The sequence below is a fragment of the Streptomyces canarius genome (genome assembly GCF_014650735.1).
Lineage (GTDB): Bacteria > Actinomycetota > Actinomycetes > Streptomycetales > Streptomycetaceae > Streptomyces > Streptomyces olivaceoviridis.
Map to the genome: position 1 here is coordinate 55,454 of NZ_BMVN01000025.1, position 57,671 is coordinate 113,124.

The 57,671-nt window shown below is 72.3% G+C and carries 50 protein-coding genes and 1 pseudogene (2 of these 51 running past the window's edge); 40 read left to right on the forward strand and 11 right to left on the reverse strand.

The window, feature by feature from the left end; genetic code table 11:
• Window positions 1-2,155 carry the 5' portion of a (Fe-S)-binding protein gene (locus IE294_RS29400; protein ID WP_189891040.1) on the reverse strand. Its footprint begins 128 nt before the window's first position, so the window shows 2,155 of its 2,283 coding nt (coding positions 1-2,155); its start codon is at window positions 2,153-2,155; its stop codon lies off the left edge, out of view.
• A 200-nt stretch (window positions 2,156-2,355) separates the two neighbouring features.
• Between IE294_RS29400 and IE294_RS29405 the strand changes: the two genes are divergently transcribed.
• From IE294_RS29405 to IE294_RS29435, 7 genes are all read left to right on the forward strand, one after another.
• Entirely contained in the window at window positions 2,356-3,375 is a 1,020-nt protein-coding gene (locus IE294_RS29405) for an MraY family glycosyltransferase (protein ID WP_189891042.1), read from the forward strand.
• A gap of 94 nt (window positions 3,376-3,469) precedes the next feature.
• Entirely contained in the window at window positions 3,470-5,320 is a 1,851-nt protein-coding gene (gene dnaK, locus IE294_RS29410) for a molecular chaperone DnaK (protein ID WP_058081273.1), read from the forward strand.
• Window positions 5,320-5,976, forward strand: a complete 657-nt coding sequence (grpE, locus tag IE294_RS29415) for a nucleotide exchange factor GrpE (protein WP_132784687.1) — start codon at window positions 5,320-5,322, stop codon at window positions 5,974-5,976. Before dnaK ends, grpE begins: the two co-directional genes overlap by 1 nt.
• 33 nt (window positions 5,977-6,009) lie before the next feature.
• Window positions 6,010-7,176: a molecular chaperone DnaJ gene (dnaJ, locus tag IE294_RS29420; protein ID WP_189891044.1), complete on the forward strand. Its 1,167-nt coding sequence runs from the start codon at window positions 6,010-6,012 to the stop codon at window positions 7,174-7,176.
• 5 nt (window positions 7,177-7,181) lie between these two features.
• The gene (locus IE294_RS29425; RefSeq protein WP_189891046.1) at window positions 7,182-7,646 is read left to right on the forward strand and encodes a heat shock protein transcriptional repressor HspR; all 465 of its coding nucleotides are present in this window, start codon (window positions 7,182-7,184) and stop codon (window positions 7,644-7,646) included.
• A gap of 306 nt (window positions 7,647-7,952) precedes the next feature.
• Window positions 7,953-9,059, forward strand: a complete 1,107-nt coding sequence (locus IE294_RS29430; RefSeq protein ID WP_189891048.1) for a sugar ABC transporter substrate-binding protein — start codon at window positions 7,953-7,955, stop codon at window positions 9,057-9,059.
• Between the two features lie 174 nt (window positions 9,060-9,233).
• Window positions 9,234-10,277 (forward strand): helix-turn-helix transcriptional regulator, encoded by a 1,044-nt coding sequence (locus tag IE294_RS29435; RefSeq protein ID WP_189816935.1) that lies wholly within the window; start codon window positions 9,234-9,236, stop codon window positions 10,275-10,277.
• A 19-nt stretch (window positions 10,278-10,296) separates the two neighbouring features.
• Here IE294_RS29435 and IE294_RS29440 read toward each other — a convergent pair whose 3' ends face one another.
• Window positions 10,297-11,241 carry a helix-turn-helix domain-containing protein gene (locus IE294_RS29440; protein WP_373315865.1) on the reverse strand — a complete coding sequence of 315 codons (945 nt, stop codon included), beginning with the start codon at window positions 11,239-11,241 and terminating at the stop codon, window positions 10,297-10,299.
• A 170-nt stretch (window positions 11,242-11,411) separates the two neighbouring features.
• Here IE294_RS29440 and IE294_RS29445 point away from each other — a divergent pair, with 170 nt between their 5' ends.
• Both IE294_RS29445 and IE294_RS29450 read left to right on the forward strand, forming a co-directional pair.
• On the forward strand, window positions 11,412-11,615 hold the full coding sequence (locus tag IE294_RS29445; protein ID WP_189891144.1) for a hypothetical protein: 204 nt from the start codon (window positions 11,412-11,414) through the stop codon (window positions 11,613-11,615).
• A gap of 3 nt (window positions 11,616-11,618) precedes the next feature.
• The gene (locus tag IE294_RS29450) at window positions 11,619-11,954 is read left to right on the forward strand and encodes a Rieske (2Fe-2S) protein (RefSeq protein WP_041665387.1); all 336 of its coding nucleotides are present in this window, start codon (window positions 11,619-11,621) and stop codon (window positions 11,952-11,954) included.
• Window positions 11,955-12,108: 154 nt separating this feature from the next.
• Here IE294_RS29450 and IE294_RS29455 read toward each other — a convergent pair whose 3' ends face one another.
• Window positions 12,109-12,522, reverse strand: coding sequence for a pyridoxamine 5'-phosphate oxidase family protein (locus tag IE294_RS29455; RefSeq protein ID WP_058081276.1), 414 nt, complete (start codon window positions 12,520-12,522; stop codon window positions 12,109-12,111).
• A gap of 117 nt (window positions 12,523-12,639) precedes the next feature.
• Between IE294_RS29455 and clpB the strand changes: the two genes are divergently transcribed.
• Together clpB and IE294_RS29465 are read left to right on the forward strand one after the other, a co-directional pair.
• Window positions 12,640-15,237, forward strand: coding sequence for an ATP-dependent chaperone ClpB (gene clpB, locus IE294_RS29460; protein ID WP_189891052.1), 2,598 nt, complete (start codon window positions 12,640-12,642; stop codon window positions 15,235-15,237).
• A gap of 307 nt (window positions 15,238-15,544) precedes the next feature.
• Window positions 15,545-16,075: a type III secretion system chaperone family protein gene (locus IE294_RS29465; protein WP_015493304.1), complete on the forward strand. Its 531-nt coding sequence runs from the start codon at window positions 15,545-15,547 to the stop codon at window positions 16,073-16,075.
• A 54-nt stretch (window positions 16,076-16,129) separates the two neighbouring features.
• Here IE294_RS29465 and IE294_RS29470 read toward each other — a convergent pair whose 3' ends face one another.
• The gene (locus tag IE294_RS29470) at window positions 16,130-17,314 is read right to left on the reverse strand and encodes a pyridoxal phosphate-dependent aminotransferase (protein WP_189891054.1); all 1,185 of its coding nucleotides are present in this window, start codon (window positions 17,312-17,314) and stop codon (window positions 16,130-16,132) included.
• A 141-nt stretch (window positions 17,315-17,455) separates the two neighbouring features.
• On the opposite strand from IE294_RS29470, the gene IE294_RS29475 reads away from it, so the two are divergent.
• From IE294_RS29475 to IE294_RS29550, 16 genes are all read left to right on the forward strand, one after another.
• On the forward strand, window positions 17,456-17,821 hold the full coding sequence (locus IE294_RS29475) for a hypothetical protein (protein ID WP_189891055.1): 366 nt from the start codon (window positions 17,456-17,458) through the stop codon (window positions 17,819-17,821).
• Window positions 17,822-18,153: 332 nt separating this feature from the next.
• Window positions 18,154-18,690 carry a DUF2617 family protein gene (locus tag IE294_RS29480; RefSeq protein WP_189891057.1) on the forward strand — a complete coding sequence of 179 codons (537 nt, stop codon included), beginning with the start codon at window positions 18,154-18,156 and terminating at the stop codon, window positions 18,688-18,690.
• Window positions 18,691-18,769: 79 nt separating this feature from the next.
• On the forward strand, window positions 18,770-20,404 hold the full coding sequence (locus tag IE294_RS29485) for a polyamine aminopropyltransferase (protein WP_189891059.1): 1,635 nt from the start codon (window positions 18,770-18,772) through the stop codon (window positions 20,402-20,404).
• A gap of 52 nt (window positions 20,405-20,456) precedes the next feature.
• Entirely contained in the window at window positions 20,457-21,344 is an 888-nt protein-coding gene (locus tag IE294_RS29490) for an SRPBCC family protein (RefSeq protein ID WP_189891061.1), read from the forward strand.
• 58 nt (window positions 21,345-21,402) lie between these two features.
• The gene (locus IE294_RS29495; RefSeq protein WP_189891063.1) at window positions 21,403-22,191 is read left to right on the forward strand and encodes an aldose epimerase family protein; all 789 of its coding nucleotides are present in this window, start codon (window positions 21,403-21,405) and stop codon (window positions 22,189-22,191) included.
• A 31-nt stretch (window positions 22,192-22,222) separates the two neighbouring features.
• Entirely contained in the window at window positions 22,223-22,774 is a 552-nt protein-coding gene (pyrE, locus tag IE294_RS29500; protein ID WP_189891134.1) for an orotate phosphoribosyltransferase, read from the forward strand.
• A 144-nt stretch (window positions 22,775-22,918) separates the two neighbouring features.
• A complete protein-coding gene (gene fbaA / locus IE294_RS29505) occupies window positions 22,919-23,950 on the forward strand; it encodes a class II fructose-bisphosphate aldolase (RefSeq protein WP_189816924.1) in 1,032 nt (343 codons plus the stop codon).
• A gap of 64 nt (window positions 23,951-24,014) precedes the next feature.
• Window positions 24,015-25,469: an MFS transporter gene (locus IE294_RS29510; RefSeq protein WP_189891065.1), complete on the forward strand. Its 1,455-nt coding sequence runs from the start codon at window positions 24,015-24,017 to the stop codon at window positions 25,467-25,469.
• Between the two features lie 152 nt (window positions 25,470-25,621).
• Window positions 25,622-26,035, forward strand: a complete 414-nt coding sequence (locus IE294_RS29515) for a DUF3151 domain-containing protein (protein ID WP_189891067.1) — start codon at window positions 25,622-25,624, stop codon at window positions 26,033-26,035.
• A gap of 73 nt (window positions 26,036-26,108) precedes the next feature.
• Window positions 26,109-27,323, forward strand: a complete 1,215-nt coding sequence (locus IE294_RS29520; RefSeq protein WP_189891069.1) for an MFS transporter — start codon at window positions 26,109-26,111, stop codon at window positions 27,321-27,323.
• A gap of 112 nt (window positions 27,324-27,435) precedes the next feature.
• Window positions 27,436-28,284, forward strand: a complete 849-nt coding sequence (locus IE294_RS29525) for a tryptophan 2,3-dioxygenase family protein (protein ID WP_189891071.1) — start codon at window positions 27,436-27,438, stop codon at window positions 28,282-28,284.
• Entirely contained in the window at window positions 28,277-29,488 is a 1,212-nt protein-coding gene (gene kynU, locus IE294_RS29530) for a kynureninase (protein WP_189891072.1), read from the forward strand. Before IE294_RS29525 ends, kynU begins: the two co-directional genes overlap by 8 nt.
• A 604-nt stretch (window positions 29,489-30,092) precedes the next feature.
• Complete coding sequence (locus tag IE294_RS29535; RefSeq protein ID WP_189891074.1) at window positions 30,093-30,992, forward strand: alpha/beta hydrolase; 900 nt, start codon at window positions 30,093-30,095, stop codon at window positions 30,990-30,992.
• A 103-nt stretch (window positions 30,993-31,095) separates the two neighbouring features.
• Complete coding sequence (locus tag IE294_RS29540) at window positions 31,096-32,448, forward strand: sensor histidine kinase (protein ID WP_189891076.1); 1,353 nt, start codon at window positions 31,096-31,098, stop codon at window positions 32,446-32,448.
• Window positions 32,445-33,110 carry a response regulator gene (locus tag IE294_RS29545; RefSeq protein WP_189891078.1) on the forward strand — a complete coding sequence of 222 codons (666 nt, stop codon included), beginning with the start codon at window positions 32,445-32,447 and terminating at the stop codon, window positions 33,108-33,110. The genes IE294_RS29540 and IE294_RS29545 overlap by 4 nt, the downstream gene beginning before the upstream one ends.
• 127 nt (window positions 33,111-33,237) lie before the next feature.
• Window positions 33,238-34,458, forward strand: coding sequence for a cytochrome P450 (locus IE294_RS29550; RefSeq protein ID WP_189891080.1), 1,221 nt, complete (start codon window positions 33,238-33,240; stop codon window positions 34,456-34,458).
• A gap of 74 nt (window positions 34,459-34,532) precedes the next feature.
• Here IE294_RS29550 and IE294_RS29555 read toward each other — a convergent pair whose 3' ends face one another.
• Window positions 34,533-35,417, reverse strand: coding sequence for a diacylglycerol kinase family protein (locus tag IE294_RS29555; RefSeq protein ID WP_189891082.1), 885 nt, complete (start codon window positions 35,415-35,417; stop codon window positions 34,533-34,535).
• A 197-nt stretch (window positions 35,418-35,614) separates the two neighbouring features.
• Here IE294_RS29555 and IE294_RS29560 point away from each other — a divergent pair, with 197 nt between their 5' ends.
• On the forward strand, window positions 35,615-36,898 hold the full coding sequence (locus IE294_RS29560) for an adenylosuccinate synthase (protein ID WP_189891084.1): 1,284 nt from the start codon (window positions 35,615-35,617) through the stop codon (window positions 36,896-36,898).
• 83 nt (window positions 36,899-36,981) lie between these two features.
• On the opposite strand, the gene IE294_RS29565 is transcribed toward IE294_RS29560, so the two are convergent.
• The 3 genes from IE294_RS29565 to IE294_RS29575 form a co-directional block, all read right to left on the reverse strand.
• A complete protein-coding gene (locus IE294_RS29565; protein WP_189891086.1) occupies window positions 36,982-37,632 on the reverse strand; it encodes a putative DNA-mimic protein in 651 nt (216 codons plus the stop codon).
• Between the two features lie 121 nt (window positions 37,633-37,753).
• Window positions 37,754-38,449 (reverse strand): GntR family transcriptional regulator, encoded by a 696-nt coding sequence (locus tag IE294_RS29570; protein WP_189891088.1) that lies wholly within the window; start codon window positions 38,447-38,449, stop codon window positions 37,754-37,756.
• A gap of 126 nt (window positions 38,450-38,575) precedes the next feature.
• The gene (locus tag IE294_RS29575; RefSeq protein WP_189891090.1) at window positions 38,576-39,931 is read right to left on the reverse strand and encodes an aspartate aminotransferase family protein; all 1,356 of its coding nucleotides are present in this window, start codon (window positions 39,929-39,931) and stop codon (window positions 38,576-38,578) included.
• A gap of 202 nt (window positions 39,932-40,133) precedes the next feature.
• On the opposite strand from IE294_RS29575, the gene IE294_RS29580 reads away from it, so the two are divergent.
• On the forward strand, window positions 40,134-41,975 hold the full coding sequence (locus tag IE294_RS29580; protein WP_189891092.1) for a serine/threonine-protein kinase: 1,842 nt from the start codon (window positions 40,134-40,136) through the stop codon (window positions 41,973-41,975).
• Window positions 41,976-42,190: 215 nt separating this feature from the next.
• Here the strand turns inward: IE294_RS29580 and IE294_RS29585 are convergent, their stop codons facing one another.
• A complete protein-coding gene (locus IE294_RS29585) occupies window positions 42,191-42,940 on the reverse strand; it encodes an SLATT domain-containing protein (protein WP_189891094.1) in 750 nt (249 codons plus the stop codon).
• A 277-nt stretch (window positions 42,941-43,217) separates the two neighbouring features.
• Here IE294_RS29585 and IE294_RS29590 point away from each other — a divergent pair, with 277 nt between their 5' ends.
• The 9 genes from IE294_RS29590 (at window position 43,218) to IE294_RS29630 (ending at window position 52,511) form a co-directional block, all read left to right on the forward strand.
• Window positions 43,218-43,562, forward strand: coding sequence for a YbaB/EbfC family nucleoid-associated protein (locus IE294_RS29590; RefSeq protein WP_014673986.1), 345 nt, complete (start codon window positions 43,218-43,220; stop codon window positions 43,560-43,562).
• Between the two features lie 73 nt (window positions 43,563-43,635).
• Entirely contained in the window at window positions 43,636-44,235 is a 600-nt protein-coding gene (gene recR, locus IE294_RS29595) for a recombination mediator RecR (protein ID WP_103814721.1), read from the forward strand.
• Window positions 44,228-44,890, forward strand: coding sequence for a DUF5063 domain-containing protein (locus tag IE294_RS29600; protein ID WP_189891096.1), 663 nt, complete (start codon window positions 44,228-44,230; stop codon window positions 44,888-44,890). The genes recR and IE294_RS29600 overlap by 8 nt, the downstream gene beginning before the upstream one ends.
• A 100-nt stretch (window positions 44,891-44,990) precedes the next feature.
• A complete protein-coding gene (locus tag IE294_RS29605; RefSeq protein ID WP_189891098.1) occupies window positions 44,991-47,267 on the forward strand; it encodes a tetratricopeptide repeat protein in 2,277 nt (758 codons plus the stop codon).
• A gap of 60 nt (window positions 47,268-47,327) precedes the next feature.
• On the forward strand, window positions 47,328-47,753 hold the full coding sequence (locus IE294_RS29610) for a hypothetical protein (protein ID WP_189891100.1): 426 nt from the start codon (window positions 47,328-47,330) through the stop codon (window positions 47,751-47,753).
• Between the two features lie 213 nt (window positions 47,754-47,966).
• Complete coding sequence (locus tag IE294_RS29615; RefSeq protein ID WP_189891101.1) at window positions 47,967-49,238, forward strand: aspartate kinase; 1,272 nt, start codon at window positions 47,967-47,969, stop codon at window positions 49,236-49,238.
• Window positions 49,239-49,254: 16 nt separating this feature from the next.
• Window positions 49,255-50,316, forward strand: coding sequence for an aspartate-semialdehyde dehydrogenase (locus IE294_RS29620; RefSeq protein ID WP_189891103.1), 1,062 nt, complete (start codon window positions 49,255-49,257; stop codon window positions 50,314-50,316).
• A gap of 327 nt (window positions 50,317-50,643) precedes the next feature.
• Window positions 50,644-51,324, forward strand: a complete 681-nt coding sequence (locus IE294_RS29625) for a SigE family RNA polymerase sigma factor (protein ID WP_078629588.1) — start codon at window positions 50,644-50,646, stop codon at window positions 51,322-51,324.
• A gap of 113 nt (window positions 51,325-51,437) precedes the next feature.
• Window positions 51,438-52,511, forward strand: a complete 1,074-nt coding sequence (locus IE294_RS29630) for a hypothetical protein (protein ID WP_189891136.1) — start codon at window positions 51,438-51,440, stop codon at window positions 52,509-52,511.
• A 110-nt stretch (window positions 52,512-52,621) separates the two neighbouring features.
• Here the strand turns inward: IE294_RS29630 and IE294_RS29635 are convergent, their stop codons facing one another.
• Window positions 52,622-53,413 (reverse strand): SURF1 family protein, encoded by a 792-nt coding sequence (locus IE294_RS29635; RefSeq protein ID WP_189891105.1) that lies wholly within the window; start codon window positions 53,411-53,413, stop codon window positions 52,622-52,624.
• 166 nt (window positions 53,414-53,579) lie between these two features.
• Here IE294_RS29635 and IE294_RS29640 point away from each other — a divergent pair, with 166 nt between their 5' ends.
• Complete coding sequence (locus IE294_RS29640; RefSeq protein ID WP_189891138.1) at window positions 53,580-55,394, forward strand: S9 family peptidase; 1,815 nt, start codon at window positions 53,580-53,582, stop codon at window positions 55,392-55,394.
• A gap of 13 nt (window positions 55,395-55,407) precedes the next feature.
• Here the strand turns inward: IE294_RS29640 and IE294_RS29645 are convergent, their stop codons facing one another.
• On the reverse strand, window positions 55,408-57,243 hold the full coding sequence (locus tag IE294_RS29645; protein WP_189891107.1) for an NAD(P)-binding protein: 1,836 nt from the start codon (window positions 57,241-57,243) through the stop codon (window positions 55,408-55,410).
• Between the two features lie 387 nt (window positions 57,244-57,630).
• On the opposite strand from IE294_RS29645, the pseudogene IE294_RS29655 reads away from it, so the two are divergent.
• Window positions 57,631-57,671 (forward strand): annotated as a pseudogene (locus IE294_RS29655) (TIGR03943 family putative permease subunit) (its annotated part continues 334 nt past the right edge of the window); the annotation flags it as partial.

Consider the following 57,671-nt stretch of genomic DNA (forward strand, 5'->3'; position numbering starts at 1 on the left):
CGTCGTTCTTCTTGCCGTTGACCGAGTCGGTCAGCATGACGAGGCAGAACGGGCAGGCGGTGGAGACGATGTCGGGGTTGAGGGAGAGGGCTTCGTCGACGCGCTCGTTGTTGATGCGCTTGCCGATCCGCTCCTCCATCCACATCCGCGCGCCGCCGGCGCCGCAGCAGAAGCCGCGCTCCTTGTGGCGGTGCATCTCCTCGTTGCGCAGGCCCGGGACCTTGCCGATGATCTCGCGCGGGGGCGTGTAGATCTTGTTGTGGCGGCCCAGGTAGCACGGGTCGTGGTACGTGATGATGCCCTCGACCGGGGTGACCGGGACCAGCTTGCCCTCGTCCACCAGGTGCTGGAGCAGCTGGGTGTGGTGGATGACCTCGTAGTCGCCGCCGAGCTGCGGGTACTCGTTGCCGATCGTGTTGAGGCAGTGCGGGCAGGTGGCGACGATCTTCTTCGCCGACCGGGGCTTCGCGGACTCGGGGACGACCTTGCCCTCGTCGTCCAGCTCCTCGCCGAACGCCGTGTTCAGGGCCATCACGTTCTCCATGCCGAGCTCCTGGAACAGGGGCTCGTTGCCCAGGCGGCGGGCGGAGTCACCGGTGCACTTCTCGTCGCCGCCCATGATCGCGAACTTCACGCCCGCGATGTGCAGCAGCTCGGCGAAGGCCTTGGTGGTCTTCTTGGCGCGGTCCTCCAGGGCACCGGCGCAGCCGACCCAGTACAGGTACTCGACCTCGGTGAGGTCCTCGATGTCCTTGCCGACGACCGGGACCTCGAAGTCGACCTCCTTGGTCCACTCCAGGCGCTGCTTCTTGGCCAGGCCCCAGGGGTTGCCCTTCTTCTCCAGGTTCTTGAGCATCGTGCCCGCCTCGGAGGGGAAGGCGCTCTCGATCATGACCTGGTAGCGGCGCATGTCCACGATGTGGTCGACGTGCTCGATGTCGACCGGGCACTGCTCGACGCAGGCGCCGCAGGTGGTGCAGGACCACAGGACGTCCGGGTCGATGACGCCGTTCTCCTCGGCGGTGCCGATCAGCGGGCGCTCGGCCTCCGCCAGGGCGGCGGCGGGGACGTCCTTGAGCTGCTCCTCGGAGGCCCTCTCCTCGCCCTCCATCGTCTTGCCGCCGCCGGCCAGCAGGTACGGCGCCTTGGCGTGCGCGTGGTCCCGCAGGGACATGATCAGCAGCTTCGGGGAGAGCGGCTTGCCCGTGTTCCAGGCCGGGCACTGCGACTGGCAGCGTCCGCACTCGGTGCAGGTGGAGAAGTCCAGCAGGCCCTTCCAGGAGAACTGCTCGACCTGGGAGACGCCGAAGACGTCGTCGTCGCCGGGGTCGGTGAAGTCGATCGGCTTGCCGCCGGACGTCATCGGCAGCAGGGCGCCGAGCGAGGTCTCGCCGGTGGCGTTGCGCTTGAACCAGATGTTCGGGAACGCCAGGAAGCGGTGCCAGGCCACGCCCATGTCGGTCTTCAGGGCGACCGTGATCATCCAGATGAAGGAGGTCGCGATCTTCAGGCCGGCGAAGAAGTAGGTGAGGTTCTGGAGCGTGGAGACGTCCAGGTGCTCCAGCCAGGAGACGACCGGGTACGAGATGAAGAACGAGGCCTCGTAGCCGTCCACGTGGTGCTGGGCGCCTTCGAGGGCGTGCAGCATGAAGATGCAGACGCCGACGATGAGGATGACGGCCTCGACGAAGTACGCCTGGCCGAAGTTGGAGCCGGCGAAGCGGGACTTGCGGCCCGGCTTGCGCGGGTGGCTCAGCTGGCGGATGACGATCAGGGCGAGGATGCCGATCACCGTCATGGTGCCGATGAACTCGACGTAGACGTTGTACGGAGCCCAGTCGCCGAGGACCGGCAGCAGCCAGTCCGCCTTGAACAGCTGCCCGAACGCGTTGACGATCGTCAGCAACAGGGTGAAGAAGCCCACCGCCACGAACCAGTGCGCCACGCCGACGATGCCCCAGCGGTTCATCCGCGTGTGGCCGAGGAACTCCTTGACCACGGTGAGGGTGCGCTGTGCGGGATCGTCGGTCCGTGTGCCGGCCGGCACCGGCTGGCCCAGCCGCATGAAGTTGTAGATCTGTAGGAGGGCGCGGCCGAACAGTGCCACGCCGACCACGATCAGGACCAGCGACACGATGATCGCGGCGAGTTGCATTGGGGCTCCTGAGGCGGCCTCGGTCGACACGAGCTGTCTGAGCTGATCGACATTACTAAGCGGTAACTTATGTAGTCCGTCTGAGACTACCCCCATCTTCCGCCGGGATGCAGCAGAGCGCGGGGTGATCTGGGTCGCCGCCAGTCAATCGGATCGTGTTATTCGTACCGAATTGATACTTTCGCCCCTACCTTAGAGCCGTGCTCTACGGGATCGCCGCCGCCACCGCAGCCCTTCTCCTCACCGCCGTGCTCGCGGCGGCGCTCCGGCTGCCCGCCCGGAGGGCCGGGATCCTGGACCGGCGCCGGCAGCGGCCCCTGCCCCTCCTCGGCGGTCTCGCGGTCGTGATCGTCACCTGTCTGGTCGCCGGAACGGGGGAGTGGACCGGGGTCGCCCCGCTCGGGGACGGGGTCGGACGGCTGCTCATGGCCGCCGCGGCCGTCGCCGGGCTGGGCCTGGTGGCCGACGTGTGGCGGCTGCGCGCGCGCGTGCTCGTCACCGGGACGGCCGTGGCGGCGGTCTGCGTGGTGCCGTACGACGAGACGGGCGCGCCGGGCGGGCTGCTGGCCATCGGCTGGATCGTCCTCGCCACCCTCGCCTTCAAGGGGCTGGACCACGCCGACGGGCTGGCCGGGACGGTCGGGGTGGTCACCGCCTTCGGCGCCGGGGCCTGCGCCGCCGCCGAGGTGATGGACGGGCTGGCGGTGCTGCTGAGCGTGGTCGCCGCCGCGCTCACCGGCTTCCTGATGCACAACTGGTATCCCGCGCGGGTCGGGCTCGGCGCCTGCGGCTCGCTGTTCACCGGGTTCGTGCTGTCGTCGTCGGTGGTCTTCACGCGCGCGGGGTACGACGCCGGGCCGAGCGCGGCGGTGGTGTTCTGCCTCGGTGCCGTGGCCGTCGCCGACGCCCTGCTCGTGGTCCTCGCCCGGGGGGTGGCCCGGCGCCCGCTGCTGCGGCGCGGCCCCGACCACCTCGCGCACCGGCTGCGGCGGCTCGGGCTCGCCCCGCAGGGGTCGGTCGTGCTGCTGGGGGCCGGCTGCTTCTCCTCGGTGCTCGTGGGCGTGCTCGTGCACACCGGGTGGACGGGGGACTCGGCCGTGCTCTGGGTGGCCGGCGGGGTGGCGTTCGCCGTTCTCGTCCTCCTTTTGATTCCCGCTCCGCAGGGTCGCCGCCCGCCATCGACGCAGGTCAGCGGGCACTTGCGTGTAAGGAACGGATAAGAGTTGAGTCTGGCTGGCTCAGGTCTGTTGACCCAGCGCCTCTCCTCGTGCACACTTGAGCCTGTTCCACTCAAGTCAGCTGGAGGAATCAACCATGGCACGTGCGGTCGGCATCGACCTGGGCACGACTAACTCCGTCGTCAGCGTTCTGGAGGGCGGCGAGCCCACCGTCATCACCAACGCCGAGGGTGCCCGGACCACGCCGTCCGTCGTCGCCTTCGCCAAGAACGGCGAGGTGCTCGTCGGCGAGGTCGCCAAGCGCCAGGCGGTCACGAACGTGGACCGGACCATCCGCTCGGTGAAGCGCCACATGGGCACCGACTGGAAGATCCAGCTCGACGGCAAGGACTTCAACCCGCAGCAGATCTCCGCGTTCATCCTTCAGAAGCTGAAGCGGGACGCCGAGGCCTACCTGGGCGAGAAGGTCACGGACGCGGTCATCACCGTCCCGGCCTACTTCAACGACTCCGAGCGCCAGGCCACGAAGGAGGCCGGTGAGATCGCCGGTCTGAACGTCCTGCGCATCGTCAACGAGCCCACCGCGGCGGCGCTCGCCTACGGCCTCGACAAGGACGACCAGACGATCCTCGTCTTCGACCTCGGTGGCGGCACCTTCGACGTGTCCCTCCTGGAGATCGGCGACGGCGTCGTCGAGGTGAAGGCCACCAACGGTGACAACCACCTCGGTGGTGACGACTGGGACCAGCGCGTCGTCGACTACCTGGTCAAGCAGTTCCAGTCCGGCCACGGCGTGGACCTGTCCAAGGACAAGATGGCCCTCCAGCGCCTGCGCGAGGCCGCCGAGAAGGCCAAGATCGAGCTGTCCTCCTCGACCGAGACCTCGATCAACCTGCCGTACATCACCGCGTCCGCCGAGGGCCCGCTGCACCTGGACGAGAAGCTCACCCGAGCCCAGTTCCAGCAGCTGACGGCCGACCTGCTGGAGCGCTGCAAGACGCCGTTCCACAACGTCATCAAGGACGCCGGCATCTCCATCAACGACATCGACCACGTCGTGCTCGTCGGTGGCTCCACCCGTATGCCCGCCGTCGCCGAGCTCGTCAAGGAGCTGACCGGCGGCAAGGAGGCCAACAAGGGTGTGAACCCGGACGAGGTCGTCGCCATCGGAGCCTCGCTCCAGGCCGGTGTCCTCAAGGGCGAGGTCAAGGACGTCCTGCTCCTCGACGTCACCCCGCTGTCCCTCGGCATCGAGACCAAGGGCGGCATCATGACCAAGCTGATCGAGCGCAACACCACGATCCCGACCAAGCGGTCCGAGATCTTCACCACGGCCGAGGACAACCAGCCGTCCGTGCAGATCCAGGTCTACCAGGGCGAGCGCGAGATCGCGGCCTACAACAAGAAGCTCGGCATGTTCGAGCTGACCGGTCTGCCGCCGGCGCCGCGTGGCGTCCCGCAGATCGAGGTCTCCTTCGACATCGACGCCAACGGCATCATGCACGTCACGGCGAAGGACCTCGGCACCGGCAAGGAGCAGAAGATGACCGTCACCGGCGGCTCCTCGCTCCCGAAGGAAGAGGTCGACCGCATGCGCGAGGAGGCCGAGCGCTACGCGGAGGAGGACCACAAGCGCCGCGAGGCCGCCGAGGCCCGCAACCAGGGCGAGCAGCTGGTCTACCAGACCGAGAAGTTCCTCAAGGACAACGAGGACAAGGTCCCCGGCGAGATCAAGACCGAGGTCGAGGCCGCGGTCGGCGAGCTGAAGGAAGCCCTCAAGGGCGAGGACAGCGCCGAGATCCGCTCCGCCACCGAGAAGGTCGCCGCCGTCTCGCAGAAGCTGGGCCAGGCGCTGTACGCCGACGCCCAGGGCGCGCAGGCCGCGGGCGGCCCCGAGGGTGCGACCGCCGGTGGCGCCAAGGCCGCCGACGACGACGTGGTGGACGCCGAGATCGTGGACGACGAGCGCAAGGACGGGGCCGCGTAATGACGGAGGAGACCCCGGGCTTCGAGGAGAAGCCCGACGTCCCCTCCGGCGCCACCTCCGACGACGCCGAGCCGAAGGCCGCCCCCGAGGAGGGGGCGGCCCCGGCCGGGGACGGACACGCAGAGAACGCCGGTCTGGTCGCCCAGCTGGACCAGGTGCGCACGGCGCTGAGCGAGCGCACGGCGGACCTCCAGCGGCTCCAGGCCGAGTACCAGAACTACCGCCGCCGGGTCGAGCGCGACCGGATCGCGGTCAAGGAGATCGCCATCGCGAACCTCCTGACCGAGCTCCTGCCCGTGCTCGACGACATCGGCCGCGCGCGGGAACACGGCGAGCTGGTCGGCGGCTTCAAGTCGGTGGCCGAGTCGCTGGAGACCGTCGCGGCCAAGATGGGCCTCCAGCAGTTCGGCAAGGAGGGCGAGCCCTTCGACCCGACGATCCACGAGGCCCTGATGCACAGTTACGCGCCGGACGTCACCGAGACGACCTGCGTGGCCATCCTGCAACCCGGGTACCGCATCGGCGAGCGCACCATCCGCCCCGCGCGGGTGGCCGTCGCCGAACCGCAGCCCGGCGCGCAGACCGTCAAGGCCGAGGGTGCCGAGGAGACGCCGGCGGCCGACGACAAGGAGAACGGTGGCCCGGACGAGGGCTGACGTGAACACTGACGGGAAGGAGGGGCGTCGAGGATGAGCACCAAGGACTTCATCGAGAAGGACTACTACAAGGTCCTCGGCGTCCCGAAGGACGCCACCGAGGCCGAGATCAAGAAGGCGTACCGGAAGCTCGCCCGCGAGTTCCACCCGGACGCCAACAAGGGCAACGCCAAGGCGGAGGAGCGCTTCAAGGAGATCTCCGAGGCGAACGACGTCCTCGGCGACCCCAAGAAGCGCAAGGAGTACGACGAGGCGCGCGCGCTGTTCGGCAACGGCGGCTTCCGCCCCGGGCCGGGCGCGGCCGGCGGCTCCTTCAACTTCGACCTGGGCGACCTCTTCGGAGGCGCCGCCCAGGGCGGAGGCTTCGGTGGCGGACTCGGTGACGTCTTCGGGGGCCTGTTCAACCGCGGCGGTGCCGCGGGCACGCGCACCCAGCCCCGGCGCGGCCAGGACATCGAGTCCGAGGTCACGCTGAGCTTCACGGAGGCCATCGAGGGGGCCACGGTGCCCCTGAGGATGTCCTCCCAGGCGCCCTGCAAGGCCTGTTCGGGCACCGGCGACAAGAACGGCACACCGCGCGTGTGCCCGACCTGTGTCGGCACCGGTCAGGTCGCCCGGGGTTCCGGTGGCGGCTTCTCGCTCACCGACCCCTGCCCCGACTGCAAGGGCCGCGGCCTGATGGCCGAGCACCCCTGCCCGGAGTGCAAGGGCAGCGGGCGCGCCAAGTCGTCCCGCACGATGCAGGTCCGCATCCCGGCGGGCGTCACCGACGGGCAGCGGATCCGGCTGCGCGGCAAGGGCGCGCCCGGCGAGCGGGGCGGCCCGGCCGGCGACCTGTACGTGGTCGTCCACGTGGGCGAGCACCCGGTGTTCGGACGCAAGGGCGACAACCTCACCGTCACCGTGCCGGTGACGTATCCCGAGGCGGCTCTCGGCGGCGAGGTGCGGGTGCCGACGCTCGGCGGTCCGCCCGTCACCCTGAAACTGCCGCCCGGCACGCCCAACGGCCGCACCATGCGCGCCCGGGGCAAGGGCGCGGTCCGCAAGGACGGCACCCGCGGCGACCTCCTGGTCACCGTCGAGGTGAGTGTTCCCACGGACCTGTCGGGGAAGGCTCGTGACGCACTGGAGGCGTATCGCGAGGCGACCGCGGGCGAGGACCCGCGGGCGGAGCTGTTCGAGGCCGCGAAGGGAGCTTGAGAGTGATGGACGGCCGTCGGCGCGGTGACAATTTTCGTGGGCCGTACGAACTGACCGAGGAGACCCCGGTCTACGTCATCTCGGTGGCGGCCCAGCTCTCCGGACTCCACCCGCAGACGCTGCGCCAGTACGACCGCTTGGGCCTGGTCTCGCCCGACCGCACCGCCGGCCGGGGCCGCCGCTACTCGGCCCGTGACATCGAACTGCTCCGCCAGGTGCAGCAGTTGTCGCAGGACGAGGGCATCAACCTGGCCGGAATCAAGCGGATCATCGAACTGGAGAACCAGGTCGCCGCGCTCCAGTCCCGCGTGGCGGAGCTGGAGGCGGCCCTGGACGGCGCGGCGGCGGCGATGCAGCAGCGCGAGGCGGCCGTGCACGCCTCCTACCGGCGCGACCTGGTCCCGTACCAGGAGGTCCAGCAGACCAGCGCGTTGGTGGTGTGGCGGCCGAAGCGGCAGCAGCAGGACTGACGCGCACAGGCGCACACGAAGAGGGGCCCGGATTCCGGGCCCCTCTTCGTGTCTCTCACGACTCGTGCGGAACCGCCCTGGTTGTACGGGTCTTTGCCGTTCCCATGAACTCCCTTGACGTGGAGGGCCAGTAAAGGGCCTTTGAAGGGCGTTTCGCATGACCTCCACAGATGCAGCGGAGCGTGCTGTTGCGCACTCGTTAAGTGATTCTTCTTGACGCCAGGTGTGGCCTGCGCGTTGTCTTTTCAGACACCTGGGCCGTATAGCAACGCCCACGTCCGGAACACACCTGAAGTGAGCCCTCGCATGCGCCGTATCGCCATATCCGTGGCCGTGTCCACGATGACCCTCTCGCTCGCCGGCTGTGGCGTGCTGAACGTGACGGGGGACGGCGCGAGTGCGAGCCCGACCAAGGGCAACGACATCACGGTGGGCCTGCTGCTGCCGGAGAAGGCGAACACCCGCTACGACAAGTTCGACTACCCCATCATCCGGGACAAGGTGGCCGAACTCACCAAGAAGCAGGGCAAGGTGGAGTACGCCAACGCCGACGCGAACGCCGCCCGGCAGTCCGAGCAGATGCAGAACATGATCGACGGCAAGGTCGACGTCATCCTCATCGACGCCGTGGACGCGCACGCCATCGCCGGCGAGGTGAAGAAGGCCAAGGACGCGGGGATTCCGGTCATCGCCTACGACCGTCTCGCCGAGGGCCCGATCGACGCCTACATCTCCTTCGACAACGAACTCGTCGGCGAGGTGCAGGGCCGCACCCTGCTGGAGGCCCTGGGCCCGGACGCCGGCACCTCCGACAAGATCGTCATGATGAACGGGTCGCCCACCGACCCGAACGCCAAGCAGTTCAAGGAGGGGGCGCTCTCCGAGCTGAACGGCAAGGTGGACATCGCGGACAGCTACGACACCGTCAAGTGGAAGCCGGAGTACGCCGAGGCCAACATGGCCAAGGCCATCGCGAAGATCGGCAAGGACAACATCGCCGGCGTCTACTCCGCCAACGACGGTATGGCGGGCGGCATCATCAAGGCCCTGAAGGCGGCCGGTGTCACCGATCTGCCCCCGATCACCGGTCAGGACGCCGAACTGGACGCCGTGCAGCGGGTGCTGGCGGACGAGCAGTACATGAGCGTCTTCAAGTCCTACCCGGACGAGGCCGAGGCCGCCGCGCAGATGGCCGTCACCAAGCTCCAGGGCAAGGACATCCAGTTCGACGCCCTCACCCAGGACCGGGTGGATAGCCCCACCACCAAGGACATCCCGGCCAAGCTGGTCCAGGTGACCGCGCTGACCAAGCGCACCATCAAGGACACGGTCGTCGCGGACGGCATCTACACCGTCGACCAGATCTGCACCGCCAAGTACAAGGCGGCCTGCGCGGCGGTCGGTCTGAAGTAGGACGCCGCGTTCCACCCCCGGCCGGCCGCGGTGCGCGGAGCGGACCGGTGCCGAAACCCGGACACAGCGGCATTTTCCGGTGCCCGCCGTGGAGGGAGCCGTGTTGCGGACCCGGTTCGGCGCCGCGCATAGTTGCGCCACGGAAGTGGCAGCACACCGGGGGTGGAATGGGCGATGGCCGGGCACGGGGCGGAGGAGCATCCTCACGGTGCCGACCGGCTGTGCGCAGCCGGGGACCGGGTGTACTCCCGTGCCGTGCGCCGGGGACGGGTGCCGCGCACGGACGCCGAACCGGTGCCCTGCCTGCTGGAGCTCGCCCTGCTGCACCCCGACCCGGACGACATGGACTGGCTGGTGCCGACCTCCCCGCAGGAGGTCATGACCCGGCTGCTGCGCGGGGTCTACGACGAGGTCAGCGCGAGTCAGCGGCGGATGGGCTCGGCGGTGGCCGCGTTCGAGTGGTACGCGGGCCTGGGAAGGCAGCTGAACGCGCTGGCGGCGCCGGCCGAGGGCAGCGCCATCCGGGTCCTGGACGGGCTCTCCCGCATCCAGGCCGCGATGGACGAGGCGACCGAGGCGTGCACCACCGAGGTGCTCACCGTGCAGCCCGGCGGCATCCGGCGGGAGGCGGAGCTCTCCGAGGGCCTGCACCGGGCGCTGGCGCTGCGCGGCCGGGGCGTGCGGATGCGGGACCTGTACACGCATGTGGCCCGGCACGGCCAGGGCCTGCTGAACTACCTTGAGCTGATGGGCGACGCGGTGGAGGCGCGCACCCTGGACGAGGTCATCGACCGGCTCATCCTCTTCGACCGCACGGTGGCGTTCATCCCCGCCAACACCGACCGCACGATGGCCCTGGAGCTGCGCCACCCGGCCCTCATCGCCTACCTGGTGACGATCTTCGAACGGCTGTGGCGCCTGGCGATCCCGCTCACGGCCCCGCTCCCCGACACCGGCATCGAGGGCATCTCGCACCGCGAGCAGTCCATCGCCGCGCTGCTTGCCGAGGGCCACCAGGACGCGGTCATCGCCGAACGCCTGGGCATCAGCGTGCGCACCTGCCGGGCCCACATCGCCCGTCTGTCGGAGACCCTGGGCGCGGCCAGCCGTACCCAACTCGGCGTCCGCATCGCCCAGGTCGGTCTGGACGGCCACCGCCCTCCCCTGCCGACCACCGCCCTCGCCGGTCCGGAGCAGGAACCCCCGGCCGTGCGCTGAGCCTTGGCGGGACCGCGCCTCAGTGCTCCCGGTCGAGGATGCCGGACTGGGCGATGAGGTAGCCGAGTTGCGCGCGGCTGCCGCTGCCGAGGGCCTGGGCCAGCTTGGCGATGTGGGCCCGGCAGGTGCGCACGTTCATGCCGAGGCGGCGGGCGATGGCCTCGTCGACATGGCCCTCGACCAGGAGCTTGGCGATGGAGTGCTGGATGTCCGTGATGCCGTCCGGGGCCGTCTCGTAGGGGGCGCCGGTGCTCAGCGGCACGGCGCGGGCCCACATGAACTCGAACACCTTGATCAGGTAGCGCACCAGGCCGGGGTGGCGGAGTTCCAGGGCGACCTGGCGGTCGTCGCGCACGGGGATGAAGGCGACGGTCTCGTCGCAGATGATGAGCCGCTCCACCAGTTCGTCGATGGTGCGGTACTCCACCTTCCCGACGGAGAACTGGGCCACGTACCCGAGGGTCTCGGGGCTGTAGCGGGCGGTGTGCTGGTACAGGGTCCGGATGCGTACGCCGCGTTCGAGGAGGGGGCGGTCGCGTTCCAGGCCCTGGAGGAGGGTGTGTTCCAGCCGGCGGCTGGTCGGCTGCACGGTCAGCACCTCGGAGCGGCACTCGGCCGTCGCCACGTCGAGGGCGGCGTTGATGCGGTCCAGGCCCTCCAGCACCGAGATGGCGTGGGTGGAGGTGGTGTCCTGGGCGCTGAGCGCCATGAACGGTTCGAAGACCTCGGCCAGTTCGATCGACAGGCGCCTGCGGTCGGAGATCTCGCGCTCGATCGGATTGAGCCGCTGGGCCAGGGCGACGGACGGCGGGGTGGGGCGCAGCCAGTTCGCGTCGTCCGGATCCGGTTGCAGGAGGGCGAACTCCATGAGGCAGGGGGCGGCTTCCGCGTCCGCGCGGGCTATCCGCCCCACGCGCAGTGCCTTGGCGTAAAGGCCGCTACCCTCCTCGCAGAGTTCGGTCATGGCATGGGGATGTGACGCTTTGGTCCGATTTGTTGGCAAATCTCCACCCCCCAGGGTCCTGAACATGCAGGAACATGATGCACCGATCGTGTGGCCATGACGTGCCCAAATGAGACATCGTCTTGTTCGACGGGGGAAGAGGGGACCTTCAAGTGAGGACGAAGCCGAATATGCGCAACAAATTGCTTCGGTCGATGCTTGCCGTCGCCTTCTCCACCGTTGTGGCCATTGGCGCGCTGAGTGGCCTCTCCGGTGCGAAGCGTGACGCCGCGGGCGATACGACCTGGGGAGTGGCTCCCCGGACAGTCGCCATGAGTGACGGCAGCACCGGGACGGCTCATTCCTATGGTGTGGACGACACCACCTGGGGCTGACTGATGACTACTCCACCCGACGACCGGTCCTTCCGTCGCGAGATGGCCACCGCCTACCGCTCCGGCTGGCACTTCATCGACCTGGTCACGGCCATCCCGCACAGTGGTGACTCGCTGATGGTCACCGTGTTCGGTGAGCCGGTCGTCGTCACGCGGGACGAGGACGGGGATGTGCGGGCGTACCGGTGCCTGCGCAAGCCGCGTGGCGCGCCGCAGCCGGTGCGCTGTGCCATCCGGTACGGAATGATCTTTGTGAACCTGGACCGGCGGGACCACCGGCTGTCCGAGCCGGCGCCGTCCGACGTACGAACCATCTCGGCCACCCCCCGCAGTGCCTGACGCGATTCCCCCGTCGTAACAGATCGCTCAGGTGCTTCCCCCCGCAGCGGCGTCACCGTGACCTGAACACGGTGACGCCGCTGCAGTTTGCGGCGACATTTCGGGGTATGGGCCTACTCCACGGTGGCCGGAAACAGCCGGACGTCGGCCGCGCTCAGCCGCGCCCCAGCACCCGCTCCACCTCGATCTCGATCACCACCCGGGACGGGTTCGGCGAGGGCGTCCGCTCGTACCGCTCCGCGTAGCGCCGCTCCGCCTCCGCGACCCGCTCCGGCTCGGCGCGCACCCGCGCCCGCCCCTCCAGCGTCGCCCAGCGCCGGCCGTCCACCTGGCACACCGCCACCCTGGCCCCCTCGGCCCCGGCCGCGCGCACATGGGCCACCTTTGTGCTGGTCCTGTTGGTGATCACCCGGGCCAGCCGTGCCGAGGCGTCGTAGGTCACCCCCACCGGCACCACGTGCGGGCTGCCGTCCGGGCGGAGGGTCGTCAAGGTGCACAGATGCCGTTCGCGCCAGAAGGCGAGGTACGGCTCGTCCGGGGCAGCCGGATCCTGGGAGTACGAGGCCATGCCGTGAACCTAACCGAACACCGCCGGGACCCGTGCGCGGCCTGCCTTGAGTGGAATAGACTCAAGTTTGTGTACGTTGGTTGAGGCAGGACCGTCGGGTAGGAGGAGAACGCACACGTGGACGCCGAGCTGACCAACAGGAGCCGGGACGCGATCAACGCGGCGAGCAATCGTGCCCTCACCGAGGGGCACCCGGATCTCACCCCCGCTCACCTGCTGCTGGCTCTGCTCCAGGGGCAGGACAACGAGAACATCACCGACCTGCTCGCGGCCGTCGAGGCCGACCAGGCCGCCGTACGCTCCGGCGCGGAGCGCATCCTCGCCGGTCTGCCCAGCGTGACCGGGTCCACCGTCGCGCCTCCGCAGCCGAACCGCGAGATGCTCGCCGTGATCGCGGACGCCGCCGAGCGCGCCAAGGCGCTCGGCGACGAGTACCTGTCCACCGAGCACATGCTCATCGGCATCGCCGCGAAGGGCGGCGCCGCCGGGGACGCGCTCAAGGAGCAGGGCGCCGATGCGAAGAAACTTCAGGAGGCCTTCCAGAAGGCCAGGGGAGGACGCCGCGTGACCACCGCCGACCCGGAGGGCCAGTACAAGGCCCTGGAGAAGTTCGGCACCGACTTCACCGCCGCCGCCCGCGAGGGCCGGCTCGACCCGGTCATCGGGCGGGACCAGGAGATCCGGCGGGTCGTGCAGGTGCTGAGCCGTCGTACGAAGAACAACCCCGTCCTCATCGGTGAGCCGGGCGTCGGCAAGACCGCCGTGGTCGAGGGGCTCGCCCAGCGGATCGTCAAGGGCGACGTGCCCGAGTCGCTGAAGGACAAGCGGCTGGTCGCGCTCGACCTCGGCGCGATGGTGGCCGGCGCCAAGTACCGCGGCGAGTTCGAGGAGCGCCTCAAGGCCGTCCTGTCGGAGATCAAGGAGTCCGACGGGCAGATCATCACCTTCATCGACGAGCTGCACACCGTCGTGGGCGCCGGTGCCGGCGGCGACTCCGCCATGGACGCGGGCAACATGCTGAAGCCGATGCTCGCCCGCGGTGAGCTGCGCATGATCGGCGCGACCACGCTGGACGAGTACCGGGAGCGGATCGAGAAGGACCCGGCGCTGGAGCGCCGCTTCCAGCAGGTCTTCGTCGGCGAGCCGAGCGTCGAGGACACCATCGCGATCCTGCGCGGGCTCAAGGGGCGCTACGAGGCCCACCACAAGGTGCAGATCAACGACTCCGCGCTGGTGGCCGCCGCGACCCTGTCCGACCGGTACATCACCTCCCGCTTCCTGCCGGACAAGGCCATCGACCTCGTCGACGAGGCGGCCTCCCGGCTGCGCATGGAGATCGACTCCTCGCCCGTGGAGATCGACGAGCTCCAGCGCTCCGTCGACCGGCTGCGGATGGAGGAGCTGGCCCTCAGCAAGGAGACCGACCCGGCCTCCCTCGCCCGCCTGGAGAAGCTGCGCCGCGACCTCGCCGACAGGGAGGAGGAGCTGCGCGGCCTGACCGCCCGCTGGGAGAAGGAGAAGCAGTCCCTCAACCGGGTCGGTGAGCTCAAGGAGCGCCTGGACGACCTGCGCGGACAGGCCGAACGGGCCCAGCGCGACGGCGACTTCGACACCGCGGCCAAGCTGCTGTACGGCGAGATCCCGCAGCTGGAGAAGGAGCTGGAGGCCGCCTCCGCCGCCGAGGAGGAGGTCGCCAAGGACACCATGGTCAAGGAGGAGGTCGGCTCCGACGACATCGCCGACGTCGTCGCCGCCTGGACCGGCATCCCCGCCGGGCGCCTGCTGGAGGGCGAGACGCAGAAGCTGCTGCGCATGGAGGAGGAGATCGGCAAGCGGCTCATCGGCCAGGGCGAGGCCGTACGGGCCGTGTCGGACGCCGTGCGCCGCTCGCGGGCCGGGATCGCCGACCCCGACCGGCCCACCGGGTCCTTCCTCTTCCTCGGCCCGACCGGTGTCGGCAAGACCGAACTGGCCAAGGCGCTCGCGGACTTCCTCTTCGACGACGAGCGGGCCATGGTCCGCATCGACATGTCGGAGTACGGCGAGAAGCACAGCGTGGCCCGGCTGGTCGGCGCGCCCCCCGGGTACGTCGGCTACGAGGAGGGCGGCCAGCTCACCGAGGCCGTGCGCCGGCGCCCGTACAGCGTGATCCTGCTGGACGAGGTGGAGAAGGCCCACCCGGAGGTCTTCGACATCCTGCTCCAGGTGCTGGACGACGGCCGGCTGACGGACGGTCAGGGCCGTACGGTCGACTTCCGCAACACCATCCTGGTCCTCACCTCCAACCTGGGCAGCCACTTCCTGATGGACCCGCTGACCACCGAGGAGCAGAAGAAGGAGCAGGTGCTGGAGACCGTCCGGGCCTCCTTCAAGCCGGAGTTCCTCAACCGGCTGGACGACCTCGTGGTCTTCTCGGCGCTCACCAAGCCCGAGCTGGAGCGGATCGCGGCGCTCCAGATCGACCGGCTGGCCCGGCGGCTTGCCGAGCGGCAGCTCACCCTGGACGTCACCCCGCAGGCGCTGGCCTGGCTGGCGGAGGAGGGCCTGGACCCGGCCTACGGCGCCCGGCCGCTGCGCCGGCTGGTGCAGAGCGCCATCGGTGACCGGCTCGCCAAGGAGATCCTGTCCGGCGAGGTCAAGGACGGCGACACGGTCCGCGTGGACCGCTTCGGCGAGGGCCTGCTGGTCGGCCCCGCGACGGAGAAGACCCTGTAGCCGCACGCGGGCACACCACGGCCCCTTGTCCCGGCCCTGTGCCGGGCAGGGGGCCGTCGTGCCGTGCGGGCCGCTCAGACGCCGCTCAGGGCGTCGTACAGGGACCACCACACCGCAGAAGGCCGGCAGCCCCACCACAGGACCCACAGGGCCCCTCGCACCGCTCCGGGGCTGCGCAGGACCGCGTCATCACCCGCCCCGGCCCCGCCGGCTTCCTTTCCGCCCTCGGCTGACAGGCGGCACGGGGTTGCCATCCCCCGCCCCTCCTGGGGGAGGATGGCGGCATCCGCATGAAGGGAAAATCACGGTGAGCATCGACCCGTCCTCGATTCCGAACTTCGGGGGCCAGCCCGAACCGCAGCCCCAAGGACCGGCGGGCCCCGTCCTCCCGGATCAGGACCTGGTGAAGCAGCTTCTCGACCAGATGGAGCTGAAGTACGTCGTCGACGAGGAGGGTGACCTCGCCGCGCCGTGGGAGCAGTTCCGCACTTACTTCATGTTCCGGGGAGAGGCCGAACAGGCGATCTTCTCGGTGCGGACCTTCTACGACCGCCCCCACAAGATCGACGAGAAGCCGCAGCTGCTGGAGTCCATCGACGACTGGAACCGCCGCACCCTGTGGCCCAAGGTGTACACCCACACCCATGACGACGGCACCGTCCGTCTGATCGGCGAGGCCCAGATGCTGATCGGCACGGGCGTCGACATCAACCACTTCGTCTCCTCCACGGTCAGCTGGGTGCGGGCCGCGATCGAGTTCGACAAGTGGCTGGTCGAGCAGCTCGGCCTGGAGCAGGAGGTCAACGACTCCGAGCAGCCCGAGGACGACGGGGAGTAACCCGGACCCGGCCGGTCCGGGGGCCTTCGCGCCCCCGGACCGCAGTCCGCGCGCTCACATGCGCCGCAGCCGCTCCGCCGCCTCGCGCAGGACGTCCTCCCGCTTGCAGAAGGCGAACCGCACGAACGGCGCCCCGGCCTCCCGGTCGTCGTAGAAGACCGCGTTCGGGATGGCCACCACGCCCGCCCGCTCCGGCAGCGCGCGGCAGAAGGCGAAGCCGTCCTTCTCGCCCAGGGGCCGGATGTCGGTGGTGACGAAGTACGTCCCGGCCGGCCGGAACACCTCGAAGCCCGCCGCCGTCAGCCCCTCCGCCAGGATCTCCCGGCGCGCCAGCATGCCCCGGCGGAACTCCTCGAAGTAGGAGTCGGGCAGGGCGAGGGCCTCGGCCACCGCGTACTGGAAGGGGCCCGAGGAGACGTACGTCAGGAACTGCTTCACCGCGCGGACCGCGCTGACCAGCTCCGGCGCGGCCGTCACCCAGCCGACCTTCCAGCCGGTGAACGAGAAGGTCTTGCCGGCCGAACCGATGCTCACCGTCCGCTCCCGCATCCCGGGGAACCCGGCCAGCGGCAGGTGCTCGGCGCCGTCGAAGACCAGGTGCTCGTAGACCTCGTCGGTCACCACCAGCAGATCCCGCTCCACCGCCAGCTCGGCGACGGCGGCCAGCTCCGCGCGCGTGAGGACCGTGCCGGTGGGGTTGTGCGGGGTGTTGATCAGCAGCAGCCGGGTGCGGTCGGTGACCGCCGCGCGCAGCTCGTCCAGGTCCAGCCGGAAGCTTCCCTCGTGCGGGCGCAGGGTGACCGGCACCCGGGTGCCGCCCGCCATCGCGATGCTCGCCGCGTACGAGTCGTAGTACGGCTCCAGCGCCACCACCTCGTCCCCCGGCTCGACCAGCGCCAGCAGCGCGGCGGCGATGGCCTCGGTCGCGCCCGCCGTGACCAGCACTTCGGTGTCGGGGTCGTAGGACAGGCCGTAGCGGCGCAGCTGGTGCGCGGCGATCGCGGTACGCAGCTCGGGGACGCCGGGGCCGGGCGGGTACTGGTTGCCGCGGCCGTCGCGCAGCGCGCGCACGGCGGCCTCCCGGATCTCCTCGGGGCCGTCGGTGTCGGGGAAGCCCTGGCCCAGGTTGATCGATCCGGTCGCCACGGCGAGCGCCGACATCTCGGCGAAGATCGTCGTCCCGAAAGCGGCGAGCCGGCGGTTGAGGTGGGGGCGTGCGCTGGAGGTCATGCCGGTCATCCTGCGCTCAAGCTCTGGAGTTCCTCAACTGTGCTTTGCGCTCCGGCGTGGCCGGGCATCCCCCGGTCACCGCGGTAGGACGCGGCAACGGCGAGGCGCCCACGGGGGGCCGCTTCGGGGGAACGGAAGGAGGGTGGCGCCATGACCGTCGGCATCATCCTGGCGGTGGCCGTGGTTCTGGTCATCGCGGCGGCGGCGGGCCGTAACCGCCGCAACCGGCGCGTCGGAGTGCCGCTCGGCAAGGGCGGCCGGCGGAACCGCGCGTACCGCGGTTCGGCGTCGTCGTCGGCGGCCTACGCGGGCAGCGGGGGCGACAACAGCTGGTGGGCCGGCGGCGGCTCCGGCTCGTCCGGCGGGCACGGGGGACACGGCGGGCACGGGGGACACGGGGGTCACTCCTGCGGAGGTAATTCGTCGTGCGGCGGGAGTTCGTCGTGCGGTGGGGGCTCGTCCTGCGGCGGGGGTTCGTCGTGCGGCGGCGGGGGCGGATGCGGCGGAGGCGGCTGACACGGGGCAGCCGAGCTTCCGGAACGGGGGGATCCGCATCCGGGTCGCACACGGCCGGGCGGCCGTCGGGGGAGACCTCCCGGCGGGCGCCCGGCCGCTTCCGTTCCCCGCGCCCGGCGTACGCCGGGGTTGAACAGTTGAGCTGTGGAGCCCTCTGAGGGATGGAAAGCCCACGAAGTTGGGTAAAAACGCTGTGGCGGCGCCACTGTTCATGATTCCCTCTAAATCGCCAACGCAGCCCCTCGGACGTCCCCCAGGCTCCCCACCCCGGCCGGGCCGGCTGGGCTGACATGGCCGATCTCCCCCTCCTTGCGTGTTAGCGGAGCCGATCCATGCTCACGACCCTGAACACCACCTACACCGATACGCGCGCTGCGGATCTCGCCTGGGCCCTGGGACGCGAGCCGCTGCCCGCCCTGGCCACCCTCGATCTCGAACTCACCGGCGCGAAACTACAGTTGAGGCTGCTCGGCGCGTCCCACCAGGTGCTCCTGGAGGAAGAGCGAGGCCGCTGTTCGGAGACGGTCGCCTGCATCCCCGGCTCCAGCACCCCGCTGCCGCTGGGCGTCGCCAAGCGCGTCGGCGACTGGGAGTACGAGTTCGCCGCCCGCGTGGAGGTGCTCACCCCCGGCTCGTTCGCGGGCCGCGCCCAGGAACTGCTGGCCCTGGTATCCGACCACCCGCACGGCCTCGCCGGAGTCTTCCCGGGCAGCCCGCACGCCTTCACCGCGATGCTGGCCCAGCACCAGGAGGGCCAGGTGCACTGGCGCACCTGGCACGCCTACCCGCAGGACGGCCAGCTGGTGGCCACCCGGACCCGGGTGGGGGCACGGAAGCGGACGGCGGCCCGGCACTCCGCGGCGACATAAACCCGCACTGCGTCAACCGCCCCCAGATCCACACGTGTGGGTGACGAAGCGTGCCCGGCGAGTGACGTAACGTCGCAGGGTGATCGAACCGCACGCCCCCGCGCCCCCGGGCGCCCCGCCCTCCTGGACAGGCCCCGCTCGGCTGCCCGTCCGGCCCGGCACCGGGCGGTTCCTGGTCCTCGTGTGCGTGTTCGTCTGCGCGGCCTGCGGCCTCGTGTACGAACTCGAACTCGTCGCCTTCGCCTCGTACTTGATGGGTGACCCGGTCACCCAGGCCTCCGTGGTGCTCTCCGTGATGGTGTTCGCGATGGGCATCGGCTCGCTCGGCGCCAAGCGGCTGCGCTGCCACGCGGCGGCCGGATTCGGCGCGGTCGAGTCGGCCCTCGCGCTGATCGGCGGGTGCAGCGCCATGGCCCTGTACGCCGTCTTCGCCTGGACCGCCGGCTGGGGCGGGATGTGGGCCGACGGGCCGCGCTGCCTCCTGGTCGCCTTCTCCCTCGCCATCGGCCTGCTCATCGGTGCCGAGGTCCCGCTGCTGATGGAGCTGATCCAGCGCATCCGCCGGCAGGACGCGGGCGGCGCGGTGGCCGACCTGTTCGCCGCGGACTACGTGGGCGCGCTGGTCGGCGGACTCGCCTTCCCGTTCCTCCTGCTGCCGTTCCTCGGCCAGTTGACGGGCGCCCTGCTGACGGGGACGGTCAACGTCGTCGCGGGCGGCGCCCTGGTCCTCGGCCTCTTCCGCCGCGACCTCACCCGCCGCGCCCGCTGGACCCTGCTCCTCGCCGGGCTCACCGTCCTCGGCGTCCTCGCCTCCGCCGCCGCCCTCGCCGGCGACTTCGAACGGGCCGCCCGGCGCGCCGTCTACGGCACGGACGTCCGGGTGGCCGTGCAGACCGGCGTCCAGGAGGTCGTCCTCGCCGGCGGCACCCACGGCGAACCCCTCGACCTCTTCCTCGACGGCCGCCTCCGGGTCGGCGGCCGGGACGAGCACCGCTACCACGAGGCCCTGGTCCGGCCGGCCCTGACCGGCCCGCACGCGCGCGTGCTGATCCTCGGCGGCGGCGACGGCCTGGCCGCCCGCGAGGTGCTGCGCCACCCCGGGGTGCGCCGCGTGGACATCGTCGAACTCGACCCCGGTCTGGTACGGCTGGCCCGCCGCGACCCCGGCCTGTCCGCCCTCAACGGGCACGCGCTCGCCGACCCGCGCGTGCGGGTCACCACGGCCGACGCGCTCACCTGGCTGCGGGAGACGAGCGGACCGGCGTACGACGTCGTGATCAGCGACCTGCCCGACCCCGGGATCACCGCCGGCGCCAAGCTGTACTCCCAGGAGTTCTACGGCCTGGCCCGCCGCGTCCTGGCCCCGCACGGCCGCCTGGTGGTGCACGCGGGGCCCGTCGCCGCCCGGCCCCGCGCCTTCTGGACCGTCGCCGCCACCCTGCGCGCCGCCGGTTTCGCCGTCTCGCCCTACCGGGTGCCCGGCCACGGTTCCGCCTGCGCGGCCGGCCCCGACCGCTCCACGGGGGCGTCCCGGGCGCCACACGACTGGGGGTTCCTGCTGGCGGCGCGCGGGGACGCCGCGCCCGCTCTGCGCGTGGGCCGCGGGCGCGCGGGGGCCTTGACGCAGGCCGGGCTGACGGCGGACGCGCGGGCGGCGCAACGGACGCGGGTGTCCGGGGTGCCGGTGTCGACACTGGTGCATCCGAGGTACTGAGCGGCCGCACGGCCGGGTGAGTTCCGGCGACAACTGGGTAGGCTCCACGGACATGGAGCACCAGGTCTTCGTCCCGGCCCCCGCCGAGCGGATCGGCGCGGCACTGGCCGACCAGACACGCGTGGCCCGGGCCGTTCCCGGCCTGCAACAGGACGCCGGTGCCGAACCGATCACCGGCCGGCTCAAGCTGCGGGTCGGTGGACACTCCGTCACCTACCGCGGCACGGCCCGGGTGACCGCCCGCGAGGACGGCACGTACGCCGTCGTGGGCGACGCCGCCGAGGCGCGCGGCACCGGCGCGGTCAAGCTCGCCCTGACCCTGCGCCTCGCGGATGCCGAGGGCGGCTGCACGGTCACGGCCGAGGGCACGGCGGACGCGACCGGCCGGATCGCGGAGCTGCCGGCGGAGACGGTGGCCGCCGCGGCGACCCGGCTGCTGGGCCGTTTCCTGGAGTCGCTGGCCGCCGGTGCCGGTGCCGGTGCGGACGCCGACGCGGGCGCTCGGCCGGAGCCCCCCGCCGGTGCCGCCCGCACCTCCGTCTTCGACACCGAGGTCCCCCCGTCCGCCCTGGCCCCGGACGCGGACGAGGACCTCGACGCGGACGAAGACCTCGACACGGACACCGGCACGGTCCGGGAGACGGACACCGGCACGGACGCGGACGCCGACACCGGGATCGTCACCGCCTCCACCGACCGCCCCTCCGGCGACTTCACCGAGACCGGTGAACCCCCCGCCGAGGCCGCGCACGCCCGCCGCACGATGATCGGCCGCAGCGCCGAGGAGGTCGACCACGCCCCGCCGCGCGGTCGCTACGCCCCCGTCCCGGCGCCGCAGACGGTCACGGCGACCTCCGCACTGCGCTGGGCGGCACCGGCGGCGGCACTGGTCGTGGCGTCGGCGATCGTCGTGAGCAAGGCACTGCGCAAACGCCGCTGAGCGGACGCGCCCCCCAAGGGCGCGGTCGGCACCGTTCTCCCCCCAGTACTGTCGTCCCGTGAGTAACGAAGACATCACGCTGACCGCAGGCGAAGCGGAAGCACGCGTCAGCCCGGCCAACGGCGGCCGTATCAGCAGCCTCAAGATCGGCTCCCTGGAACTGCTGAGGCAGGGGGACCGCTACGGCTGCTTCCCGATGGTGCCCTGGTGCGGACGGATCCGGGACGGCCGCTTCCTGGACGGCGGCACCGTCCGCCAGATGCCGCTCAACTCCCCGCCGCACGCCATCCACGGCACCGCCCGCGACGGCGCCTGGCGCACCGCGCGCGTCTCGGAGAACGAGGCGGTGATCACGTACGAGCTGACCGACCCCTGGCCGCACCCCGGCCGCGTCACCCAGATCGTCGCGCTCGCCGAGGACGGCCTGACGCTGACGATGGCCGTGGAGACGTACGACGACTCCTTCCCGGCGCAGCTCGGCTGGCACCCGTGGTTCCACCGCAACCTCGGCGGCGAGGACGTCCGGCTGGACTTCGAGCCCGCCTGGCAGGAGGAGCGCGGCGCCGACCACCTGCCCACCGGCAACCGCGTCGACCCGCGGCCGGGCCCCTGGGACGACTGCTTCGGCATGCCCGGCGGCGTCGACGTCACCCTCACCTGGCCCGGCCAGCTGCAGCTGAAGGTGGCGAGCCGGGAGGACTGGGTGGTGGTCTACGACGAGCAGGCCGAGGCCGTCTGCGTGGAGCCGCAGACCGGGCCGCCCAACGGGCTGAACACCCTCCCGCGCCTGGTCACGCCGCTGGACCCGCTGGAAGCCGGGACGACCTGGAGCTGGCGGCGGCTCTAAGCTGGTCGGCATGACGGACGTCAACGGAGTAATGCCGACAGGCACACGCGGCGCGCTGCTGCAACAGATCAAGGACAAGGCCGTGGTGCACGGCAAGGTGACCCTCTCCTCCGGTCTGGAGGCGGACTACTACATCGACCTGCGCCGCGTCACCCTCGACGGCGAGGCCGCCCCGCTGGTCGGTCAGGTCCTGCTGGACCTGACCGCGGACCTTGAGTTCGACGCGGTCGGCGGGCTCACCATGGGCGCCGACCCGGTCGCCGCCGCCATGCTGCACGCCGCCGCCGCGCGCGGGCGCAAGGTCGACGCGTTCGTCGTCCGCAAGGCCGCCAAGGCGCACGGGCTCCAGCGGCGCGTCGAGGGCCCGGACATCGCGGGCCGCCGGGTCCTGGTGGTGGAGGACACCTCCACCACCGGCGGTTCCCCGCTGACCGCCGTCGAGGCCGTCCGCGAGGCCGGTGCCGAGGTCGTCGCCGTCGCGACCATCGTGGACCGGGCGACCGGCGCCGCCGAGAAGATCGAGGCCGGAGCGGGCGTTCCGTACCGGTTCGCCTTCTCGAAGGATGAACTGGGTCTGGACTGACCGGGCGGTTTGACCTGCACTTGACCGGGGCGCCGACCCAGCACCCCATGTCTGGAAAGATGGGGCCGACGATGACGTCGCACCCCAGGTCTAGGTCAGGGCCGTAACGCAGAACGCCAACCCGCAACACAAGGAGCGGACAGGATGCCCATCGCAACCCCCGAGGTCTACAACGAGATGCTCGACCGGGCGAAGGCAGGCAAGTTCGCCTACCCGGCCATCAACGTGACTTCCTCGCAGACCCTGAACGCGGCCCTGCGCGGCTTCGCGGAGGCGGAGAGCGACGGCATCGTCCAGATCTCGACCGGCGGGGCCGAGTTCCTCGGCGGGCAGTACAGCAAGGACATGGTGACCGGTGCCGTGGCCCTCGCCGAGTACGCGCACGTCCTCGCCGAGAAGTACCCGGTCAACATCGCCCTGCACACCGACCACTGCCCGAAGGACAAGCTCGACGGGTACGTGCGTCCGCTGATCGCGATCTCCGAGGAGCGCGTCAAGGCCGGCCGCAACCCGCTGTTCCAGTCGCACATGTGGGACGGCTCCGCCGAGACCCTCGCCGACAACCTCTCCATCGCCCAGGAGCTGCTGGAGCGCGCCCACGCCGCCAAGATCATCCTGGAGGTGGAGATCACCCCGACCGGCGGTGAGGAGGACGGCGTCTCCCACGAGATCAACGACGAGCTGTACACCACCGTCGACGACGCGATCCGCACCGCCGAGGCCCTGGGCCTGGGCGAGAAGGGCCGCTACCTGCTGGCCGCCTCCTTCGGCAACGTGCACGGCGTGTACAAGCCGGGCAACGTCGTGCTGCGCCCGGAGCTGCTGAAGGAGCTGAGCGAGGGCGTCGCCGCCAGGTTCGGCAAGCCTGCTTCTCCTGGCCCCTTCGACTTCGTCTTCCACGGCGGCTCCGGCTCCACCGAGCAGGAGATCCAGACCGCGCTGGAGAACGGCGTGGTGAAGATGAACCTCGACACGGACACCCAGTACGCCTTCACCCGTCCGGTCGCCGGCCACATGTTCCAGAACTACGACGGCGTGCTGAAGGTCGACGGCGAGGTCGGCAACAAGAAGGCCTACGACCCGCGCACCTGGGGCAAGCTGGCCGAGGCGGGCATGGCCGCGCGCGTCGTCGAGGCCACGCAGAACCTGCGCTCGGCGGGCAACAAGATCAAGTAAGCGGTACGGCGTTCCAGCGGGCCCGGCGGCTGTCCATGCCGCCGGGCCCGTGTATACCTGGGGCATGCCTGACGTCCGGCTCGCCTCGCCCCAGGGCAGGTGGATCCTGCTCACCACCGTCCTGGGCTCCAGCATGGCCATGCTGGACTCCACCGTCGTCAACGTCGCCCTGCCGCGCATCGGCCAGGACCTGGACGCGAACCTCGCCGCCCTCCAGTGGACGGTCAACGCGTACATGGTCACGCTGGCCGGCCTGATCCTGCTGGGCGGCTCGCTGGGCGACCGCTACGGCCGCCGGAAGATCTTCGTCCTCGGGGTCGTCTGGTTCGCGGTGGCCTCCCTGCTGTGCGGCCTGGCCCCCACCTCCGGGATCCTCATCGCCGCCCGCGCCCTCCAGGGCATCGGCGGGGCCCTGCTCACGCCCGGCTCGCTCGCCCTCATCCAGGCGTCCTTCCACCCCGACGACCGCAGCCGGGCGGTCGGCCTGTGGTCCGGCTTCGGCGGGATCGGCGCCGCCGTCGGCCCCTTCCTCGGCGGCTGGCTGGTGACCGGACCCGGCTGGCGCTGGGTGTTCCTCCTCAACGTGCCCTTGGCGCTGCTGTGCGCGCCGATCGCGCTGCGGCACGTACCGGAATCCGCCGACCAGCGCGCCCACGGCCGCTTCGACGTCCTGGGCGCGGCCCTCGGGGCGCTGTCCCTCGCCCTTCTGACCTACGCGCTGATCGAGGCCCGGGGCGGCTCCCTTGCGGTCGCCCTGACCGGGGCGGCGGGCCTCGCGGCGGCGGTGGCCTTCGTGCACGTCGAGCGGCACCGGCCCGACCCGATGCTCCCGCCGGACATCTTCGCCTCGCGCCAGTTCACGGCGGTCAACCTCGTCACCCTGTGCGTGTACGCGGCCTTCGGCGGCTTCTTCTTCCTCACCGCGCTCCAGCTCCAGGTGGTGGCCGGCTACTCGCCGCTCGCCGCCGGTACGGCCCTGCTGCCCACCACGGCCCTGATGCTGCTGTTCTCCTCCCGCTCGGGCGCGCTCGCCGACCGCACCGGGCCGCGGCTGCCGCTGACGGTGGGCCCGCTGCTGTGCGCGGTCGCGATGCTGCTGATGCTGCGGGTGGGGAAGGGCGCGGACTACCTGACCGACGTGCTCCCGGCCCTCCTGGTGATGGGCGCCGGCATGGTCACCCTGGTCGCGCCCCTGACGGCCACGGTCCTCGCCTCCGTCGACACCGCCCGGGCGGGCCTGGCCAGCGGCATCAACAACGCGGCGGCGCGGGCGGCGGGGCTGGTGGCGGTGGCGGCGCTGCCGCTGCTGGCGGGGATGGGGCCGGAGGCGTACCGGTCGCCCACGGCGTTCGACGCGGCGTTCGACCGGGCGATGCCGATCTGTGCGGGGGTGCTGGTACTGGGTTCGGCGCTCGCGTTCGCCCTGGTCCGCCGGCCGGCACCGGGGTGCCGGCGACCGGAGTGCCGGACCCACGGCAACGTGACGGCTCCGCCGCTGGAAGCCGACAGGCCGGGGTGAGCGCGGGGGTCTTCTCGGCCGCGGTCCGGTGGGGGCTGGTCGCGTAGCTCCCGGCGGCCCTTCGGGGCGCTTACGCAGGCTGGTCGCGCCGTTCCCCGCGCCCCTTCGGGGCGCGCAAGCAGGCCGCCGTACCCGTGCGTCAAACTGAAGCCATGACGATTCACGAGAACCTGCTCGGCGGCCCGCCCCCCACCCACCTCCCCGACGACCCGGAGCCCCGCGAGGCCCTGGCGAACGGCACCGCGCCGGCGGACGTCGCCGCCAAGTACCCCGCCTCCTCCCTCGCCTGGGCGCAGCTTGCCGACGAGGCGTTCGAGCGGGGCTCGGTCGTGGAGTCGTACGCCTACGCCCGTACGGGCTACCACCGGGGCCTCGACGCCCTGCGCCGCAGCGGCTGGAAGGGCCACGGCCCGGTGCCGTGGGAGCACGAGCCGAACCGCGGCTTCCTGCGCGCCCTGCACGGCCTCGCCCGCGCCGCGCAGGCGATCGGCGAGCAGGAGGAGTACGAGCGCTGCACGCAGTTCCTGAAGGACTCCTCGCCGGCGGCGGCCCAGACCCTGGGCTGACCCGCGGGTGACGCAGGAGTCCGCCCTGGCCCCGCGCCGTGACGGCTCCGCCGGGGCGCGGAGGCCGGGGCCCATGGGGCTGTCGCGGGACTTCTGGCTGGTGTGGACCGCGGCGGCGGTCTCCGGGCTCGGTGACGGGCTGGAGCTGAGCGCGTTCCCCCTGCTGGCCACGCACTGGACCCGTGACCCGGTGCTCGTCTCCGCAGCAGCCGCCGCCACGCAGGCACCCTGGCTGTTCCTGGGGCTGCCGGCGGGCGGGCTGGTCGACCGCTGGGACCGCAGGAAGGTGCTGCTGATCGCCGACAGCTGCCGCGCGCTGCTCGTGGCGGCCCTGGCGGCGGCCGTGGCGTGCGACGTGGGGAACATCTGGCTGCTGCTGGTCGTGCTGTTCGCCCTGGGGTCGGCGCAGATCTTCTTCGACACCGCCGTGCAGGCGGTGATCCCCGCCGTGGCCGGGACCGGCTCGCTGGTCAGGGCCAACAGCCTCCTCCACGGCAGTTCGACCGTGCTCGTCCGGTTCGCGGGGCCGGCCGCGGGTGCCGCCCTGTTCGCGGTCGCACGCTGGCTGCCGGCCGGTATCGACGCGGTCAGTTACCTGCTGGGGGTGGCCCTGCTGGCGGGCGTCCGGGGCCGCTTCCGCCCGGCGCCGACCTCCACGCCGGAGGGGACCGCGTCCTTGCGGCACAGCGTCGCCGAGGGGCTGCGCTGGCTGCGCGACGACCGGGTGGTCCGGGTGCTCGCCCTGGCGACGGTCCTGCTGGGCATGGGCAGCGCCGCCGCCTGGGGGGTCATGGTCCTGTTCGCCCGGCACCAGTGGCACCTCGGCGGCACGGGCTACGGACTGCTCCTGACGGCGAGCGCCGTGGGCAGCGTCGCCGGCTCCCTGGTCGCCGCCCCGCTGGCCCGGCGGCTCTCCCACCGGCCCTTGCTGGCCGGTTCCGCCGCCGGTTCGGCGACGGCCTTCGCCCTGCTCACCCTCGCCCGTCCGGCCGCGCTCGCCGCGGCCCTGCTGGCCGTGAACGGGCTGATGGTGGTGGTGTGGAACGTGGTCACGGTCTCCGAACGGCAGGCCCGCATCCCGGACGCGCTCACCGGCCGGGTGACCGCCGCGTACCGGGTCCTCGCCTGGGGCGGCATGCCGGTCGGCGGACTCCTCGGCGGCGCGCTGGCCTCCGCCCTCGGTCTGCGCGCGGCCCTGTCGGCGGCGGCCCTCCTGCTCGCCCTGGCCGCCCTGCTGGTCGCCACCGGACGCGCTCCCCTCGGCGGCGGCGCCCGGCAGGAGGCATGATCGCCCTTGCCGTATCGGGGGTGATTGCGGAGGATTCCGTATGGGGACCGGGGCCCCCGTGCCGGCATCGGCAGGGGCGGACCGCTACCCGGAGTGACAACAGGAGACAGCGATGTCCCAACAGGCTCACCCCCCTTACGAGGCCGCTGAGCCCGAGACCCCGAATCTCGATTTCGCGGGGACGACGCCGTACGAGGACTACGTCAAGGCGGACGTCCTCACCCATCTCCAGCACACTCTCTCGGACGACCCCGGAGAGATGGTCTTCCTGGTGACCACCCAGGTCATGGAGCTGTGGTTCACGGTCATCGTGCACGAGTGGGAGACGGCCGCGCGGGCGCTGCGCGCGGACGACGTGCCGACCGCGCTCGCCGCGCTGAAACGTTCCGTGCGCGAGCTGGAGGCCCTGAACGCCTCCTGGAAGCCGCTCGGACAGCTGACCCCGGCGCAGTTCAACTCCTACCGCAGCGCGCTCGGCGAGGGCTCCGGCTTCCAGTCGGCGATGTACCGGCGCCTGGAGTTCCTGCTCGGCGAGAAGTCCGCGTCCATGCTCGTCCCGCACCGCGGCGCCCCGCGCGTCCACGCGGAACTGGAGAAGGCGCTGCACGAGCCGAGCCTGTACGACGAGGTGGTACGGCTCCTCGCGCGCCGCGGCCACGCGATCCCCGACTCCGTGCTGCACCGCGACGTCTCCCGGCGCCACGAGCCCTCCGACGCCGTCGAGGCGGCCTGGACGGAGATCTACTCCGGCGACCAGAACGCCGAACTCGCCCGCCTCGGCGAGGCGTTGAGCGACGTGGCCGAACTGGTCTGGCGCTGGCGCAACGACCACCTGGTCGCCACCCGGCGCGCGATGGGCGCCAAGGCCGGCACGGGCGGCTCCGCCGGTGTGGCCTGGCTGGAGAAGCGCGCCCGCAAGAACGTGTTCCCCGAGCTGTGGACGGCGAGGTCCCATGTCTGAGCTGCCCCTGCTCGCGAAGGAACTGGACCAGGCCGACGAACTGGCGCCCCTGCGCGACCGTTTCGTCCTCGGCCCCATGTCCGACGCCGCGGCTGACGCCGCGGGGGTCTACCTGGACGGCAACTCCCTCGGCGCCCTGCCCGCGCACGTCCCCGACCGGGTCGCGGACGTCGTCCGCCGCCAGTGGGGCGAACTGCGCATCCGCTCCTGGGAGGAGAGCGGCTGGTGGACGGCGCCCGAGCGGATCGGCGACCGGATCGCCCCGCTGGTCGGCGCGGCGCCCGGCCAGATCGTCGTCGGCGACTCGACCAGCGTCAACGTCTTCAAGGCACTGGTCGCCGCGGTCCGCATGGCGGACGCCGGCCGCGACGAGATCCTGGTGGACGCCACGACCTTCCCCACCGACGGCTACATCGCCGAGTCGGCGGCCCGGCTCACCGGCCGCACCCTGCGCGCGGTGACCCCGGCCGAGGTGCCGGCGGCGCTGGGCGACCGCACGGCCGCCGTGCTGCTCAACCACGTCGACTACCGCACCGGCCGGCTGCACGACCTCCCGGCGCTCACCGCCGCGGTGCACGCCTGCGGGGCCCGCGCGGTCTGGGACCTGTGCCACAGCGCGGGCGCGCTGCCGGTGGGCCTGGACGAGCACGGCGTGGACCTCGCGGTCGGCTGCACCTACAAGTACCTGAACGGCGGCCCGGGTTCACCGGCGTACCTGTACGTGCGGCGGGAACTCCAGGACCGCTTCGACTCCCCGCTGCCCGGCTGGAACTCCCACGCCGAGCCGTTCGGCATGAGCCCGTCGTACGCCCCGGCGGCGGGCGCGGTGCGCGGCCGGGTCGGCACCCCGGACATCCTCTCCCTGCTGGCGCTGGAGGCCGCCCTCGACGTCTGGGGCGGGGTGTCCGTCGACGCCGTCCGCGCCAAGTCCCTGGCACTGACGGACTTCTTCCTGCGGTGCGTGGACGAGTACACCGAGCCGGGCCGGGTGGAGTGCGTGACCCCCGGGCCGCACGCGGAGCGCGGCAGCCAGATCGCGCTGCGCTGCCCGGACGCGGGCGAGGTGATGAAGCGCCTGATCGCCCGGGGCGTGGTGGGCGACTTCCGCCACCCCGACATCCTCCGCTTCGGCTTCACCCCGCTGTACGTGAGCTTCCGGGACGCGGAACGGGCGGCACGGATCCTGGGGGAGGAGCTGGCGTAGGAGGGCGGCGGGTGCGGGGCGGGGCAGGCCGGGGAGCTTGGGGCAGAGCACCGGGGCATCAGTTCCGGTCACCCCGCCCCCCACCGGGCCTCGCCCGGCTCCCGCCCCCGCCTTCCGTGGCTGCTGCGTGGGGCCTCCGGTGGCTCGCGCGCCTCGCCTTCCGTGGCTGCTGCGTGGGGCCTCCGGTGGCTCGCGCGCCTCGCCTTCCGTGGCTGCTGCGTGGGGCCTCCGGTGGCTCGCGCGCCTCGCCTTCCGTGGCTGCTGCGCAGGGTCTCCGGTGGCTCCAGCACCTCGCCTCCCGTGGCTACGTGCGGGGCCTCCGGCGGCTCGCGCACCCCGCCTCCCCTGGCTGTGTGCGGGGCCTCCGGTGGCTTCCTCAACCGGCCTGTCCGGTCCCCGCGTTGGGCCTCGACGGGCTCCTCGCCGCGCCTCCCGCGGCCCGGAGGGCCGGGTGGCCTTCACCGTGCGTGACATCCCCGTGTCCCCGCACGTCACCTGCCTGATACCGTCCCCGCCAACGGCCGATTTCCCACCTGGTCCGCCACACCCTCCTCCGGTGCCGAAAAGCCCGGGAGGTACCCCATCGTCGCTGAGAGGTTGGAGCATGCCGGACGACGCCGCCGCAGCCCGCGCCGCCGCCGAAGAGGAGTCGGCCTTCTCGCACTCCCCGGTCGACCCCGACGTCACCGCCGCCTACGGTGACCACCCCGACCAGGTGATCGACTTCTACGCTCCCCGCCCGGTACCGGACTCCGCCGCTCCAGGCGCCCTCGCCCCGCTGGTCGTCGTCCTGCACGGCGGCGCCTGGCGCGCCCGCTACGACCGCCGCCACATCACCCCCTTCGCGGACTACCTGGCCCGCAGGGGCTTCGCGGTGGCCAACGTCGAGTACAGACGGGGCGGCGAGGACTCAGCCGGTGCCCCGGACGACGGCACACCGCCGGCGGGCCGCTGGCCCGACACCTTCGACGACGTCGCGGCGGCCCTGGACGCCCTGCCCGCCCTGGTCCACGAGGCACTGCCGCAGGCGGACCCGCGCCGCACGGTCCTGACCGGCCACTCGGCGGGCGGGCACCTGGCGCTGTGGGCGGCGGCCCGCCACGTCCTCCCCCCGGACGCCCCGTGGCGCACCGACGGCCCCGCCGATCTCCGTGGCGTCGTCGCGCTCGCCCCCATCGCGGACTTCGAGGTGGCGGAGAAACTGGACGTCTGCGCGCACGCGTCCCTGCAACTCCTCGGCGGCCCCGACGCCTTCGCCGCCCGCCGCCCGTACGCCGACCCCGCGCTGCTCCTGCCGACGGGCATCGCCACGACCCTCGTCCAGGGCCGCGCCGACCTGGTCGTCCCGGAGCCGGTGGCCGAGTCCTACGCGGACGCCGCGGCGAAGGCGGGCGAGATGGTGGGCCTGACCCTGCTGGGGGACGTCGGCCACTTCCCGCTGATCGACCCGGCGGCGGGCGCCTGCGCGGTGGTGGCGGAGGAGATCGCCCAGCTCGCCTGGTGACGGCCGTGATACCCCACGGGCTCCGTAGTACTTGAGACGGACCCCCGAGGACCCCCCTCCAAGGGGACGACCGGGGGTCCGGTTCGCGCCTACCGTGTGGCACGTGACCGAGACGACGCACACGCAGACGACACCGCCGGGCGCGGCCGGCCGGCCGCGCAGCCCCGAGTTCCGGCTGGCCGTGGACGCCCTGCGCGGGCTGCGGCAGGACCTGTTCCACGGGGCCTTCGCCTACCGGCCGCTGCCCCGCACGGCGGTGGACGGCCGCCTCACCCGCCACCTGTCCGACCGGATGCGGGCCCGCGCGGCCTGGACCCCGCACGCGGTGGTGGTGGCCGGCGGCCTCGTGGCGCTGTGCGCCGGCATGGCGGGCGCGGACGCCGGCGCGCCGGCGCTGCTGTGCGGGCTGCTCGCCCTGGCCCCGGTGCTGCTGACCCTGGTGCGTCCGGTCGGCGCGTTCTGGCTGTCGTTCGCGGCGACGACGGTCGCCTCGGTCCTCAGCGGCGGCTGGGGCAGCCGGCCCTGGCCGCCGGGCGGCTTCGTCGCGCATCTGCTGGTGCTCACGGTCGTGGCGGTGCGCACCCGCCCGCGCGCGGCGGCCTGGATGTGGCTGCTGACCGCGCTGTACGGCTTCTGGGCCGAGACCGTCCTCGGGTACGACCGCGACGCCACCGACACCGCCCCCATGCTGGTGCTGTCCGCGCTGGCCCTGCTGGTCGTCACGGTCCGGCACGTGCGCCGGGAGGCCGAGCAGGAGGTGACCGCCCAGCAGTCGGTGACCGAGCACGAGCGCTCGCGGCGCACCCTGCTGGAGGAGCGCACGACGATCGCCCGGGAGCTGCACGACGTGGTCGCCCACCACATGTCGGTGGTCGCCATCCAGGCGGAGGCCGCTCCGTACCGGGTGGAGAACCCGCCGCCGGAGCTGGAGAAGGCGTTCGCCACCATCCGGGAGAACGCGGTGGCGGCGCTGACCGAGCTGCGCCGGGTCCTCGGGGTGGTCCGCGCCGAGGACTACGAGGTCCCGGACGCCCCGCAGCCCACCCTGGCCGACCTGGACGGGCTGCTCGCGAACGTGCGGGAGGCCGGTCTGGAGGTGGAGAAGGTGGTGACCGGCGCGGTGCGGGAGCTGCCGCAGGGGGTGGAGCTGTCGGCGTACCGCATCGTGCAGGAGGCGCTGAGCAACACCCTGCGGCACGCGCCCGGCGCGGGCGCCCGCGTCGAGATCGGCTACGTCCTGGGCGGCCTGGGCCTGCGGGTGGTGAACGGTCCGGCCCCGGCGCCGAACCTGGTGAAGCCCTCGCCCGGGGCCGGGCACGGCATCACGGGCATGCGGGAGCGGGTCTCGATGCTGAACGGCGAGATGACGGCGGCTGCCACGGACGAGGGGGGCTACGAGGTGGCGGTGTTCCTTCCGGTGCCGGTGGCGGCCCCCGCGATCGAGGGTGCGGCATGACGATCCGGGTACTGATCGCGGACGACCAGATGATGGTCCGCGAGGGATTCTCGGTGCTGCTGAACGCGATGCCGGGCATCGAGGTCGTCGGGGAGGCGGTCAACGGCCGGGAGGCGGTGGACCGGGTCCGTGAACTGTCCCCGGACGTCGTCCTGATGGACATCCGCATGCCGGAGCTGAACGGCATCGAGGCGACCCGGGAGATCGTCGCGGCCGACGAGACGGCGAAGGTGCTGGTGCTGACCACGTTCGACCTGGACGAGTACGTGTACCAGGCGCTGCGGGCGGGGGCCTCCGGCTTCCTCCTCAAGGACGCCTCGGCGCGCCAGCTGGCCGACGGGGTACGGGTGGTGGCGGCGGGCGAGGCCCTGCTGGCCCCCTCGGTCACCCGGCGCCTGATCACGGAGTTCTCCCGCCTGGCGGACACCCCCCGGCTGATACAGGCGGCGCAGGCGGCGTACGGGGAACTGACGGAACGCGAGACGGAGGTACTGATCCTGATCGCCCAGGGCCTGTCGAACGCGGAGATCGCCGGGCGCCTGGTGGTGGCGGAGTCGACGATCAAGACCCATGTGAGCCGGATCCTGGTGAAGCTGGGCCTGCGCGACCGCACCCAGGCGGCGGTGTTCGCGTACGAGGCCCGCCTGGTGACGCCCGGCTGAGGGGGAAGAAGCGCCCATGGAGGGGGAGACCGCCCGCACGTCCGACCTGGGCTTCGACGCCCTCCCGGAACCCCTGTACCACGACTACGCCCTGGTGGGATGGCGTCCGGCGCGCTAGCGTCCCCGCATGGCAGGCCCCCATGACCTCGCGTTCGATCCCTGGGATCCGGCGTTCGTCGCCGACCCGTACCCGGCCTACGCGGAGCTGCGCGCTCGCGGCCGGGTGATCCGGTACGAGCCGACCGACCAGTGGCTGGTCCCGCACCACGCGGACGTCTCGGCGCTGCTGCGCGACCGCCGGCTGGGCCGGACGTACCAGCACCGGTTCAGCCACGAGGAGTTCGGCCGTACTCCGCCCCCGCCGGAGCACGAGCCGTTCCACACCCTCAACGACCACGGCATGCTCGACCTGGAGCCGCCGGACCACACCCGGATCCGGCGCCTGGTGTCGAAGGCGTTCACGCCGCGCACGGTGGAGCGGCTGCGGCCGTACGTCGAGGGGCTCGCGAACGACCTGGTGGCCGCGCTGGTCGGCAACGGCGGCGGTGATCTGCTCACGGACGTGGCGGAGCCGCTGCCGGTGGCCGTGATCGCCGAGATGCTGGGCATCCCGGAGGCGGACCGGGGGCAGCTGCGCCCCTGGTCGGCGGACATCTGCGGCATGTACGAGCTGCACCCGTCCGAGGAGACGGCGGCGCGGGCGGTGCGGGCGTCGGTGGAGTTCTCGGACTGTCTGCGGGAGCTGATCGCGGCCCGTCGCGAGGACCCCGGGGACGACCTGATCTCGGGCCTGATCGCGGCCCACGACGAGGGCGACCGCCTCACGGAGCAGGAGATGATCTCCACGGCGGTGCTGCTCCTCAACGCGGGCCACGAGGCGACGGTCAACGCCACGGTGAACGGCTGGTGGGCGCTGTTCCGCAACCCGGACCAGCTCGCGGCCCTCCGCGCGGACCACTCCCTGATCCCCTCCGCGATCGAGGAGCTGATGCGCTACGACACCCCGCTCCAGCTCTTCGAACGCTGGGTCCTGGACGACATCGAGATCGACGGCACGACGATCCCGAGGGGTTCGGAGATCGCCATGCTCTTCGGCTCCGCCAACCACGACCCGGCGGTCTTCACCGACCCCGCCCGCCTGGACCTCACCCGGAAGGACAACCCGCACATCTCCTTCAGCGCGGGCATCCACTACTGCATCGGCGCCCCCCTGGCCCGCCTGGAGCTGACGGCCTCCATGACGGCCCTCCTCCAGCAGGCCCCCACCCTGGCCCCGGCCGAGGAACCGACCCGAAAGCCGAACTTCGTGATCCGGGGCCTGGAGGGACTGGGCGTGGAGGTGCGGTGAGCAGGGGTTCTCCCTGCCTCAGGCGGTCATGTCCCTCCGTCGCAGCCCCGCCGAGACGCTGGACTTCCTCGAGTTCATCGAGCGGGACGCGGCGGGGATGACGGGACGCCGGCGGACGTACCGGGAGAAGGAGTACGGGGGAGCGTGAGCGCCCACGCCCCCTCCAGCACGCGCCACGTCCGGCGTCGTACCGGGCCCGAGACCGCCGCGTCCGCCCGGTAGCGGAAGTCCGCTCCCGTGACCGTCACCGTGTGGCCGGAGGCCAGGAGCGGGGTCGCCTCCGCGCCCACCGACAGGGGCCGGACCTCCACCGAGGCCGTCCCGGTCCGGCCCGGTGTCACCGCCACCGCCTCCACCGGCTGGTCCAGGTCGACCACCGTCTCCCCGTCCACCTCCACCCGCAGCCGGGTCACGCGCGGGGACGGTACGGCGGACAGGCGGGCGGGCCGGGGGGCGAGGGTGCGGGCCAGGGAGCGGTACCAGGGCCGCTCCGGGGCGAGCGGGACCGGCTCGGCGGGGACCGGCCGCGTCGGCGGGATGCCAAGCGTGCCGAGCACGACCCCGTCGCTGTCGTCCACCAGCAGGTCCAGCCGCCGCTCGGCGCCGTCCAGGACCGCCCGCGCCGCCGCCACCGTGCCGCCGGGCACCCCGAGCGACTCGGCGAGCGCCGCGTTTCCCACCGGCACCACCGACAGCGCACATCCGGCCAGCTCCCGCTGCCGGTGCAGCAGGGTGACGGCCCGCACCAGCGCCCGGTCGTCGCCGATCACCACCGGTCGCCGGGACCCCCTTCGGCCGAGCGCGCGGGCGAATTCCTCGGGTCCGTCCGGCAGGCACACCTTCGCCGCCGCACCCGCGCTGAGCACGTCTTTCGCGATCCGTACGGACTCTCCGTCCGCCTGCCGTGCCGATGGATCGATGATCACCAGCAGCTGATCGGACGTCGCGAAAGTCGCCACCTCGGTCCTGCCTCGCTTCCTCGGGTAGCATCTTTGTGCAAGAGCCCCTTGCGCTATTGCGCCAGGGGCTTCGTCTATTCCGGGGCATCCGGTCCGACGGTTGTGCGACCAACGGCGGTCGCAGTGGTACGCGGCGGTGAACCTTACGCCCAAGCCCCCGACCTTGGACATGCCCCGCCCGGAAGGGGTGTACGCGCGTGCCCGCACTTGTGCTGCTCGGTGCTCAGTGGGGTGACGAAGGCAAGGGAAAGGCGACGGACCTGCTCGGTGGCTCCGTCGACTATGTGGTGCGTTACCAGGGCGGCAACAACGCCGGCCACACGGTCGTCGTGGGCGACCAGAAGTACGCGCTTCACCTCCTCCCTTCCGGAATCCTGTCGCCCGGCTGTACGCCGGTCATCGGTAACGGTGTCGTCGTCGACCCGTCGGTCCTGCTCTCCGAGCTGAGCGGTCTGAACGAGCGTGGCGTCGACACGTCAAAGCTCCTGATCAGCGGTAACGCGCACATCATCACGCCGTACAACGTGACCGTCGACAAGGTGACGGAACGCTTCCTCGGCAAGCGCAAGATCGGCACGACCGGGCGCGGCATCGGCCCGACCTACGCCGACAAGATCAACCGCGTGGGCATCCGGGTCCAGGACCTCTACGACGAGTCGATCCTGACCCAGAAGGTCGAAGCGGCCCTCGACGTCAAGAACCAGATCCTCACCAAGCTCTACAACCGGCGCGCGATCGCCGTGAGCCAGGTGGTGGAGGAGCTGCTGGGCTACGCCGAGCAGATCAAGCCGTACGTCGCCGACACGGTCCTGGTCCTCAACCAGGCCCTGGAGGACGACAAGGTCGTCCTCTTCGAGGGCGGCCAGGGCACGCTGCTGGACATCGACCACGGCACCTACCCCTTCGTGACGTCGTCGAACCCGACGGCCGGCGGCGCCTGCACCGGTGCCGGCGTGGGCCCCACGAAGATCAGCCGGGTCATCGGCATCCTCAAGGCCTACACGACCCGCGTCGGCGCGGGACCGTTCCCGACCGAGCTGTTCGACGAGGACGGCGAGGCCCTGCGCCGCATCGGCGGCGAGCGCGGTGTCACCACCGGCCGTGACCGCCGCTGCGGCTGGTTCGACGCGGTCATCGCCCGCTACGCGACCCGCGTCAACGGCCTGACCGACTTCTTCCTCACCAAGCTGGACGTCCTCACCGGCTGGGAGCAGATCCCGGTCTGCGTGGCCTACGAGATCGACGGCAGGCGCGTCGAGGAACTGCCGTACTCCCAGACCGACTTCCACCACGCGAAGCCGGTCTACGAGATGCTGCCGGGCTGGAGCGAGGACATCAGCAAGGCGAAGTCCTTCTCCGACCTCCCGAAGAACGCCCAGAACTACGTCAAGGCGCTGGAGGAGATGTCCGGCGCACCGATCTCCGCGATCGGCGTGGGCCCGGGCCGCGACGAGACGATCGAGATCAACTCGTTCCTCTGACCGAGCCTTCCCGGGGCTCGGGAACCTGATGGGACGGCCGGTGCGGTGACCCCGACCGGCCTTCCCGCCCTCGGTGTCGAGCGTCAGCTGAACACGATCATCGAGCCCTGTGCCAGTGAGCGGGTCGCCGCCGCGTGCAGGCCCAGCCAGACGTGCCGTTCGCGGGCGAAGGGGCTGGGGTCGTACGGGGCGGGGACGGCCGGTTCCTCCAGCTCCGTGGGGGCCGTGGGCGGGGCGGGGGGCGCCGGGGGGTTCGCCGGGTCGATGCCGATGGCCGGGGCGACCTGCTGGAGCTCGCGCAGCAGCGCCTGCGACGAGCCCAACGGGCCGCCGCCCGCGAGGAGTTCGTCGTTCGACAGCGGGTGCGGGAAGTCCACCGGGACGTACGCGCCCGCGTGGTCGTAGTGCCAGACCAGGTGTGACTGCTGGGCGGTCGACTCGAACATCTCCAGCAACTGCTCGTAGTCGCCGCCCAGTTCGTCCACCGGGGTCACCGGCAGACCGCAGACCTGGAGCAGGTGGGCCCGGCGCAGGAAGTGCAGGGCGTCGTAGTCGAAACCGGCGACCGGGGCGACGTCACCGGACAGGCCCGGCATGTACTGGTACACCGGCACCGGCGGCAGACCCGCCTCGGCGAGAGCCTTGTCGTACTGCGCGAGTTCCTCGGCGAAAGGGTTGTCCGGGGTGTGGCACAACACGTCCACGAGCGGTACCAGCCACAGGTCACAGGCCAAAAGAGGGCTCCTACGTCGGCAGGCGCGCGGTCACGCACGGCAGCAGGTGGTCAGGGAAGGGTAGTCGGTACGGCCCCGGGGCGGCTCCTCCCGTACGGACCGGATGGGCCGTACCGGTCACCTACCCGTTGGTCAGGTGTTCCAGCAGCGCCAGCGAGTCGGCGTTGGAGGCGGCGACGATGGCGCGGGCCGTGTCGGCCTCGCGCCGGGCGAGCGCGTCGACCAGCTCGGTGTGCCCGGACCAGAGCCGGCCGCGCAGGTCGGGCAGGCGCAGCAGGTGCTGCACCACGCAGACCCAGGACCGCACGCGCAGACGGTGCAGGAAGTCGCCGAGGTAGGGGTTGCCGAAGAGGGCGCTCAGCTCGCGCCAGAAGCGGAGGTCGTAGCCGATGAGGACCGTGAGGTCGCCGGCGGTCGCGGCCCGCTGGGCCTCCTCGCCGCGGCGGCGCACGGTGGCCAGGGCGGCGGCCGTGCGCGGGTCCTCGGGCGGGGTGCGGAAGGCGGGGTGGCCGGCGCTGAGGACCTGGAACATGCCGTCGGTGACCAGGCTGCGCGCCTCGATCATGTCCCGGTAGTCGGTGACCGAGTACTCGGGCACCCGGAAGCCGCGGTGCTGGTCGGCCTCCAGGATGCCCTGCGCGGACAGGTCGACCAGCGCCTCGCGGACGGGGGTGGCGGAGACGCCGTACTGGTCGGCTATCTCCTTCACGGTGAACGCCCGGCCCGGGCGCAGCCGGCCCGCCAGCACCTCGTCACGGAGCGCGTCCGCGATCTGCTGGCGCAGGGTGCTGCGCGTCACGGTGCCGTTGCCGGGCATGTCCGTGCCTCTCCTCACGCGTCCGGGTGACGTACTCGTACGGACTCGCGATCTACGCGAGTCGCTGTTGCTTACGAGCACGTCACCTTACGCGTTCGAACCCGCCCGGCGGCAGGCGCGGTACGGTCACACCGTGTGTTCGTCGGCGACGCTCAACGCGGCGTCGAGCGCGGCCAGACCCTCCTTCAGCTCGGCCTCGCTCGCGTTGCACGGCGGGACGACGTGGGTGCGGTTCATGTTCACGAACGGCCACAGGCCGTGCCGCTTGGCGGCGGCCGTGAACGCGGCCATCGGGGCGCCCGCCTCGCCGGCCGCGTTGTACGGCACCAGCGGCTCGCGGGTCTCCCGGTTCTTCACCAGCTCCAGCGCCCAGAACATGCCGACACCGCGCACCTCGCCGACGCTCGGGTGCCGCGCGGCCAGTTCGGCGAGGCCCGGGCCGACGACGCTCTCGCCGAGCCGCCTGGCGTTCTCCACCACGCCCTCCTCCGCCATCACGTTGATCGTGGCGACGGCGGCGGCGCAGGCCAGCGGGTGGCCGGAGTAGGTGAGGCCACCGGGGTAGGGGCGCTTGCCGAACGTCTCCGCGATCCTCTGCGAGATGGCGACACCGCCCAGCGGGACGTAACCGGAGTTCACGCCCTTGGCGAAGGTCATCAGGTCCGGGGTGACACCGAACAGGTCGGCCGCGAACCACTCACCGGTCCGGCCGAAGCCGGCCATGACCTCGTCCAGGATGAAGACGATGCCGTACTTGTCGCACAGCTCGCGCACCCCGGCCAGGTAGCCGGGCGGCGGCACCATGATCCCGGCGGTGCCCGGGATGGTCTCCAGGATGATCGCCGCGATGGTCGCCGGGCCCTCGAAGGCGATCGTCGTCTCCAGGTGCTCCAGCGCCCGGGCGCACTCCTGCTCCTCGGTCTCGGCGTAGAAGCGGGAGCGGTAGGGGAACGGCGCCCAGAAGTGGACGACACCGGCGGCTGCGCCGTCGGAGGCCCAGCGGCGCGGGTCACCGGTGATGTTGATGGCCTGCTGGGTGCCGCCGTGGTACGAGCGGTAGGCCGAGAGCACCTTCGGGCGGCCCGTGTGCAGCCGGGCCATGCGGACCGCGTGCTCGACGGCGTCCGCGCCGCCGTTGGTGAAGAAGATCTTGTCCAGGTCGCCGGGGGTCCGCTCGGCGATCAGCCGGGCCGCCTCCGAGCGGGCCTCGACGGCGAACGCGGGCGCGAAGGTCGTCAGCTTCGCGGCCTGCTCCTGGATCGCCGCGACGACCTTCGGGTGCTGGTAGCCGATGTTGGTGAAGACGAGTCCGCTGGTGAAGTCCAGGTACCGCGTGCCGTCGTAGTCCCAGAAGTACGACCCCTCGGCGCCGGCGACGGCGAGCGGGTCGATGAGGTCCTGGGCCGACCAGGAGTGGAAGACGTGCGCACGGTCCGCGGCCTTCACCGCGGCGCCGGCTTCGGGGCTGGGCTGAGGGGTCATGCCGCCGAGCGTAGATGTCCGCGATGCGGAAGTCCTATCGGCGTCCTGTTCCGTGGGCGGGGGCAAAGCGCGACAGGTTGTCGACGCAAGACCGGCCGGGAGTGGCCGGGACCGGCCGGGGATCGCCGGGGGAGGGGGCCCCTGCCGTACCGCCGCCACTATTCTCGGTCGTCGCAGACCTATGGGGGGAAGGCGGACGCGGATGGAGAAGCTGGGGCCGGGGGATCCGCAGGAGACCGGTGCGTATCGGCTGCTGGCGCGGCTCGGCGCGGGCGGCATGGGGCACGTGTATCTGGCGCGGTCGGACCGGGGGCGGACCGTGGCGGTGAAGCTCGTCCGGGAGGAACTGGCCGCGCAGGAGGAGTTCCGGGCGCGGTTCCGGCAGGAGGTGCGGGCCGCGCGGCGGGTCGGCGGGTACTGGACCGCGCCCGTGCTGGACGCGGACACCGAGGCGGCCGTGCCGTGGGTGGCGACCGGGTACGTGGCCGGGCCGAGCCTCCAGCAGGTCGTCGGACACGACCACGGGGCACTGCCCGAGCGGTCGGTACGCATCCTGGCGGCGGGGCTCGCGCACGCGCTGAAGGACATCCACGCGGCCGGGATCGTGCACCGGGACCTCAAGCCGTCCAACGTGCTGGTGACCATCGACGGGCCCCGTGTGATCGACTTCGGGATCGCCCGGGCGCGGGAGACGGCGACCGCCGGCGGGGAGGGGCTCACCCGGACCGGGGCGCTCGTCGGGTCGCCGGGGTTCATGGCGCCCGAGCAGGTCCGCGGGGACCGGATCACGCCGGCGTGCGACGTGTTCTGCCTCGGGTCCGTGCTGGCGTACGCGGCGACCGGGACCCTGCCCTTCGGCAACGCCGACAGCGGCGCGCACGCGCTGATGTTCCGGATCGCCCAGGAGGAGCCGGATCTCACCGGGGTGCCGGAGGGGATCGCCGACCTCGTCCGGGACTGCCTGCGCAAGGAGCCCGGGGCGCGGCCCTCGCTGGACGCGATCCTGGAGCGGACGGGGGTGGAGGACACCGTGGCCGAGGGGCGGTCGCGGGACCCCTGGCTGCCGAGTTCGCTGGTCGCGCAGCTCGGCAGGCACGCGGTGCGGTTGCTGGAGACCGAGCACCCGGAACGGGACGCGGGCCCGGCGTCCGGTCCGGGCGGGGGGCCCGAGCACGCCGCCGTCTCCGACGGCGGGGACGCCGGGAACGTCGATCACCAGCCCGTCGCGGTCACCGCCCAGGCTCCGCCGGCGCCCGGTGCGCCGCCCGCGTCCGCCGGGTTCGGACCGGCGTACGGGGTGCCCCAGCAGCAGCAGCCGTACCCGCCGCAGCAGCCGTATCCGCAGCAGCCGTACGCACAGCCGCATCCGCCGCACCCCCAGCCCGTCGGCTACGGGTATCCGCCGTCCGGGTCCACCCCGCCGTACGGGCCGCCCACCGTCGGCGTCCCGGTGGACCCCGAGCGGCGCAACGGGCGGTCCACCGCGCTGCTCGTCGTGATCGCGCTGATCGTCGCGCTGGGCGCGGGCGGTTCGGTGTACGCGCTGATGAGCAACGGCGGCGCGGCCGACGACAAGGGCGGCGGCACGGTCGTCCCGGCGCCCACCGTCACCTCCGGCTCGCCGGACGGCTCCGGCACGCCCTCCCCGTCCGCGACGCGGGAGCCGTCCCCCTCCGCCTCCACGGCCGGCGCGGTACCGGACGCCTATCTGGGCACCTGGCGGACGGCCATCGACAACGCGGACGGCTCCAACACCCGCGAACTGACCATCCGGCAGGGCGAGGTGGGCGACCCCGTGCTGACGCTGATCGCGGACGGGCCGACCGAGGGCGGCGGGTCGTACCACTGCGTCTTCGAGGCGGAGCTGGCCGAACAGCCCGGTGACCAGGGCCCGTTGGAGATCGGCCCGTCCACCGTGACCACCGGCGAGCCCGCCTCCTCCTGCACCGCGGGCGAGGCCACCGAGGTCACCCTGCTGCCGGACGGACGGCTGAAGCGGGCGAAGGCGAGCGGCGGGGAGAGCCTGACGTACAGCAAGGGGTGACCGGGGCGACCGGCAACGGGCGCTGCCCGGGGGGTCGTTGCACGTCGGGCGAACGGTGGCCGGTCTGCCCGGTGCCGTCGGCCGAAGCGAGCTGAACCTGGCGCTGCGGGCGAAGGGGGTGCGGGTGCGTCGTGGCTGGTCGCGTGGGTCCCCGCGCGCCTTCGGGGGGCTGCCCACCGCCGTGGCCGCGGGCGGGCGGAACCCGTCGGCAGTGCCTACCGCGGCTCCGGGGGCCTTTGCCGCGGCATGTTCGGGCGGCTGCCGTTCGCCGGTGGCAGGGGGAAGCGGGCACCCGGGCCCCCGGCCTCCTGGCGCGGCACCGTCGCCACCGCCGTCTGGATGCCCAGCGGCGCCGCCCCCGTGCGGAACTCCACCATCCAGTCGGTCGTCTCCGTGCGCACCAGCTCCGTGACGTCCTCCGAGAACCGCCGCAGCACCGACAGGCACCGCTCGGCCGCCTCGCTCGCCGTACCCTCCGCCGGCCCCAGCACCTCCCGCACGCACTCCGACGCCCAGTCGAACTGCAACACCTGGAGCCGCCGGTGCACCGCCTGGGCCGTGGCCACGTCCCTTATCCAGCCCGACGTGACCCCGAAGAACCGGTCGATGCCGGCGCAGGACACGGCGAGCAGCAGTGCCAGACAGCCCCAGGGCGCGACCCCGCCGGCCGCCCCGGTCAGATCCAGCAGCGGCAGCGCCGCCCCGGCCACGGCCCCGGCCGCCGCCCCGACCCGCAGCACGCGCGCCCCGCGCCGCTTCCACACCCGGTCCCGCAGGTACCAGGCGGCCGTCTCCAGCGCCCGCCGCTCCACCCACCGGTACAGCTCGTCCAGCCGCTCGGCGGGTTCGCCCCAGTCCCCGAGCGGGAAGGCCCGCCCGGTCAGATCGCCCGGCCGCAGCCCGGCCGCACCCTCGCCCCGCCCGTCCTGAGGCGGACCCTCGGGCTGCATCTCCGGCTGACCCACCCGGCACTCCCTACTGCTCACGACCGGTCACATAGCGTGACATTCCCTGTCGACGCGCGGCCACCTTCCTACCGCCCAACGGGTGGCGGAGAGGGAGCTTTCCCGACTTTTCCGCCCGTAAGAGGGCCTTGATCAGGTATAGGACTCACGTTGTTCTCACTCGAAAGAGTGGCGGAGCAGTGGCCGCGTGGACCACGTAGGCTCATTCACGACGGAGAAAAACGTCAGAGAAAGACGTCGGACCAAGAACGTCGGAGAAGACGGCGAGGAGCTGATCGTGATCCCCGGTGGTGGCCAGCCCAACATGCAGCAGTTGCTCCAGCAGGCCCAGAAGATGCAGCAGGACCTGCAACGGGCGCAGGAGGAACTGGCGAACACGGAGGTCGACGGGCAGGCGGGCGGCGGTCTGGTGAAGGCCACCGTCACCGGCGCCGGTGAGCTGCGGGCGCTGAAGATCGACCCGAAGGCGGTGGACCCGGAGGACACCGAGACCCTCGCCGACCTGATCGTGGCGGCCGTCCAGGCGGCCAACGAGAACGCGCAGGCGCTCCAGCAGCAGAAGCTCGGCCCGCTGGCCCAGGGGCTGGGCGGCGGCAGCGGCATCCCGGGCCTGCCGTTCTGACGCCTCCGCCTTCCGGGCGGAGGCGCGAGGCAACTACCGTACGTACCGAAAGGTCTCCAGGAAGGGCAGTCCGTTGTACGAAGGCGTGGTCCAGGACCTCATCGACGAGCTGGGGCGGCTGCCCGGCGTCGGTCCCAAGAGCGCGCAGCGGATCGCCTTCCACATCCTGCAAGCCGAGCCGACGGACGTGAAGCGGCTCGCGCAGGCGCTCCTGGAGGTGAAGGCGAGGGTCCGCTTCTGCGCGACCTGCGGCAACGTGGCGCAGGAGGAACTGTGCGGCATCTGCCGCGACCCGCGCCGCGACCCCTCCGTCATCTGTGTGGTGGAGGAACCGAAGGACGTCGTCGCGATCGAGCGCACCCGCGAGTTCCGGGGCCGGTACCACGTGCTCGGCGGCGCGATCAGCCCGATCGAGGGCGTGGGACCCGACGACCTGCGTATACGAGAACTTCTCGCGCGGTTGGCCGACGGGACGGTCACGGAACTGATCCTGGCCACGGACCCGAATCTGGAAGGCGAGGCGACGGCGACGTACCTCGCCCGCATGATCAAGCCCATGGGCCTGAAGGTCACCCGCCTGGCCAGCGGCCTCCCGGTGGGTGGGGACCTGGAATACGCGGACGAGGTGACCCTGGGCCGCGCCTTCGAGGGGAGACGACTCCTAGATGTCTGACGCCACGCTGCACGCCTCGACGCAGAACCCGGACGACTTCGTGGTCCAGATCGCGGACCAGGTCGAGAGCTTCCTGGTGGCCGTCACGGAGGTGGCGAAGGGCGACGAGCCCGAATCGGCGGTCCCCTTCCTCCTCCTCGAGGTCTCCCAGCTCCTGCTGGCCGGCGGCCGGCTGGGCGCCCACGAGGACATCGTCCCCGAGGAGCGCTACGAGCCCGACCCGGGCCCCGAGCCGGACGTGGACGAGCTGCGCGAGAACTACGCCCGGCTCCTGGACCCGATCGACGTCTACTCCGAAGTGTTCGACCCGTACGAGCCCCGCAAGGCGCCGGTGCCGGCCCGGCTCTCCGACGACCTCGCCGACATCATCACCGACCTCCGCCACGGCATGGTCCACTACCGCGCGGGCCGCACCACCGAGGCCCTGTGGTGGTGGCAGTTCTCCTACTTCTCCAACTGGGGACCGACGGCCTCGGCGGTGCTGCGCGCCCTCCAGTCCGTCCTCATCCACGTCCGCCTCGACCAGCCCCTGGACGAACTGGACGGCCTCGACACCGACCAGGCCGCCATGGGCGACGAGACCCTGGAGTTCGAGGCGGGCCGCGTCATGGCCGAGGAGATCGGCGGGCCCCTGGGGATCCGCCCCGGGCAGTAGCCGCTTCTCGTGGCCGGCGCCCGGCTCTCCGGGCGGGCGTCCCCGCCCAACTCCTGCCGACTGCCTGACGGTTCCCGCGTCCGGCGGTCATCATGGGCACATGAGTGCCCTGTTCGACCGTCGGCCGACCGCCGATGCCTCCGGTTCGAGTGCCGTCGCCGCCGGTGGGAGCATCGGTCAGGCGGTCACCGGCCCGGGTGCGGTCGGTCTGCACATCGAGAACGTCGCCGCGCTGCTGCCGGACGCGTGTCCGCCGGCCGAGTCGGTGCAGGCCCCGGCCCGGCTCACCAACCTGCCCTTCCGGGCCGACCTCTGCCTGGGGCGGGACGCCCAGCTCGCGCTGCTGCACGACGCGCAGGGCACGCCCGGCCGGCCACTGGTCCATGTGGTGCACGGGCTCGGTGGCATCGGTAAGTCGACGCTCGTCGCACGCATGGCGTCCGAACACACCGGGGCGGGGCCGGTGTGGTGGATCAAGGCCGACAGCCGCGCCGCGATCGATGCGGGACTCGCCCACCTCGCGGCCGTCCTCCAGCCTTCCCTCGTCACCGTGCTGCCCCGGGAGCAGATGGGCGAGTGGGCCCTGCGCTGGCTCACGGCTCACACCGGCTGGCTCGTGGTCCTGGACGACGTGGCGCACCCGGCGGATGTCGTGCCCCTGCTGGCCAGGGTGACCTCGGGCCGCTTCCTGATCACCAGCCGGCTGACGGCGGGATGGCAGGGCATCGCGGAAGAGGTGCCGTTGAGCGTGCTCTCCCCGCAGGACGCGGTGCGCCTCTTCACGCGGATACGCGGCGCGGACCCGGATGCCGCCCGGCTCTGCGAGGAACTGGGCCATCTCCCGCTGGCGGTCACCCAGGCGGCGGCCTACTGCCGGATGACGCACTGCACGGTCTCGGCCTACCTTGAGGACCTGGCGAAGTCGCCCGCCGACATGTACGCGGAGACCACGGAGGGCGGCGACCACGAACGCACCGTGGCGCGTGTCTGGCACGTCACGCTGGACCGCCTCGCGGACGACCCCCTGGCCGTCCGGATCCTGCTGATGCTGGCCTGGTACGCGTCCGAGGGCATCCCGCGCGGCCTGTTCGCCTCGCTGGACAGATCCCTCGCCGTGCGCCGGGCGTTCGGCCGGCTGGCCGCCCACAGCATGATCACGCTCTCCGGCGACACGGTGTCCGTGCACCGGCTGGTGCAGGCGGTGTCCCGTACCCACAGCGCCGGCGACCGGCATCGTGGCAGGGAGGCGGTCGAGGCGGCGCGCGGCGCGGCGGTGGACGCGCTGGCGGTGTCCCTGCCCGAGGACATGGACGAGCCGTCCGCCTGGCCGGTGATGCGTTCCCTGCTTCCGCATGCCGAGGCGCTGGCCGAGCACGTCCGGTGCGAGGACGACACCGCGGCGATGGTCCGGCTGCTGGCACGCACCGGGGACTACCTTCTCGGCTCCGGGGGGAAGGCCGCCGCACGGGGGATGGAGCTGCTGCGCCGGGCCGAGGCGGGATCCCTGCGCCTGCACGGCGCGGAGGCCGAGCAGACCCTTCAGGTGCGGGTCGCGCTCGCGCGGGTGACGCGGATGCTGCGCCCTCTCGCCCAGGCGGCTCCGCTGGCCGAGACGGTGGTGGCGGACTGCACGCGGATCCTGGGCGCGGACCACCTCGTGACCCTGGACGCCCTCTCGAACCTGCGCCGGATCGTCTGGCTGAAGGGGGATGCCGACCGAGCCGTGAGGCTGGCCGAGGAGTGCCTCGCGGGCCTGGTCCGGCTGCGGGGGCCGGACCACCCCGACGCCCTCAGGGCCCGCTACGACCTCGTCATGGCGCTCGACGACACCGCGGGGGAGGCCGGTACCCGGGACATGCGCGCGGAACTGCTCAAGGACTGCCGACGTGCCCTGGGCGAGGAACATCCCGTGACTCTCTCCGTCAGGAATCTGGACACCGTGCTGGCGCGCCGCCCGGTCTTCCACCCGGATATGAACCAGACCGTCGCGGGACTCTTCTCCGTCGCCGAGGAAGGGGACCGGGAGGACCTGCTCGGTCTGGTGCGCGTCCTGGTGGACCAGGTGACGGCCCTCGGTCCCCTCGACGAGTTCCTCCCCCGCACCACGGAGGAGGACGTGCGGAAGGCGGAGCGGGACCTGGAGACGTCCCGGCGTGTGCTGGGTGACGCGAGCACCGGCGTTCTGGAGGCCCAGCTGGCGTTGTTCCTGGTGTACGGGACGACCCGGGACGAGCGCTACGAAGAAGCAGCGACCGCCCTCCTGCGGGAGCTGTTCTCCCAGCTGAGCGAGAACCCTTCCGTCATGACGCCGCTGCTGCGGGTGATGGAGGCGTTCGGTTCCGTCCTGGGCGAGACCGCTCGGCCCGAGGGCTCCTGAAGCCGCCGGACCGGCCGCCGGCCGGGTTTGCCGCGGCGGTGGCGCAGGCATGATGCCCCCATGACGTTGAAGCCGTGGGCATGGGCCGGACTGGGCATCTGCGCCGTGGGTGTCGGCACGCTGGTCGCTCTCGCCTTCGTCGATCTGGGAGCGGCGGACCAGGTCGCGAGCGTGGCCGGCGGAGCGGTCGGCGTGGTCGGTCTGGTGTTGGCGGCGATCACGCAGTTCGGCGGCTCGACGCCGGCGCCCCCGGCTCCGGCGCGCGGGGTGGAGGCGTCCGGCGAGGGCGCCGTCGCGGCGGGCGGCAGCATCGGTTTCGCTTCCACGGGCGGCGCGGCCACGCCGCCTTCTCCGACCCCGCCCGCGCCGCCGGCACCGGGCGCGCCGGGCACCGGCGATGTGCGCGCCTCGGGCGCCCGCTCCATCGCGGCCGGCGGGGACATCGGTTCGGCGGCCACCGGAGGCGCAGGCCGGCCGGGGGCTTGAGCCCGGACACCGCTCCGGGAGTGTGCGCGCCACGCTGCCGGGGCCGGTCCGCCGGCGCACACTGTGAGCCAGGGCACTTTCCGAGTGGTGCGGCGATCGCTGGGCAGGGGTCGAGACCGAGCGGGCGGATGTCTCACCATGCGGGAGCAGGGTGGTGGAATTCGGACGCTCGATAGACTGAGCCGACACAAACGAACCGAGCGAGGAGCGCACGTGGGCCTTGTCGTGCAGAAGTACGGAGGCTCCTCCGTAGCCGATGCCGAAGGCATCAAGCGCGTCGCCAAGCGGATCGTGGAAGCGAAGAAGAACGGCAACCAGGTTGTCGTCGTCGTTTCCGCGATGGGCGACACGACGGACGAGCTGATCGATCTCGCCGAGCAGGTCTCTCCCATGCCTGCCGGGCGGGAATTCGACATGCTGCTGACCGCCGGAGAGCGGATCTCCATGGCCCTGCTGGCGATGGCGATCAAGAACCTGGGCCACGAGGCCCAGTCCTTCACCGGCAGCCAGGCAGGCGTCATCACCGACTCGGTCCACAACAAAGCCCGGATCATCGACGTCACGCCGGGGCGGATCAGGACGGCTCTCGACGAGGGCAACATCGCCATCGTCGCCGGGTTCCAGGGCGTGAGCGCCGACAAGAAGGACATCACCACGCTGGGCCGCGGCGGGTCCGACACCACCGCCGTGGCGCTCGCCGCCGCGCTCGACGCCGAGGTCTGCGAGATCTACACCGACGTCGACGGCGTGTTCACCGCCGACCCGCGCGTGGTGAAGAAGGCGAAGAAGATCGACTGGATCTCCTTCGAGGACATGCTGGAGCTCGCGGCCTCCGGTTCCAAGGTGCTCCTCCACCGCTGTGTGGAGTACGCCCGCCGCTACAACATCCCGATCCACGTCCGGTCGTCCTTCAGCGGACTCCAGGGCACGTGGGTCAGCAATGAGCCGATTGGGGACAAGAAGGTGGAGCAGGCCATCATCTCCGGTGTCGCGCACGACACCTCCGAGGCCAAGATCACGGTCGTCGGCGTGCCGGACAAGCCGGGTGAGGCCGCCGCGATCTTCCGGACCATCGCCGATGCCGAGATCAACATCGACATGGTCGTGCAGAACGTGTCCGCCGCCTCCACGGGCCTGACGGACATCTCCTTCACGCTGCCGAAGACCGAGGGCCGCAAGGCCATCGACGCGCTGGAGAAGAACCGCTCCGGCATCGGCTTCGACTCGCTGCGCTACGACGACCAGATCGGCAAGATCTCCCTGGTCGGCGCCGGTATGAAGACCAACCCGGGCGTCACCGCCGGGTTCTTCGAGGCGCTCAGCGACGCCGGTGTGAACATCGAGCTGATCTCGACCTCCGAGATCCGCATCTCGGTGGTCACCCGCGCCGACGACGTGCCGGAGGCCGTCCGCGCCGTCCACACCGCCTTCGGTCTGGACTCCGACAGCGACGAGGCCGTCGTCTACGGCGGCACCGGCCGATGAGCCGGGACACGGTCCGATGACCGGCAGGCCGACGCTCGCGGTCGTGGGAGCGACCGGAGCCGTCGGCACGGTCATGCTCCAGATCCTGTCCCAGCGCGCGGACGTCTGGGGCGAGATCCGCCTGATCGCCTCCCCGCGCTCGGCCGGCCGCAAGCTGGCCGTGCGCGGCGAGGAGGTCGAGGTGGTGGCCCTGACGGAGGACGCCTTCGCCGGGGTCGACATCGCGCTGTTCGACGTCCCGGACGAGGTCGCCGCCGAGTGGGCGCCGGTCGCCGCCGCGCGCGGCGCGGTCGTCGTCGACAACTCCGGCGCCTTCCGCATGGATCCGGACGTGCCGCTCGTCGTGCCCGAGATCAACGCGCACGCCGTACGGTCCCGGCCGCGCGGGATCGTCGCCAACCCCAACTGCACGACCCTGACGATGATCGTCGCCCTGGGCGCGCTGCACGCCGAGTTCGGGCTGCGGGGGCTCGTGGTGTCGTCGTACCAGGCGGTGAGCGGGGCCGGGCGGGCCGGCGTGGAGACGCTGCGGGCCCAGCTGTCCCTGGTGGCCGGGACCGAGCTGGGCACCAAGCCCGGGGACGTGCGGCGGGCCGTCGGGGACGACACCGGGCCGTTCCCCGAGCCGGTCGCGCTGAACGTCGTACCGTGGGCCGGGTCGCTGCGGGAGGACGGCTGGTCGTCGGAGGAGATGAAGGTCCGCGACGAGTCCCGGAAGATCCTCGGCCTGCCGGCGCTGCCGGTCGCGGTGACCTGCGTCCGGGTGCCGGTGATCACCACGCACTCGCTGACCGTCCACGCCCGCTTCCAGCGGGAGGTCGGCGTCGACGGGGCCCGCGAGATCCTCGCGACCGCGCCGGGCGTGGTGCTGTGCGACGACCCGGCCGCCGGCGAGTTCCCCACCCCCGCCGACGTGGTGGGCACCGACCCGACCTGGGTGGGCCGGGTGCGCCGGGCCCTGGACGACCCCACCGCGCTGGAGCTCTTCGTGTGCGGCGACAACCTCCGCAAGGGCGCGGCGCTGAACTGCGCGCAGATCGCGGAGCTGATCGCGGCGGAGCTGTCCACCCCCGCGTAGCTGTTGAACTTTGTAGGATCTCCGTAAAGACTGTGGCCGGGAGCATGGTCCAAATCCCTTGAACCACTCCCGCCGACGACAGAGGATTTCCCTCCCCGCCTTCCGCAACCGTGCGGAGGCGGGGAGCGTCTTTGCGGTCACCCTTGCGGGACCTGGGGACGTGATGATCCTGGCGTGGGGACGCCGTGGTCGGGGCGTGGGGGCGCCCGTTCATATGGGACATAACGGAAGAGCGGGACGCATGACGGCACTTGAGGCACCGCCGGTTGTCGCACATGTGACGCCCGGCACGTACAACCCCCGAGGGGGGAAGCGTGTCCAACAGGCGTGGCAGAGGTACTCGAACTCAGTGTGGCCCGCGGCGGTACGGCCCTGCGGCCCCGCGCGGCGCTCCGGCCCCGCCCGCCCGGCGGCATGCCGGTGATCGCGCCCATGCCCGCAGCGCGGCCCGCCCGCATACCCAGTCAGCGTGACGGCGCCGAGGAATCCGCGGGTGCCGTGGCGACCGAGGCCGCCGGCACGACCGTGGACCACCTCACCGAGACCTACCGGGCGCACTACCGCTCGCTGCTCGGCCTGGCCGCACTCCTCCTCGACGACACCGCCTCCTGCGAGGACGTCGTCCAGGAGGCCTTCATCCGCGTCCACTCGGCCCGCAAGCGCGTCCGCGACCCCGAGAAGACCCTCGCCTACCTGCGGCAGACGGTCGTCAACCTCTCCCGCTCCACGCTGCGCCGGCGCATCCTCGGCCTGAAGCTGCTCTCCAAGCCGATGCCCGACATGGCGAGCGCGGAAGAGGGCGCCTACGACCAGCTGGAGCGCCGCGACCTCATCAAGGCGATGAAGGGACTCCAGCGCCGCCAGCGCGAGGTGCTCGTGCTGCGCTACTTCGCGGACATGACCGAGGCCCAGGTCGCCGAGACGCTCGGCATATCCCTGGGCTCCGTCAAGGCGTACGGTTCGCGGGGCATCGCCGCGCTGCGGGTCGCCATGGGGACCCCGGCATGAGTGACCACGCCGACGAGGGCGCCTCCCATGAACGCCACGAGCCCTACGCCTGGCACGAGCCGAGGGAGGGCAACGGGCAACAGCACACGCCATCGCACGCTGGGAACGGAACTGTGAACCACGGCCCCGACGACAAGGGCCCGGAGAGGCTCGACGGAGTCCACAGCCTGGACGGGCCCGACTCCGGCGAACTGGCCCTGCGCCGGCTGCTGCACTCGGCGGTCGACGACATCGAACCCCGCACCGGCACCCTGGACCACCTGCGCCGGGCCGTCCCCGCCCGCCGCGCCCGCAAGCGCCAGGCAGTGGTCGGCATGGCCGCGGCGGCCCTCTTCATCGGCACCGCGATCCCCGCCCTCGTGCACGTCTCCCAGGCCGGCGGCTCCGACCCCAACACCGCGATGGCCGGCCAGTCCTCCCAGGCCCAGGGCGGCACCGGGCAGGGCAAGGACAAGGGCACCGGCAAGGGCGACCCGAAGGGCGCCGGCGGTACGACGGTCGAGCCCGGCAAGGAGTCAGGCCCGCCCGACGACAAGGACACGAAGCCCGGCGGCAGCGGCGGCTCCACCGGCGCCGCCGACCCCACCGCCACGCCGTCCTCGGGCGTCCCGCTCTGCACGGCGACCCAGCTGGGCTCCGCCACCGGCAGCGCGAACGCGCCCGACACCGCGGGGGTCGTCTACGGCACCTTCCGCGTCACCAACATCTCCGGCACCGCCTGCACGGTCGCCGGCGCCGGCGGCATCACGCCCATGGCCCAGGGTGCCGCCGACCCGGCCAAGATCCTCACCGCCCGGCACGTGGCCGGCGACGCGGCGACCGCCCTGCCCGACCCGTCGCAGGAGGTCACCGGGCTGGTCCTCCAGCCGGGCGCGGCCTACGAGGAGAAGTTCGCCTTCGTCCCCTCGGAGACCTGCCCCACCACCGGCGGCGACAGCAGTCCGGGCGACCCCGGCCCGACCGGCCCGTCGCCCGATCCGTCGCCCACCCAGAGCGCCGCCGACGCCACGACCGACAGCACCGGCTCGGAGGGCACGACCCCGCAACTCGCCACCGAGGACGGCACGGCCGACGGCAGCGTCACGGTGACCCATACGGCACAGGGGGGTTCGCCGACGGCGACGGCCGTGGTGCCCGGGGCGTGCGCGGGGACGGTCTACTACACCGGGGTGCTCGCGGGCGCCTGACGCTCCGCTGAGAGCGGGGTGCCCCGACGCCGTCCGTCCGGGGGAGCGTGCGCGGCCACGGGCCCGTCGTGGCCGGTCGCGCAGCTCCCCGCATCCCTTCGGGGCGCGGGTCAGCCGGCCGGCACCGGGGACTGTTCCGACTCCTCCGGCACCAGCCCGAGCGCGGCGTCCCGCTGGAACTCCAGCTCGCGACGCAGCAAGCGGAACCACATGAAGACCACGAAGCCCGCGAACACGAACCACTCGCCGGTGTAACCGAGGTTCTGGAACGCCTTGAGGTCCAGCCCCGTACCACTCGGCGCGCTCGCGGGCACGGCCTTCATCCCGGCGTCCCCCTTGTCCAGGGTCACCCAGGCGTCGTACAGCCGGTACGGCACCAGGTTCACCAGCGACGCCGGGCTGATCGCCGAGGTCTGCCCGGCGGGGAGCCCGCCCTGCGCGCTGACCCCGTTGTCCCCGGGGGTCTCGGGCGCCTGCAACGCACCGGTGACGGTGACCTCACCCCGGGGCGGCGCGGGCGCCTTCGCCGCGTCCGCCGTACCCGGCAGCCACCCCCGCACCACCGGCAGCGCCCTGCCGGAACCGGTGCGCAGCAGCGTCAGGACGTAGAAGCCGCGCTTGCCGTCCAGCTCCCGCCCGGGCACCAGCAACTGCTCCCCGTACCGCCCGCTCGCCGTGACCCGCCGCCCCGCCGTGCTCTTGTCGACGGGCAGCATCGAGTCCAGCGGGCGCGCGGCCTCGCCCCGGTCGGAGGCGGCCTGCTCGGTCGCGGCGCGGTGGTCCTGCACCCGCCCCTCGAACCGGCTCAGCTGCCACGACCCCATGAAGACGCAGAACGGGACGGCGAGCAGCAAGAAGACGTTGATGCCCCACCAGCGGGGTGTCAGCAGAAACCGGTACACGCCCTCCACGGTACGGCGCCCACCCCGGTGTCCATGCCTCGGGTCAGCCCTTGCTCGCCCTCAGGGAGTACCCGCACGGTCTCGACGCGGAAGTTATCCACAGGCTGTGCGCACCCGCCACCCAATTGTCGGCGCGGCCAGGCACTATGGGCGCATGACTGGGGCCATGAACGAGAGCAGTACGCCGAGCACGCAGCACACACCGGACATGCCGGACTGGGAGAAGCGCTTCCGGGCGCCGCGGGTGTCGCTGCCCGACTGGGCGGAGGACGCGCCGGACCACTCCCTGTTCGTGTCGAACGCGACGGGGACGTACGAGCTGTACGCCTGGGACAGGGCGACGGGTGAGCAGCGCCAGGCGACGGCCCGGCCGAACGGCACGACGGACGGCGTGCTCTCCCCGGACGGCGCGTGGATCTGGTGGTTCGACGACAAGGACGGCGACGAGTTCGGCATCTGGCGCCGCCAGCCCTTCACGGGCGGCCCGGACGAGCCGGCCGTGCCCGGTCTCGACCCGTCCTACCCGGCCGGTCTTGCCCTGTCCCGCGACGGCCGCACGGCGGTCGTCGGCCGCTCCACGGACGAGGAGGGGACGACGATCCACCTGGCCCGCGAGGGCGCGGACCCGGTGGAGATCTACCGCCACCGCGAGTCGGCGGGCGTCGGCGACCTCTCGCACGACGGCTCCCTGATCGCCGTGGAGCACACCGAGCACGGCGACGCCATGCACGCGGCCCTGCGGGTGCTGCGCCCGGACGGCACGACGGTCGCCGAGCTGGACGACACCAAGGGCGGCACCGAGGAACTGGGCCTGGAGGTGCTGGGCTTCGCCCCGGTCGACGGCGACACCCGGCTGCTCATCGGCCACCAGCGCCGGGGCCGCTGGGAGCCGCTGGTGTGGGACGTGGCCACGGGGGAGGAGACCGACCTGGCCCTGGACCTGCCCGGTGACGTCAGCGCCGAGTGGTACCCGGACGGCTCGGCCCTGCTCATCGTCCACGGCTTCGAGGCCCGCAGCGAGCTGTTCCGCTACGACGTGGCGGCCCGCGAGCTGACCCGCATCCCCACCCCGCCCGGCACGGTCTCCGGCGCGACCGCCCGCCCCGACGGCAGCGTGGAGTACCTGTGGTCGTCGGCGGCCGAGCCCCCGGCGGTCCACTCCACGGCCGGCGGTGTGGTGCTGGACCCGCCGGGCATGGCGTGTCCGGCGTCGGTGCCGGTGGAGGACGTGTGGGTGGAGGGCCCCGGCGGCCGGATCCACGCCCTGATCCAGAAGCCGGCGGGCGCCACCGGTCCCCTCCCCACCGTCTTCGACCTGCACGGCGGCCCGACCTGGCACGACAGCGACTCCTTCGCCGCCGGCCCGGCCGCCTGGGTGGACCACGGCTACGCGGTCGTCCGCATCAACTACCGCGGCTCCACCGGCTACGGCCGCGCCTGGACGGACGCCCTCAAGCACCGGGTCGGCCTGATCGAGCTGGAGGACGTGGCGGCGGTGCGCGACTGGGCCGTCTCCTCCGGTCTCGCCGACCCCGCCCGCCTGATCCTGACCGGCGCCTCCTGGGGCGGCTATCTGACCCTGCTCGGCGTCGGCACCCAGCCGGAGGCCTGGGCGCTGGGCATCGCGGTGGTGCCCGTCGCGGACTACGTCACCGCGTACCACGACGAGATGGAGTCCCTGAAGGCCATGGACCGCACCCTGCTGGGCGGCACCCCGGAGGAGGTCCCGGAGCGCTTCGAGGCGTCCTCCCCGCTGACGTACGTCGACCAGGTCAAGGCCCCCGTCCACATCTCGGCGGGCGTCAACGACCCGCGCTGCCCGATCCGCCAGATCGACAACTACGTCAAGCGACTGGAGACCCGGGGCGCGGTCCACGAGGTGTACCGGTACGACGCGGGCCACGGCTCGCTGGTGGTGGACGAGCGGATCAAGCAGGTGAGACTGGAACTGGAATTCGCGGCCCGGCACCTGCCGGCCTAGGACGGGCCCTTGGTCAGCGCAGCTCCGCGAGACCTCTTCGGGTGGCGGCGACGACCACCCGGTCGCCCTTCCCCAGCACATGGGAGGAAGAGGTGTCGGCGCGGCCCAGCAGCGCCAGTACCCGCCAGGACCCGGCCTGGAAGGCCTCCCGCACGGTGCGGCCCTCCAGCTGGGGATGCCCGTCCACGTCCACCGCGGCGAACAGCAGCACCCTCCGCTCCACGGCGACGGCCCCGAGCACCTGCCGCCCCAGCATGGCCCCGGCGAACGCCGGGGCGGCCAGGTGGGTGACGCTACGGCTCCGGGTCAGCGCCTGCGGGTAGGCGGTGCGGAGGGTGCGGTAGACGGCGGTGGCGAAGTCGTCGTCGTACAGCCGTAGCACCACCCGCAGATCGGGCCGTACGGTCCGCGCGTAGAGCACGGCCTCCAGGTTGGTGGTGTCGGAGCTGGTCACCGCGAGCAGGGCCTGGGCCCGTTGGATCTGGGCGGCCTCCAGGACGCCTTCCTGGGTGACGTCCCCGAGCACCACCGGCACCCGCAGCCGGCGGGCGGTGGCGAGCCCGCGCGCCTCCGGGTCGGACTCGACGCACACCACCGGGATGTTCAGTTCCCGCAGCCGGGTCAGCACCCGGGTGCCGATCTTGCCGAGCCCGAGCAGGACGACATGGCCGCTCAGGCCGCGCGGTGGCTTGCGCAGGGCGGAGGCGGTGCGGAAGGTGCCGAACGCCTCCAGCGCGGCGGCCAGCAGCAACGGCAGCAGCAGCAACCCGACGAGCGCGGAGAGGAGTTGGAGGAGCTGGCGGCCCAGGGGTTCCCTGAGGGCCGGGTCGTCGATCGCGAACAGGTCGAGGAGGGTGATGTAGAAGGCGCGCAGCGGATGGATGCCGGTGACCAGCCACAGGGCGACGGCGAGGCCCACCACGCAGCCGGCGAGCACGGCCAGGGACCAGCGCAGCCGCCGGGAGAAGAGGGAGCCGAGCGGCGGTACGCCGGTCATCGCGCGACGGGCGGGCGCGGCGGACTCGCCACCGGCCGGGGCGGAGACGTGTTCCAGCACCACGGCCTGCCGTCCGGCGGCCTGCCGGACCTCCTCGTCGTCGGGGAGCAGCCGGGGCTGCTGTTCCCCGGCGCCGTAGGGGCCGTCGGTGCCGGCCGGGTCGCCGCCCGAGAGCAGGGCGAGCGTGTACAGCCCGGTGCCGGGGCCGTCCCCGGACAGCGGCCGTTCCACGGCCCGCAGCAGCAGGCCCTCGGTCTGGACGACCCTGCTCGTGCCGGCGACGGCGGTCGCGGCCAGCGCGGGTGCGGCGGTGTCGGCGTCGGACAGCACGGTGGTGGAGGCCTCGGCGGCGGTGCCGGGGCCGCCGTCGCCCCCCGCGGCCAACGCGGCTGCCTGGTCGAGGAGTTCCTCGATGTGCTGGCCCAGCCGCCGGTTGTAGAGCCGCAGGACGAGCCGCAGCCGGGGGTTGAGCCGGCGGGCGGTCAGGGCGGCCCGGATGTTGGTCTCGTCGTCGTCGTACACGAGGGCCAGCGCGGCGGCCCGGGCCACCCCGGCCTCGGCGAGCACCGCCTCGGTCAGCTCGGCGGCCTCCAGCACCCCTTCCCCGTCGGGGTGTTGGCCGGCCGTGGCACCGGCGGGCTGCCCGCCCGTGCCGGAGCGGCCGACGGTGCCCACGGCGGCGCTGACCACGCGGTCGAACAGCGCCGCCGACGCGGACCGGGCACGGCCGACCACCGGGGGCCGGACGGTGCGCTCGTTCGGCGGCACGACGAGGGTGACCTGCTCGCCGTAGACCCCGCGCAACTCGGCGGCCAGCCGGTGCGCGAGCCCGTCGTCACCGCACACCACCATGTGCGCCGGCGGAGACGCCGGCCCCCCTTGATACGGAACGCTCGCCACGAGGGAAAGAGTGCACCAAGGAGCCGAGTGGTTCCAGCAACGGTCTGAACGCCCGTGCCGGCACCCGCGTGGGCAAGGGGAGGGAGAGCAGCAGCCGGAGGGAACCGCCCGTGGCCATCACCGAAGACGCCCCGCCGGGTACGGACGTGAGCCGTGACGGGGACCCGCGGAACCGGCGGCTCAGCTCCCCGCCGGCCCTGACCCTGGTGCTCCTGCCGGCCGTGCTCGCGCAGTCGCCGATCCGCGGGGCCCTCGGGCACTCCGCTGATGCAGAGCCGGACGACGGTGTTCATGGTGGTGACCGTCCAGGCACTGCCCTTCCTGGTGCTGGGCGTGCTGCTGCCGGCGGGCGATCCGGTGCCGCTCTCCGTCGTCGACTA

What these genes read in the sequence shown, in the direction of transcription:
- pyrE (WP_189891134.1), top strand. Translation starts at nt 22,223, where the DNA reads ATGCCGACAGGCACACGCGGCGCGCTGCTGCAACAGATCAAGGACAAG.
- IE294_RS29475 (WP_189891055.1), top strand. Translation starts at nt 17,456, where the DNA reads ATGACCGTCGGCATCATCCTGGCGGTGGCCGTGGTTCTGGTCATCGCG.
- IE294_RS29480 (WP_189891057.1), top strand. Translation starts at nt 18,154, where the DNA reads ATGCTCACGACCCTGAACACCACCTACACCGATACGCGCGCTGCGGAT.
- IE294_RS29575 (WP_189891090.1), bottom strand. Translation starts at nt 39,931, where the DNA reads ATGACCCCTCAGCCCAGCCCCGAAGCCGGCGCCGCGGTGAAGGCCGCG.
- IE294_RS29600 (WP_189891096.1), top strand. Translation starts at nt 44,228, where the DNA reads ATGTCTGACGCCACGCTGCACGCCTCGACGCAGAACCCGGACGACTTC.
- IE294_RS29525 (WP_189891071.1), top strand. Translation starts at nt 27,436, where the DNA reads ATGTCCCAACAGGCTCACCCCCCTTACGAGGCCGCTGAGCCCGAGACC.
- dnaJ (WP_189891044.1), top strand. Translation starts at nt 6,010, where the DNA reads ATGAGCACCAAGGACTTCATCGAGAAGGACTACTACAAGGTCCTCGGC.
- IE294_RS29430 (WP_189891048.1), top strand. Translation starts at nt 7,953, where the DNA reads ATGCGCCGTATCGCCATATCCGTGGCCGTGTCCACGATGACCCTCTCG.
- IE294_RS29520 (WP_189891069.1), top strand. Translation starts at nt 26,109, where the DNA reads ATGGGGCTGTCGCGGGACTTCTGGCTGGTGTGGACCGCGGCGGCGGTC.
- IE294_RS29580 (WP_189891092.1), top strand. Translation starts at nt 40,134, where the DNA reads ATGGAGAAGCTGGGGCCGGGGGATCCGCAGGAGACCGGTGCGTATCGG.
- IE294_RS29425 (WP_189891046.1), top strand. Translation starts at nt 7,182, where the DNA reads ATGGACGGCCGTCGGCGCGGTGACAATTTTCGTGGGCCGTACGAACTG.
- IE294_RS29490 (WP_189891061.1), top strand. Translation starts at nt 20,457, where the DNA reads ATGGAGCACCAGGTCTTCGTCCCGGCCCCCGCCGAGCGGATCGGCGCG.
- IE294_RS29610 (WP_189891100.1), top strand. Translation starts at nt 47,328, where the DNA reads ATGACGTTGAAGCCGTGGGCATGGGCCGGACTGGGCATCTGCGCCGTG.
- kynU (WP_189891072.1), top strand. Translation starts at nt 28,277, where the DNA reads ATGTCTGAGCTGCCCCTGCTCGCGAAGGAACTGGACCAGGCCGACGAA.
- IE294_RS29550 (WP_189891080.1), top strand. Translation starts at nt 33,238, where the DNA reads ATGGCAGGCCCCCATGACCTCGCGTTCGATCCCTGGGATCCGGCGTTC.
- IE294_RS29470 (WP_189891054.1), bottom strand. Translation starts at nt 17,314, where the DNA reads ATGACCGGCATGACCTCCAGCGCACGCCCCCACCTCAACCGCCGGCTC.
- IE294_RS29435 (WP_189816935.1), top strand. Translation starts at nt 9,234, where the DNA reads ATGGCCGGGCACGGGGCGGAGGAGCATCCTCACGGTGCCGACCGGCTG.
- IE294_RS29620 (WP_189891103.1), top strand. Translation starts at nt 49,255, where the DNA reads ATGACCGGCAGGCCGACGCTCGCGGTCGTGGGAGCGACCGGAGCCGTC.
- IE294_RS29445 (WP_189891144.1), top strand. Translation starts at nt 11,412, where the DNA reads ATGCGCAACAAATTGCTTCGGTCGATGCTTGCCGTCGCCTTCTCCACC.
- IE294_RS29640 (WP_189891138.1), top strand. Translation starts at nt 53,580, where the DNA reads ATGAACGAGAGCAGTACGCCGAGCACGCAGCACACACCGGACATGCCG.
- IE294_RS29510 (WP_189891065.1), top strand. Translation starts at nt 24,015, where the DNA reads ATGCCTGACGTCCGGCTCGCCTCGCCCCAGGGCAGGTGGATCCTGCTC.
- IE294_RS29605 (WP_189891098.1), top strand. Translation starts at nt 44,991, where the DNA reads ATGAGTGCCCTGTTCGACCGTCGGCCGACCGCCGATGCCTCCGGTTCG.
- grpE (WP_132784687.1), top strand. Translation starts at nt 5,320, where the DNA reads ATGACGGAGGAGACCCCGGGCTTCGAGGAGAAGCCCGACGTCCCCTCC.
- IE294_RS29645 (WP_189891107.1), bottom strand. Translation starts at nt 57,243, where the DNA reads ATGGTGGTGTGCGGTGACGACGGGCTCGCGCACCGGCTGGCCGCCGAG.
- IE294_RS29455 (WP_058081276.1), bottom strand. Translation starts at nt 12,522, where the DNA reads ATGGCCTCGTACTCCCAGGATCCGGCTGCCCCGGACGAGCCGTACCTC.
- IE294_RS29570 (WP_189891088.1), bottom strand. Translation starts at nt 38,449, where the DNA reads ATGCCCGGCAACGGCACCGTGACGCGCAGCACCCTGCGCCAGCAGATC.
- IE294_RS29545 (WP_189891078.1), top strand. Translation starts at nt 32,445, where the DNA reads ATGACGATCCGGGTACTGATCGCGGACGACCAGATGATGGTCCGCGAG.
- IE294_RS29515 (WP_189891067.1), top strand. Translation starts at nt 25,622, where the DNA reads ATGACGATTCACGAGAACCTGCTCGGCGGCCCGCCCCCCACCCACCTC.
- IE294_RS29440 (WP_373315865.1), bottom strand. Translation starts at nt 11,241, where the DNA reads ATGACCGAACTCTGCGAGGAGGGTAGCGGCCTTTACGCCAAGGCACTG.
- IE294_RS29450 (WP_041665387.1), top strand. Translation starts at nt 11,619, where the DNA reads ATGACTACTCCACCCGACGACCGGTCCTTCCGTCGCGAGATGGCCACC.
- dnaK (WP_058081273.1), top strand. Translation starts at nt 3,470, where the DNA reads ATGGCACGTGCGGTCGGCATCGACCTGGGCACGACTAACTCCGTCGTC.
- IE294_RS29535 (WP_189891074.1), top strand. Translation starts at nt 30,093, where the DNA reads ATGCCGGACGACGCCGCCGCAGCCCGCGCCGCCGCCGAAGAGGAGTCG.
- fbaA (WP_189816924.1), top strand. Translation starts at nt 22,919, where the DNA reads ATGCCCATCGCAACCCCCGAGGTCTACAACGAGATGCTCGACCGGGCG.